Annotated in this window: 49 protein-coding genes and 1 pseudogene (1 of these 50 only partly in view); 27 read left to right on the top strand and 23 right to left on the bottom strand. The window is 70.0% G+C overall.

The window, feature by feature from the left end; all coding sequences use genetic code 11:
* Positions 1-776 carry the 5' portion of an ABC transporter substrate-binding protein gene (locus AC1RU4_RS22025; protein WP_492893292.1) on the bottom strand. It extends 259 nt beyond the left edge of the window, so only the first 776 of its 1,035 coding nucleotides appear in the window; the start codon lies at positions 774-776; the stop codon falls past the left edge of the window.
* Positions 777-898: 122 nt separating this feature from the next.
* On the opposite strand from AC1RU4_RS22025, the gene AC1RU4_RS22020 reads away from it, so the two are divergent.
* The 3 genes from AC1RU4_RS22020 to AC1RU4_RS22010 are packed head-to-tail and all read left to right on the top strand — an operon-like array spanning position 899 to position 3,192.
* Positions 899-1,288, top strand: coding sequence for a RidA family protein (locus AC1RU4_RS22020; RefSeq protein WP_492893291.1), 390 nt, complete (start codon positions 899-901; stop codon positions 1,286-1,288).
* 57 nt (positions 1,289-1,345) lie between these two features.
* Positions 1,346-2,164: a creatininase family protein gene (locus tag AC1RU4_RS22015; RefSeq protein ID WP_492893290.1), complete on the top strand. Its 819-nt coding sequence runs from the start codon at positions 1,346-1,348 to the stop codon at positions 2,162-2,164.
* A gap of 2 nt (positions 2,165-2,166) precedes the next feature.
* On the top strand, positions 2,167-3,192 hold the full coding sequence (locus tag AC1RU4_RS22010) for an Ldh family oxidoreductase (protein ID WP_492893289.1): 1,026 nt from the start codon (positions 2,167-2,169) through the stop codon (positions 3,190-3,192).
* Between the two features lie 7 nt (positions 3,193-3,199).
* Here AC1RU4_RS22010 and AC1RU4_RS22005 read toward each other — a convergent pair whose 3' ends face one another.
* Both AC1RU4_RS22005 and ppa read right to left on the bottom strand, forming a co-directional pair.
* A complete protein-coding gene (locus AC1RU4_RS22005) occupies positions 3,200-3,919 on the bottom strand; it encodes a phosphoribosyltransferase (RefSeq protein ID WP_492893288.1) in 720 nt (239 codons plus the stop codon).
* Between the two features lie 178 nt (positions 3,920-4,097).
* Positions 4,098-4,625 carry an inorganic diphosphatase gene (gene ppa / locus AC1RU4_RS22000; protein WP_492893287.1) on the bottom strand — a complete coding sequence of 176 codons (528 nt, stop codon included), beginning with the start codon at positions 4,623-4,625 and terminating at the stop codon, positions 4,098-4,100.
* 214 nt (positions 4,626-4,839) lie between these two features.
* Between ppa and AC1RU4_RS21995 the strand changes: the two genes are divergently transcribed.
* From AC1RU4_RS21995 to AC1RU4_RS21965, 7 genes are all read left to right on the top strand, one after another.
* On the top strand, positions 4,840-5,043 hold the full coding sequence (locus AC1RU4_RS21995) for a hypothetical protein (protein ID WP_492893286.1): 204 nt from the start codon (positions 4,840-4,842) through the stop codon (positions 5,041-5,043).
* Positions 5,043-5,807 carry a zinc ABC transporter ATP-binding protein AztA gene (gene aztA / locus AC1RU4_RS21990; RefSeq protein WP_492893285.1) on the top strand — a complete coding sequence of 255 codons (765 nt, stop codon included), beginning with the start codon at positions 5,043-5,045 and terminating at the stop codon, positions 5,805-5,807. Before AC1RU4_RS21995 ends, aztA begins: the two co-directional genes overlap by 1 nt.
* Positions 5,804-6,676, top strand: coding sequence for a metal ABC transporter permease (locus tag AC1RU4_RS21985; protein WP_492893284.1), 873 nt, complete (start codon positions 5,804-5,806; stop codon positions 6,674-6,676). The genes aztA and AC1RU4_RS21985 overlap by 4 nt, the downstream gene beginning before the upstream one ends.
* A gap of 12 nt (positions 6,677-6,688) precedes the next feature.
* Positions 6,689-7,627 (top strand): metal ABC transporter substrate-binding protein, encoded by a 939-nt coding sequence (locus AC1RU4_RS21980; protein ID WP_492893283.1) that lies wholly within the window; start codon positions 6,689-6,691, stop codon positions 7,625-7,627.
* A gap of 142 nt (positions 7,628-7,769) precedes the next feature.
* Positions 7,770-8,744, top strand: coding sequence for a CobW family GTP-binding protein (locus AC1RU4_RS21975; protein WP_492893282.1), 975 nt, complete (start codon positions 7,770-7,772; stop codon positions 8,742-8,744).
* 82 nt (positions 8,745-8,826) lie between these two features.
* On the top strand, positions 8,827-9,819 hold the full coding sequence (locus tag AC1RU4_RS21970; protein WP_492893281.1) for a WD40 repeat domain-containing protein: 993 nt from the start codon (positions 8,827-8,829) through the stop codon (positions 9,817-9,819).
* 98 nt (positions 9,820-9,917) lie between these two features.
* A complete protein-coding gene (locus AC1RU4_RS21965; RefSeq protein WP_492893280.1) occupies positions 9,918-10,658 on the top strand; it encodes an acetoacetate decarboxylase in 741 nt (246 codons plus the stop codon).
* A gap of 181 nt (positions 10,659-10,839) precedes the next feature.
* On the opposite strand, the gene AC1RU4_RS21960 is transcribed toward AC1RU4_RS21965, so the two are convergent.
* The 6 genes from AC1RU4_RS21960 to AC1RU4_RS21935 form a co-directional block, all read right to left on the bottom strand.
* On the bottom strand, positions 10,840-11,817 hold the full coding sequence (locus AC1RU4_RS21960) for a nickel/cobalt transporter (protein ID WP_492893279.1): 978 nt from the start codon (positions 11,815-11,817) through the stop codon (positions 10,840-10,842).
* The gene (locus AC1RU4_RS21955) at positions 11,814-12,461 is read right to left on the bottom strand and encodes a DUF1007 family protein (RefSeq protein ID WP_492893278.1); all 648 of its coding nucleotides are present in this window, start codon (positions 12,459-12,461) and stop codon (positions 11,814-11,816) included. The genes AC1RU4_RS21960 and AC1RU4_RS21955 overlap by 4 nt, the downstream gene beginning before the upstream one ends.
* Before the next feature lie 228 nt (positions 12,462-12,689).
* Positions 12,690-13,727, bottom strand: coding sequence for an aspartate-semialdehyde dehydrogenase (locus AC1RU4_RS21950; RefSeq protein ID WP_492893277.1), 1,038 nt, complete (start codon positions 13,725-13,727; stop codon positions 12,690-12,692).
* Between the two features lie 181 nt (positions 13,728-13,908).
* A complete protein-coding gene (locus AC1RU4_RS21945; RefSeq protein WP_492893276.1) occupies positions 13,909-14,199 on the bottom strand; it encodes a GIY-YIG nuclease family protein in 291 nt (96 codons plus the stop codon).
* A gap of 281 nt (positions 14,200-14,480) precedes the next feature.
* Positions 14,481-15,818: a flavodoxin-dependent (E)-4-hydroxy-3-methylbut-2-enyl-diphosphate synthase gene (gene ispG, locus AC1RU4_RS21940; RefSeq protein ID WP_492893275.1), complete on the bottom strand. Its 1,338-nt coding sequence runs from the start codon at positions 15,816-15,818 to the stop codon at positions 14,481-14,483.
* A gap of 72 nt (positions 15,819-15,890) precedes the next feature.
* The gene (locus AC1RU4_RS21935; protein WP_492893274.1) at positions 15,891-16,409 is read right to left on the bottom strand and encodes a Fur family transcriptional regulator; all 519 of its coding nucleotides are present in this window, start codon (positions 16,407-16,409) and stop codon (positions 15,891-15,893) included.
* 202 nt (positions 16,410-16,611) lie between these two features.
* Here AC1RU4_RS21935 and AC1RU4_RS21930 point away from each other — a divergent pair, with 202 nt between their 5' ends.
* The 3 genes from AC1RU4_RS21930 (at position 16,612) to AC1RU4_RS21920 (ending at position 19,925) form a co-directional block, all read left to right on the top strand.
* A complete protein-coding gene (locus AC1RU4_RS21930; protein WP_492893273.1) occupies positions 16,612-17,394 on the top strand; it encodes a 3-hydroxybutyrate dehydrogenase in 783 nt (260 codons plus the stop codon).
* 253 nt (positions 17,395-17,647) lie between these two features.
* The gene (locus AC1RU4_RS21925; protein WP_492893272.1) at positions 17,648-19,042 is read left to right on the top strand and encodes a patatin-like phospholipase family protein; all 1,395 of its coding nucleotides are present in this window, start codon (positions 17,648-17,650) and stop codon (positions 19,040-19,042) included.
* Positions 19,043-19,139: 97 nt separating this feature from the next.
* Entirely contained in the window at positions 19,140-19,925 is a 786-nt protein-coding gene (locus tag AC1RU4_RS21920) for an RluA family pseudouridine synthase (RefSeq protein ID WP_492893346.1), read from the top strand.
* Here the strand turns inward: AC1RU4_RS21920 and AC1RU4_RS21915 are convergent.
* Positions 19,922-20,875 (bottom strand): glucokinase, encoded by a 954-nt coding sequence (locus AC1RU4_RS21915; RefSeq protein WP_492893271.1) that lies wholly within the window; start codon positions 20,873-20,875, stop codon positions 19,922-19,924. The two genes, AC1RU4_RS21920 and AC1RU4_RS21915, sit on opposite strands and share 4 nt — an antisense overlap.
* A 182-nt stretch (positions 20,876-21,057) precedes the next feature.
* Here AC1RU4_RS21915 and rsmB point away from each other — a divergent pair, with 182 nt between their 5' ends.
* From rsmB to purH, 3 genes are all read left to right on the top strand, one after another.
* Entirely contained in the window at positions 21,058-22,425 is a 1,368-nt protein-coding gene (gene rsmB, locus AC1RU4_RS21910) for a 16S rRNA (cytosine(967)-C(5))-methyltransferase RsmB (RefSeq protein WP_492893270.1), read from the top strand.
* Between the two features lie 113 nt (positions 22,426-22,538).
* Positions 22,539-24,260, top strand: coding sequence for a heparinase II/III family protein (locus AC1RU4_RS21905; RefSeq protein ID WP_492893269.1), 1,722 nt, complete (start codon positions 22,539-22,541; stop codon positions 24,258-24,260).
* Positions 24,261-24,378: 118 nt separating this feature from the next.
* Entirely contained in the window at positions 24,379-25,968 is a 1,590-nt protein-coding gene (purH, locus tag AC1RU4_RS21900) for a bifunctional phosphoribosylaminoimidazolecarboxamide formyltransferase/IMP cyclohydrolase (protein WP_492893268.1), read from the top strand.
* A gap of 135 nt (positions 25,969-26,103) precedes the next feature.
* On the opposite strand, the gene AC1RU4_RS21895 is transcribed toward purH, so the two are convergent.
* Positions 26,104-26,784, bottom strand: a complete 681-nt coding sequence (locus tag AC1RU4_RS21895) for an OmpW/AlkL family protein (RefSeq protein WP_492893267.1) — start codon at positions 26,782-26,784, stop codon at positions 26,104-26,106.
* A 232-nt stretch (positions 26,785-27,016) separates the two neighbouring features.
* Between AC1RU4_RS21895 and AC1RU4_RS21890 the strand changes: the two genes are divergently transcribed.
* Positions 27,017-31,879, top strand: coding sequence for an NAD-glutamate dehydrogenase (locus tag AC1RU4_RS21890; RefSeq protein WP_492893266.1), 4,863 nt, complete (start codon positions 27,017-27,019; stop codon positions 31,877-31,879).
* Between the two features lie 284 nt (positions 31,880-32,163).
* Here the strand turns inward: AC1RU4_RS21890 and acs are convergent, their stop codons facing one another.
* The 5 genes from acs to tsaD form a co-directional block, all read right to left on the bottom strand.
* Positions 32,164-34,113 (bottom strand): acetate--CoA ligase, encoded by a 1,950-nt coding sequence (acs, locus tag AC1RU4_RS21885; protein ID WP_492893265.1) that lies wholly within the window; start codon positions 34,111-34,113, stop codon positions 32,164-32,166.
* A gap of 125 nt (positions 34,114-34,238) precedes the next feature.
* Positions 34,239-34,949 (bottom strand): class I SAM-dependent methyltransferase, encoded by a 711-nt coding sequence (locus tag AC1RU4_RS21880; RefSeq protein ID WP_492893264.1) that lies wholly within the window; start codon positions 34,947-34,949, stop codon positions 34,239-34,241.
* Entirely contained in the window at positions 34,913-35,329 is a 417-nt protein-coding gene (locus tag AC1RU4_RS21875; protein WP_492893263.1) for an EVE domain-containing protein, read from the bottom strand. The genes AC1RU4_RS21880 and AC1RU4_RS21875 overlap by 37 nt, the downstream gene beginning before the upstream one ends.
* 19 nt (positions 35,330-35,348) lie before the next feature.
* Entirely contained in the window at positions 35,349-36,338 is a 990-nt protein-coding gene (locus tag AC1RU4_RS21870) for an NAD(P)H-dependent glycerol-3-phosphate dehydrogenase (protein ID WP_492893262.1), read from the bottom strand.
* Positions 36,335-37,417, bottom strand: a complete 1,083-nt coding sequence (gene tsaD, locus AC1RU4_RS21865; RefSeq protein WP_492893261.1) for a tRNA (adenosine(37)-N6)-threonylcarbamoyltransferase complex transferase subunit TsaD — start codon at positions 37,415-37,417, stop codon at positions 36,335-36,337. Before tsaD ends, AC1RU4_RS21870 begins: the two co-directional genes overlap by 4 nt.
* Positions 37,418-37,494: 77 nt before the next feature.
* On the opposite strand from tsaD, the gene hemC reads away from it, so the two are divergent.
* From hemC to AC1RU4_RS21845, 4 genes are all read left to right on the top strand, one after another.
* Positions 37,495-38,454: a hydroxymethylbilane synthase gene (gene hemC, locus AC1RU4_RS21860; RefSeq protein WP_492893260.1), complete on the top strand. Its 960-nt coding sequence runs from the start codon at positions 37,495-37,497 to the stop codon at positions 38,452-38,454.
* A gap of 14 nt (positions 38,455-38,468) precedes the next feature.
* The gene (locus tag AC1RU4_RS21855; RefSeq protein ID WP_492893259.1) at positions 38,469-39,167 is read left to right on the top strand and encodes a uroporphyrinogen-III synthase; all 699 of its coding nucleotides are present in this window, start codon (positions 38,469-38,471) and stop codon (positions 39,165-39,167) included.
* A 95-nt stretch (positions 39,168-39,262) separates the two neighbouring features.
* A complete protein-coding gene (locus AC1RU4_RS21850; RefSeq protein ID WP_492893258.1) occupies positions 39,263-40,513 on the top strand; it encodes a COG4223 family protein in 1,251 nt (416 codons plus the stop codon).
* Complete coding sequence (locus tag AC1RU4_RS21845) at positions 40,510-42,126, top strand: heme biosynthesis protein HemY (protein WP_492893257.1); 1,617 nt, start codon at positions 40,510-40,512, stop codon at positions 42,124-42,126. Before AC1RU4_RS21850 ends, AC1RU4_RS21845 begins: the two co-directional genes overlap by 4 nt.
* A gap of 823 nt (positions 42,127-42,949) precedes the next feature.
* Here AC1RU4_RS21845 and AC1RU4_RS21840 read toward each other — a convergent pair.
* The 4 genes from AC1RU4_RS21840 to AC1RU4_RS21825 all read right to left on the bottom strand — a co-directional run bounded on the left by AC1RU4_RS21840 (position 42,950) and on the right by AC1RU4_RS21825 (position 48,348).
* The gene (locus AC1RU4_RS21840) at positions 42,950-44,206 is read right to left on the bottom strand and encodes a polysaccharide pyruvyl transferase family protein (protein ID WP_492893256.1); all 1,257 of its coding nucleotides are present in this window, start codon (positions 44,204-44,206) and stop codon (positions 42,950-42,952) included.
* Positions 44,207-44,497: 291 nt separating this feature from the next.
* Positions 44,498-46,480: a cobaltochelatase subunit CobT gene (gene cobT / locus AC1RU4_RS21835; protein WP_492893255.1), complete on the bottom strand. Its 1,983-nt coding sequence runs from the start codon at positions 46,478-46,480 to the stop codon at positions 44,498-44,500.
* A gap of 206 nt (positions 46,481-46,686) precedes the next feature.
* On the bottom strand, positions 46,687-47,673 hold the full coding sequence (cobS, locus tag AC1RU4_RS21830) for a cobaltochelatase subunit CobS (protein WP_492893254.1): 987 nt from the start codon (positions 47,671-47,673) through the stop codon (positions 46,687-46,689).
* 54 nt (positions 47,674-47,727) lie between these two features.
* Positions 47,728-48,348 (bottom strand): J domain-containing protein, encoded by a 621-nt coding sequence (locus AC1RU4_RS21825; protein WP_492893253.1) that lies wholly within the window; start codon positions 48,346-48,348, stop codon positions 47,728-47,730.
* Between the two features lie 111 nt (positions 48,349-48,459).
* On the opposite strand from AC1RU4_RS21825, the gene AC1RU4_RS21820 reads away from it, so the two are divergent.
* Positions 48,460-48,774, top strand: a complete 315-nt coding sequence (locus AC1RU4_RS21820) for a BolA family protein (protein ID WP_492893252.1) — start codon at positions 48,460-48,462, stop codon at positions 48,772-48,774.
* A 79-nt stretch (positions 48,775-48,853) separates the two neighbouring features.
* Here the strand turns inward: AC1RU4_RS21820 and AC1RU4_RS21815 are convergent, their stop codons facing one another.
* The 3 genes from AC1RU4_RS21815 to AC1RU4_RS21805 are packed head-to-tail and all read right to left on the bottom strand — an operon-like array spanning position 48,854 to position 52,017.
* The gene (locus AC1RU4_RS21815; RefSeq protein ID WP_492893251.1) at positions 48,854-50,188 is read right to left on the bottom strand and encodes an HlyC/CorC family transporter; all 1,335 of its coding nucleotides are present in this window, start codon (positions 50,186-50,188) and stop codon (positions 48,854-48,856) included.
* A 9-nt stretch (positions 50,189-50,197) separates the two neighbouring features.
* The gene (gene aroB / locus AC1RU4_RS21810) at positions 50,198-51,337 is read right to left on the bottom strand and encodes a 3-dehydroquinate synthase (protein ID WP_492893250.1); all 1,140 of its coding nucleotides are present in this window, start codon (positions 51,335-51,337) and stop codon (positions 50,198-50,200) included.
* Complete coding sequence (locus AC1RU4_RS21805) at positions 51,334-52,017, bottom strand: shikimate kinase (protein ID WP_492893249.1); 684 nt, start codon at positions 52,015-52,017, stop codon at positions 51,334-51,336. Before AC1RU4_RS21805 ends, aroB begins: the two co-directional genes overlap by 4 nt.
* 174 nt (positions 52,018-52,191) lie before the next feature.
* On the opposite strand from AC1RU4_RS21805, the gene AC1RU4_RS21800 reads away from it, so the two are divergent.
* The 5 genes and pseudogenes from AC1RU4_RS21800 to AC1RU4_RS21780 form a co-directional block, all read left to right on the top strand.
* Positions 52,192-52,335, top strand: a complete 144-nt coding sequence (locus AC1RU4_RS21800; RefSeq protein WP_492893248.1) for a hypothetical protein — start codon at positions 52,192-52,194, stop codon at positions 52,333-52,335.
* A 48-nt stretch (positions 52,336-52,383) separates the two neighbouring features.
* Complete coding sequence (locus tag AC1RU4_RS21795) at positions 52,384-53,370, top strand: tyrosine recombinase (RefSeq protein WP_492893247.1); 987 nt, start codon at positions 52,384-52,386, stop codon at positions 53,368-53,370.
* Between the two features lie 227 nt (positions 53,371-53,597).
* A complete protein-coding gene (locus AC1RU4_RS21790) occupies positions 53,598-54,551 on the top strand; it encodes an acetyl-CoA carboxylase carboxyltransferase subunit alpha (protein ID WP_492893246.1) in 954 nt (317 codons plus the stop codon).
* Positions 54,552-54,707: 156 nt separating this feature from the next.
* A complete protein-coding gene (locus AC1RU4_RS21785; RefSeq protein WP_492893245.1) occupies positions 54,708-55,607 on the top strand; it encodes a L,D-transpeptidase family protein in 900 nt (299 codons plus the stop codon).
* Positions 55,502-56,154 (top strand): annotated as a pseudogene (locus tag AC1RU4_RS21780) (L,D-transpeptidase family protein); the annotation flags it as partial. The gene AC1RU4_RS21785 and the pseudogene AC1RU4_RS21780, both read left to right, overlap by 106 nt.

Raw genomic sequence — 56,154 nt, 5'->3', positions numbered from 1 at the left:
TTGGCCTTGGCGTTGTCGCCATAGAGGTAATTGTACCAGCCGATGATCGAGGCATCGACGAAGCGCTGCACCAGGTCGGGGTTGGACTTGACCAGCTCGCTGCGGGTTTCGATGGTCGTCGAATAGGTGTCGAAGCCCTGGTCGGCGAGCAGGAACAGCTTCGGCTTGAAGCCGCCCTGCTGCTCCACCGCATAGGGCTCGGAGGTGATGTAGCCCTGCATGGCGCTGTTCTTGTCGGCGAGGAACGGCGCGGCGTTGAAGGTGTAGGGCTTCACCTGGCTTTCGCTGAAGCCGTAATCCGCCACCAGCCACTGGTAGTAGCTGGCGAGGCCCTCCTTGGAGATGAACAGGGTCTTCTTCTTCAGATCCTCGAAGGTCGCGACGTCGGGGTGCGCGATCAGCACCTGCGGGTCCTTCTGGAACATGGCGGCGACGATCACCGTCGGGATGCCCTCCACCACCGAGGAGAAGGCCTGCAGCATGTTGGCGCCCATGTAGAAGTCGATCTTGCCGACCGGGAGCAGCAGGCGGTTATTGGCCTGCGGCCCGCCGGGCAGGATGGTGACGTCGAGCCCGTATTTGGCATAGGTGCCGTCGACCACTGCCTGGTAGAAGCCGCCATGCTCGGCCTGCGCCACCCAGTTCGTGCCGAAGGTGACCTTGTCGGCCGCCGAGGCCGCGCGCGGCGCGGCGGCGAGGACAGCCGCGGCCGCGAGGACGGCGAGCGAACGCAGGACAAGAGAGCGCAGGGCAATATTGCGCAGAATCTGGCGCATCAACGGGTCTCCCAACAGGCCGTGCCGGAGGCAATGCCGCCATACTAGGCGAGCTTAAAGCCGATGCACATATCTGCGATGCCCGCTTGCCGGTGGATTTTTGCGCGCCTAGGCTCGCGGCCATGCTGCGCCATCTGGTCCCCGCGGCGGTCCGCCGCCCCTTCGCCCGCTACAGCCATGCCGTCGAGGTGCCGGCCGGGGCGCGGCTGCTGCTGGTCTCCGGCCAGCTCGGCCTTTCCACAGACGACGTCATCCCCGAAAGCGCGGAGGAGCAGGCGGATCTGTGTTTCCGCGCCATCGCCGCCTGCCTCGCCGAGGCCGGCATGGGTCCGGCCGATATCGTGCGGCTGAACGCCTATGTCACCGACCGGGCGCATATGGCGGGCTACATGGCGGCGCGCGACCGGTTCATCGCCGATCCGCCGCCGGCCTCGACGCTGATGATCGTCTCCGGCTTCACCCGGCCGGAGTTCAAGGTGGAGGTCGAGGCGCTGGCGGCGCGCGCCGATTGAGCCTAGAACCCGCCCGTCAGCCAACCCGCCCGTCAGCTACCTGCCCGGACCTGCACCATGCCGCCCAAACGCTTCTGGACCGAAATGACCTGGCCCGATTTCGCTCAAGGCGATGTCGGCAACTGGATCGCCGTGCTGCCGGTGGCGGCGGTGGAGCAGCACGGGCCGCATCTGCCGGTCGGCGTCGACGCGATGATCGGGCAGGGCTATCTCGACGAGGTGATGGGGCTCCTCCCCGACGACCTGCCGGCGGTGTTCCTGCCGCTGCAGGCGATCGGCAAATCCAACGAGCACATCTTCTTTCCCGGCACGCTGACGCTGTCGGCCGAGACGGTGAGCCGCGCCTGGATCGAGATCGGCGAGAGCGTTTTCCGCGCCGGGGTGCGCAAGATCGTGCTGGTCAACTCGCATGGCGGCAATGTCTCCACGCTCGACATCGTGGCGCGCGAGCTGCGCGCCCGGCTCGGCATGCTGGCGGTGACGGTGTCCTGGCATCGCTTCGGCTATCCCGAGGGCCTGTTCTCGCCGACCGAGCGCCAGCACGGCATCCATGCCGGCGGCGTCGAGACGGCGCTGATGATGGAGTTCCGCCCCGACATGGTGCGCACCGGGGAAATCCGCGACTTCCCGCCGGCGACGCTGGCGATGGAGCAGGAATTCGCCTTCCTGCGCGCCGGCACGCCGGCCGGCTTCGGCTGGATGGCGCAGGACATCAACCCGATGGGCGCCATGGGCGATGCCACCGAGGCCGACCCGGAGAAGGGCCGCGCCTGCGCGCTCTACGGCGCGCGGGCCCTGGTGTCGCTGCTCGCCGACGTGCATCGGTTCGACCTGTCGCGCCTGCCGGCCGGGCCGCTCGGAGGGGCCGCGCTTTGAACATGATCGAGAAGACGCCGCCGACGATGCGCCTCACCGTCGAGGAGGCGCGCGGCTATGCCGCCCGCGTGCTGGAGACCTTCGGCGCCAGCGCGGGGAATGCCGCGATCACCGCCCGCGCCCTCGTCGGCGCCGAAGCGGACGGGCTCGGCAGCCACGGGCTCGCGCGGCTGCCGAGCTACTCGGCGATGGTGGCGGCCGGCAAGATCGACGGCCATGCGGTGCCGACGAGCCGGCGCGCGGCGCCGAGCGTGCTGGTCGTCGATGCCGGCAACGGCTTCGCCTACCCGGCTATCGACCATGCGCTGCCCGAGGCCGAGGCGATCGCCCGCGAGACCGGCATCGCGCTGGTCTCGATCCGGCGCTCCAGCCATTTCGGCGTCGCCGGCCAGCCGGTCGAAGCGCTGGCGACGCGCGGGCTGGTGGCGCTGGCCTTCTCCAATGCGTCGGCCTCCATCGCGCCCTGGGGCGGCAGGAAGGCGGTGTTCGGCACCAATCCGCTGGCCTTCGCCACGCCGCTGCGCGACCGGCCGCCGGCGGTGGTCGATCTGTCCGTCGCCAAGGTCGCGCGCGGCAACGTGCTCGCGGCCGCCCAGCGGGGCGAGCCGATTCCCGAGGGCTGGGCGCTCGATCCGGAAGGACGTCCGACCACCGATTCCAAGGCCGGGCTCGCCGGCACCATGGTGCCGATGGGCGAGGCCAAGGGCACGGCGCTGGCCTTCATCATCGAGGTGATGGCGGCGGGGCTCACCGCCTCGACCTTCGCCTTCGACGCGCCGAGCTTCTTCGACGGCGAGGGCCCGCCGGCGGCGGTGGGCCATGTGATCCTCGCCATAGATCCGGGCAGGACCGCGGGCGCGGCCTATCTCGACCATCTGGAGCGCCTGGCGAGCACCATCGAGGACGAGCCCGGCGCGCGGCTTCCCGGCCAGCGGCGGCTCGCCAACCGCGCCCGCGCCGCGCAGGAGGGCGTGACGGTGCCGCCGGCGCTGCGGGCGGCACTGGCGGCGATGGGGTTCCGCGACTGAGGGCGTCTCAGGCCGGCAGGGTCGACCAGTCCGGGATCCAGCCGCCTTCGCCCCTGCGGAACAGCGGGCAGGCGATGGGCGCCCGCACCAGGCCCGGCCATGCCGGGTCGATGGCGCCCAGCGTCTTCTGCCAGACATTGGTCTCCTTGATGGCGGTGGCGACGCCGACGACATCGGCGCCGATGCGCTTCATTAGCTCCAGCTCGGCCGAGACGGTGCCGCCGGTCGAGATGACGTCCTCCACCAGCAGCACCCGCTTGTCCTCCAGCCGCTCCAGCAGGCGCGGGTCGATGAACACCGTCTTCGGCTTCAGCGGGCTGGTGATGGAGATGACCGGGATGGACAATTCGTCTTCGAACCAGAATTTGCGCGAGTAGCTGAGCGGCACGTAATGCGGATGGCCGAGCTTCTTCGCCACCGAGGCGGCCAGCACCATGCCCAGCGTCGGCATGCCGACGACCACGTCCGGCCGGAGGTCGCGCACTTCCTCGACGATGGCCGAGGAGAGCCGGTCTTCCAGCTCGAACGAGTTCTCGGTGATGCAGAGATAGGCAATCGCCGTCTCGAAATCCGGCGGCAGGGCGAGGAAGGGCAGGTCCGCCCAGTCGCCGTCCGGCAGCTTCACCGGGAAGCTGTCCCTGTAGGGCGGCGGGCCGAGCTGCGGCAGCTCGGCGGCCGGGACGATGCGGTCGCGATAGTTCCCGCGGTTGTGAAAATTGAGGGGCATCGTCACTCCGGTAGAACGCCCGCGGGCTCACTGGCCGCGGAAGCAGGTATCGCGGAAGACGGAGCAATCGAAATGCCAAGGGCCGCCCGCAGGAGGCGGACGGCCCTTTAACTTTCGTCGGGTCACCAGCTTTCGTCGGATCCACCTGCGCCGCCGATGCCGCGGCGGCATCCGGTGCTCACTTCTTGGCGGCTTCGATCGCCTTGACGATCAGCTCGCGGGCGCGCTCGGGGCCCTGCCAGTCGGCGACGGTGACCTTCTTGCCCTTCTCCAGGTCCTTGTAGTGGGTGAAGAAATGGGTGACCTGATCGACGATGAGCGGCGGCAGGTCCTTATAGGTCTTTATCGTCGAGTGATACGGGTAGACGCTGTCGACCGGCACGGCGAGGACCTTCTCGTCGCCGCCCTTCTCGTCGGTCATCATCAGCACGCCGACCGGGCGGCAGGTGATGACGCAGCCGGCCATCAGCGCCACCGGGGAGAGCACGATCACGTCGAGCGGGTCGCCATCGTCGCCGAGCGACTGCGGGATGAAGCCGTAATTGCCGGGATAGAACATCGGCGTGTGCAGGAAGCGGTCGACGAAGATCGCGCCGGATTCCTTGTCGAGTTCGTACTTCACCGGCGCGCCGCCGGCCGGGATCTCGATGAAGGCGTGGATTTCCTCCGGCGGATTCGGTCCGGCCGAAATGCGTGAAATATCCATGAACGGGCTCCCGATCGAATATGCCGGACATTCCGGCCGACAAAGCGCTTCCTAATAGGTCGTGGAAGCGGCGCCGTCGAGACGCTCCGCACGGGCATTTCGGCGCATATGCCGCGCTGCACCAAAAATCGACATGGCTCTGCTACATTGTATCAAGGCGCTGGACGCGGCCGAATGATATGTTGTATCGATAGTGACCTTGTCGAGGTCTCGCATGTCCGTGTCGCATCACCACCATCACGCTCCTTCCGAGCCGCATCCCCACCCGCATTCCCACGCCCGGCCGGCGGGTCGCCGGCCGGTGGCGGCCGCGCCCTCGCTGCTGCGCCTTTCCGCGCCGGCCCGGCTGGCGCTGGTGCTGCCGGTGGCGGTGCTGCTGTGGGCGGCGGCGCTCGCCGTGCTGTGGGGAGGCGCGTGATGAGCGAAAAACGTGCGGGCGCCGAGGTGCTGGCCTTTCGCGACGTGACGCTCGGCTATGACCGGCATCCGGCGGTGCATCACCTGAGCGGATCTGTGGCGGAGGGCGATCTCGTCGCCGTCTGCGGTCCGAACGGGGCAGGCAAGTCGACGCTGCTCAAGGGGATAACCGGGCTCATCTCGCCGCTGTCGGGCAGCATCGCCCGGCCGGACGGCGACCGCCGGCGCCTCGCCTACCTGCCGCAGGCGGCCGAGCTCGACCGCTCGTTCCCGATCCATGTCTACGACCTGGTCGCGCTCGGCCTGTGGCGGCGCACCGGGCTGTTCGGCGGCGTCGGCCGTGCCGACCGCGAACGCATCGGCGAGGCGATCGCCGCCGTCGGGCTCGAGGGTTTCGAGCGGCGAGCCATCGGCACGCTGTCCGGCGGGCAGATGCAGCGGGCGCTGTTCGCCCGGCTGCTGCTGCAGGATGCCGAGATCATCCTGCTCGACGAACCGTTCACCGCGCTCGACGCCGCCACCGTGCGCGACCTCGTCGCGCTGGTGGAACGCTGGCACGGCGAGGGGCGCACCGTGCTGGCGGTGCTGCACGACCTCGAACTGGTGCGCGAGCATTTCCCGCGCACGCTGCTGCTCGCCCGCTCGATGGTCGAGTGGGGGGATACCCGGGCGGTGCTGACCCCTTCCAACCTCCTCAAGGCGCGCCGCATGTGCGAGGCCTGGGACGAGGGCGCCAGCGCCTGCCTGCCGGAGCGCGCGGCATGAACCCCTATGATCTCCTCATCGCGCCGTTCGCGGAATTCGACTTCATGCGCCGGGCGCTGGTCGGCGTCATCGCGCTCGGCCTCGGCGCCGGGCCGGTTGGCGTGCTGATGATGCTGCGGCGGATGAGCCTCGCCGGCGACGCCATGGCCCACGCCATCCTGCCCGGCGCCGCGGTCGGCTTCCTCGCCGCCGGGCTGAACCTGTTCGCGATGACGCTGGGCGGGCTGGTCGCCGGCTTCGTGGTGGCGATCGGCGCCGGCGCGGTGGCGCGGGCGACGCAGATGAAGGAGGACGCGGCGCTCGCCGCCTTCTACCTGATCTCGCTGGCGCTCGGCGTGATGCTGGTGTCGCTGCGCGGCTCCAATGTCGACCTGCTGCATGTGCTGTTCGGCACCGTGCTGGCGCTCGACGACCCGACCCTGCTGCTGATCGTCGGCGTGTCGACCGTCTCGATGCTGGCGCTGGCCGCCTTGTGGCGGCCGCTGGTGGTGGAATGCGTCGATCCCGGCTTCCTGCGCTCGGTGAGCCGGGCCGGCACGCCGACGCATCTGGTGTTCCTCGGCCTCGTGGTGTTCAACCTCGTCGGCGGCTTCCATGCGCTCGGCACGCTGCTGGCGGTGGGCCTGATGATGCTGCCGGCCGCCACCGCCCGTTTCTGGGCGCGCGACCTCTCGACCATGGTCGGGGCCGCCATCCTGGTCGCCTGCGGCTCGGGCATCGTCGGGCTGCTGGTCTCCTACCATCTCGGCGTGCCCTCGGGCCCCGCCATCATCCTCGTCGCCGGCGGCGCCTATGCCGTCTCGGTCCTGCTGGGCCCGATCGGCGGCATCGTTCCGCGACTGCTGCCCCGCAGACATCTCGAAGCCTGAAGGAGTTCTGCCATGAAGCTCTCTCGCCTGGCCGCCGCGGCCTCACTGCTGCTGGCGCTCGTCGCCCCGGCGGCGGCGCAGTCGGACGCCAAGATGCCGGTCGTCGCGTCGTTTTCCATCCTCGGCGACCTCGTGAAGAATGTCGGCGGCGACCGGATCGCCGTCTCGACGCTGGTCGGCGCGGATGGCGACGCCCATGTCTTCCAGCCGGCGCCGGCCGACGCCAGGAAGGTGGCGGCCGCCAAGGTGGTGTTCGTCAACGGCCTCGGCTTCGAGGGCTGGATGGACCGCCTCGTCAAGGCCTCCGGCACCAAGGCGGAGGTCGTCGTCGCCTCCAGGGGCGTGCAGGCGCGCGAAATGGAGGAAGAGGAGGGCGACGCCCATGCCCATGGCGCGCAGCCGGAGACCGGCCACGCGCATGAGATCGCCGATCCGCACGCCTGGCAGTCGGTGGCCAATGCCGAGCTCTATGTCGCCAATATCCGCGACGGCCTGATCGCCGCCGATCCGGCCGGCAAGGCGGCGTATGAGGCCAACGCCACCAGCTACCTCGCCAGGCTCGCGGCCCTCGACGCGCAGGTGAAGGCGGCGATGGCGGCCATTCCCGCCGACAAGCGCCGCATCATCACCTCGCACGACGCCTTCGGCTATTTCGGCGCCGCCTACGGCATGGAGTTCATCGCGCCGCAGGGCGTCTCCACCGAGGCCGAGGCCTCGGCCAAGGACGTCGCCAAGATCATCCGCCAGATCAAGGCCGAGAAGATCCCGGCGGTATTCATGGAGAACATCTCCGACCCGCGCCTCATCAAGCGCATCGCCAAGGAGACCGATGCCAAGATCGGCGGCACGGTATTTTCCGACGCGCTGTCCGATGACAAGGGTCCGGCCAGCACCTATATCGACATGATACAGAATAACATCCGCGAGTTCTCGGCGGCGCTGTCGAGCTGAGGGGAACTCCCTCTCCCCAATGGGGAAGATGGGTGGGTGAGGGTTATTCCGGCTTTCCGGTCGCGTAGCCCCTCACCGACCCGCTTCGCGGGCCACCTCTCCCCAACGGGGAGAGGAAAAGTAAAGACTGGAGCGAACTTCCATGCCCGAAACTCAGGCGAACAAGATTCCCGTCACCGTGCTCACCGGCTATCTCGGCGCCGGCAAGACCACGCTGCTCAACCGCATCCTCTCCGAGCCGCACGGCAAGAAATTCGCCGTCGTCGTCAACGAGTTCGGCGAGATCGGCATCGACAACGACCTCGTGGTGGGCGCCGACGAGGAAGTGTTCGAGATGAACAATGGCTGCATCTGCTGCACCGTGCGCGGCGACCTCATCCGCATCATCGACGGGCTGCTGAAGCGCAAGGACGGCTTCGACGGCATCATCGTCGAGACCACCGGCCTCGCCGACCCGGCCCCGGTGGCCCAGACCTTCTTCGTCGACGAGACCGTGGGCGGCAAGACCACGCTCGACGCCGTGGTCACCGTCGCCGATGCCAAATGGCTGAAGGACCGGCTGAAGGACGCCCCCGAGGCCAAGAACCAGATCGCCTTCGCCGACGTCATCCTGCTCAACAAGACCGACCTCGTCTCCGAGGAGGAGCTGAAGGACGTCGAGATGCGGATCCGGGCGATCAACCCGTTTGCCCGCGTTCACCGCACGCAGCGTTCGGAGATCGCCATCGACAAGGTGCTGGGGCAGGGGGCGTTCGACCTCGACCGCATCCAGGCCATCGACCCCGACTTCCTCGAGGGCGGCCACAAGCACTATCACGACGAGGACATGCGCTCGGTGTCCTTCACCAGCGACCTGCCGCTCGACCCGGACAAGTTCTTCCCGTGGATCCAGGAACTGACCCAGCGCGAGGGGCCGAACATCCTGCGTTCCAAGGGCATCCTCGCCTTCAAGAACGACCCGGACCGCTTCGTCTTCCAGGGCGTGCACATGATCCTCGACGGTGATCACCAGCGGCCGTGGAAGGATGGCGAGCCGAAGCTGAGCCGCATCGTGTTCATCGGCCGCAAGCTCGACGTCCCGGCGCTGGAGAAGGGGTTCCGTTCCTGCGTGGCATGATTTGCGTGGCGTGATCGGGTGGCGTGACGCCGGGCACGATATGCGCTAGTCCGGCGTCAGCCTCCTCTTGCCGAAATCCCCCATGACCGCTTCCAGCACTCCCTCGTCCCTGACATCGAAACTGCGCGTGCACCCCCTCGGGGGCGCCGCGGTCGGCGCGCGCTATCTCGGCGCGACGCCGGTCTTCGCGCTCGGCGAGGGCGTGCTCGCCTTCGCTGGCGACGAGCCGGCGCGGGTCGAGGCGCATAAGGGCGCGCTGCTCGCCTTTGCCGGCGACGCGCGCGGCATCCTCACCGGCGGCGACGACGGGCGGGTGGTGCGCACGCGGGGCGACGGCTCGATGGAGGTGCTGTTCGAGCAGCGCGGCCGCTGGATCGACCAGGTGGCCACGGGTGCCGATGGGGCGGTCGCCTTCTCGGTCGGCAAGACCGCGCATTTCCGCCCCGCCAAGGGCGAGCCGAAGACGCTGGACGCGGTCTCCACCGTCGGCGGCCTCGCCTTCGCGCCCAAGGGCACGCGCCTTGCCGTCGCCCATTATGGCGGCGTGTCGCTGTGGTTTCCCAATGCGCAGGCCAAGCCCGAGATGCTGGAATGGAAGGGCTCGCATCGTGGCGTCGCCTGGAGCCCCGACATGCGCTTCGTGGTGACGACGATGCAGGAGCCGGCCCTGCATGGCTGGCGGCTCGCCGATGGCGGCCACATGCGCATGAGCGGCTACCCGGCGCGGGTGAAGTCGATGGAATTCGCCGCCGGCGGCAAGTTCCTCGCCACGTCCGGCTCCAACGAGGTGATCCTGTGGCCCTTCGCCAGCAAGGACGGGCCGATGGGCAAGCAGCCGACCATGCTGGCCATGCGCGACGTGCGGGTCTCCTGTGTCGCCGCCCATCCCAAGGACGAGGTGATCGCCTGCGGTTTCGAGGACGGGATGGTGATGCTGGTGCGCATTTCCGACGGCGCGGAAATCCTGGCGCGCGGGCCGGACGGCGGCGCGGTGACCGCCATGGCCTGGCGGGCCGATGGCGGGGCGCTGTGCATGGGCACCGAAGCCGGCATGGCCGGCGTGCTGGTGCTGTAGGTGACCGCAACGTGTCGGCTCGGTGACGCGGTTCGCCCTGTTGCACCGCATCGATCTCCTCTAGGCTGAGCCGAGTTCGCCAGCGGAAGGGTCGCTACATGAAGATCGAAGACGTTCGCAAAACCGCCTATTCCATGCCGCTGACCAGCCCTTCCTATCCGAAGGGGCCGTATCGCTTCTTCAACCGCGAATATTTCATCATCACCTACCGCACCGACCCCGCCGCGCTGGAAAAGGTCGTGCCCGAGCCGCTGAAGGTGATCGACCCCATCGTCAAATACGAGTTCATCCGCATGCCGGATTCGACCGGCTTCGGCGACTACACCGAGACCGGGCAGGTGATCCCGGTAGAGTTCGAGGGCCGCAAGGGCGGCTTCGTCCACTCCATGTATCTCGACGACGAAGCGCCGATCGCCGGCGGCCGCGAGATCTGGGGCTTCCCGAAGAAGCTGGCCAAGCCGACCTTCGCGGTGGAAAGCGACACGCTGGTCGCCAAGCTGAACTATGGCAGCGTGCTCTGCGCCTGCGGCACCATGGGCTACAAGTATCAGGCGCTCGACCACGACGCCGTGCTCGCCTCGCTGAAGAGCCCGAACTGGATGATCAAGATCATCCCGCATGTCGACAACAGCCCGCGCGTATGCGAGCTGGTCGAATATTACCTTGAGGACATCGAGCTCAAGGAGGCCTGGACCGGCCCTGCGGCGCTCGGCCTGTTCCCGCATGCCATCTGCGACGTCGCCAAGCTGCCGGTTCTGGAGGTCATCTCCGCCGTCCACCTCAAGGCCAACCTGACGCTCGGCCTCGGCAAGGTGGCCTACGACTATCTGAAGGACTGATTGCGGTTCGCCTCGAGGCCGGGCGGGCGAAGGTGCGGGCCTGCGTGCTTCGAGGCTCGCTCCGCTCGCACCTCAGCATGACGAATGTTGCTGCTGCAAAGCGATGCCGTCATCCTGAGGCGTCCGGCGCAGCCGGGCCTCGAAGGACGCAGGAGGTTCATGCGGCAGCAGGCTTCGGCGCTCACGCCAGTCCCAGCCGCTCGCTCGCCATGAAGCCGAACAGCAGCGCGAGGCCGAAGGCGACGAGGGCGAGGGCGGCGGAGAGTTCCACCGCCCGCAATGCCACGGTGACGCCCGAGCCCTGCCGCTTCGCCGCCAGCCGCACCGCCAGATGCTTGGCGAACACCGCGATGGCGGCGATGGCGCTCACCGTGATGGCGGTGCCGACCCCCATCAGCGCGGTGGAGGCGGCGCCGACCCAGAAGATGCCCTGGGTCAGCGAGAACACCAGCACCAGGATGGCGCCGCTGCACGGCCGCAGCCCTACCGACAACACTGCCGTCCACCATTCTCGGACACCGCCACGCGGCAGCGCCTCCGGGCCGGGCAGATGCGCATGGCCGTCCTCGCAGGCCTCGCCGGCGGCATGGACGTGATCGGGCTCGCCCCGCAAGGCCCGCAGCAGCGCGCGTGCCTTCACATAGGCGAGGCGCGCGCCCAGCAGCACGATCAGCGCATAGGCGGCGACCTCGATGAGGAACACCGCCCGCGCCATGGTGGCGGCGGTGGCGCCGAGCACCACCGCGAACAGGCCGGCCACCAGAATGGCGGTGAGCGACTGCGCGAGCGCGCTGGCGAAGGCGAGGCCGATGCCGCGCTTGAGGCTCGCCTCGTTGGCGAGCAGGTAGGAGGAGATCACCGCCTTGCCGTGGCCGGGGCCGGCGGCGTGGAAGATGCCATAGGCGAAGGAGATGCCGCCGAGCAGGGTGAGCGCCGAGCCATCCTGCTTCGAGGCGCGCACGGCGCTGGTGAGCAGCCGGTAGAATTCCGCCTGCTTGGCGAGGATGAAGCCGGCAATGCCGTCCGGCTGCGGTGGCGGCGCGGCGACGCCGAAGGGCGACTGCGCCAGCGCCGGGAGGGCGACGATGAGGCTGGTGACGATGAGGCTGGCGACGAGAAGGCCGAGGCCGGCCGGAAGCAGGAGGCCGGCGCGCTTCACGGGCAGCTCACCGTGGCGCGGTTGGCGAATTGCGAGCCGAAATTGCTCGATGTGGTGAGGGCGTTGAAGAAGCCTTCCGACAGGGTGGTGGAGCCGGCCGCCGGATCCGGCCGATGCAGGTCGACCTTGCAGCCGGCCGGGCTGCCGGCGAGCTTGACCGGATCGTTGTCGGCGAGCTGGAAGGCGACGAAATAGGTCGGGTCGTAGACGTCGATCGCCACCGTGCCCCTGGCCGGCAGCGGCTTCTCCAGCGGCAGGGTGAAATGCAGCGTCAGCGCCGTGCCGTCATAGGTGAGGCTGTAGTCGCGCGGCTCGCCGAAGGGGAACTGTTCCTTGCCGCGCTTGGCATAGGTGAAATAGGCGGATTCCTTGAGGGAATCGACATTCACCTGCGCCAGTTCCTTCAGCGTCGCCTCGGTCGGCTTGCCGTCCGGCGTGGTGGCGAGTCCCTGCAGCGCGAAGCTGGAGAAGCCCTCGTCGAAGGTCCAGTCGTGGCGCACGCCGGCGAGGGTGCCGTCCGGCCCGTAGAGCAGCTGGGAGTTCACCACCACCCATACATGCGGGTGGGCCGCCGCCGGCGACGACAGGGCCAGCAGCGCCGGGACGATGAGCGCCAGAGTGAGGGCGACGGCGCGGGCGAGCATGTCGCCTCCCATGATACGTGACGAGTCGGGCCTAGTCTTCCTGCGGGAGTTCGACGGAAAGGTGACGGCCGGGGCATGAAATGACAACGGCCGCCCGAAGGCGGCCGCTGAATGTTCTCCGTGGAGGGGCTTCCGCCGCTCCAGGGTCGCGGAAGCCGGCTCACGCCGCCTGTCAAGGCTCGTGCAGAGCCGGCTCACGCCGCCTGTGAAGGCTCTGCAGAAGCCGGCTCACGCCGCCTTCTGGGACTTCGGCATCAGCAGCTTGCGGTTGACCAGGCTCTCGGCGATCTGCACCGCATTGAGCGCCGCACCCTTGCGCAGGTTGTCCGACACGCACCAGAAGGCGAGGCCGTTCTCCACCGTCGCATCCTCGCGGATGCGGGAGATGTAGGTGGCATCTTCGCCCGCCGCCTCGTAGGGGGTGATGTAGCCGCCGGGCTCATGCTTGTCGACGACGAGCACGCCCGGGGCGTTGCGCAGCGCCACGGTGGCTTCCTCGACGGTGATCGGGCGCTCGAACTCGACGTTGACCGATTCCGAATGCGCGACGAAGACCGGCACGCGCACGCAGGTGGCGACCAGCTTGATCTTCGGATCGAGGATCTTCTTGGTCTCCGCCATCATCTTCCACTCTTCCTTGGTAAAGCCGTCTTCCATGAAGACGTCGATCTGCGGGATGACGTTGAAGGCGATGCGCTTGGGGAACTTCTTCGCTTCGATCGGGTCGGAGACGAACACCGCGCGGGTCTGCGCGAACAGCTCGTCCATCGCGTCCTTGCCGGCGCCGGACACCGACTGGTAGGTCGACACCACGACACGCTTGATGCCGGCCAGTTCGTGCAGCGGCTTCAGGGCCACGACGAGCTGGATGGTCGAGCAGTTCGGGTTGGCGATGATGTTCTTCCTGGTGAAGCCCTTCACCGCATCGGCGTTCACTTCCGGCACCACCAGCGGCACGTCGGAATCGTAGCGCCAGGCGGAGGAATTATCGATCACCACGCAGCCCTGGGCGCCGATCTTCGGCGACCACTGCTTGGACACGTCGCCGCCGGCCGACATCAGGCAGATGTCGGTGTCGGAGAAGTCGTAATTCTCCAGGGCTTTGACTTTAATGGTCTTGTCGCCGAACGAGACTTCCTGGCCGACCGAACGGCGGGAAGCGAGCGCGATCACCTCGTCCGCGGGAAAGCCGCGTTCCGAGAGGATGTCGAGCATTTCACGGCCCACGTTACCCGTGGCGCCTGCGACGGCGACCTTGTAGCCCATCTCAATTTCTCCTGAAGGCCCTGCCATTCACAGGCTCGGGCGAGCGCGGGCTTTTACGCCGAAAGGTGAAGGGAGGCAATGGGAGGTAGATATCGCCTGGATAACCTTGTTCCTCGTCATCCCGGCCGCAGGCGCAGCCGGAGAGCCGGGATCGTCCGCGACCGGGCTCGGCATCTTCGTGTCAGAACGAGACCTCATCGAAGCGGTCGCGCCACTCTGGATTTTCCCGTTCGATCAGCGCGATCTTCCACTCGCGCCGCCAGCGCTTGACGCGCTTCTCACGCAGGATGGCGCTTTCGGCATCGTCATGCGCCTCGAACCAGACAAGTCGGTCGATATTGTAGCGGGCGGTGAAGCCCGGCACGGCATGCGTTCGATGCTCGAAGACGCGCTTCGGCAGGTCGCTGGTGACGCCGACGTAGAGAGGGCCATCAATCCGGGTCGCGAGCATGTAGACGAAGAAGCGCTTCATACGGCCGCTTCCGGCATTGGAAGACTTTCACACGATCCCGGCTCTCCGGCTGCGCCTGCGGCCGGGATGACAGAATGGCGACATGATCTCCTACCAGGCACGCCAAAGGATCAAGGCTAGCAAGGTTAAATTGCCGAGCGATGCGAGAACAAGAAAGCTCGCGATGAGACCAATCTGACTACCAAGGTCACGAATTTCTTTTTGCACATTCCATATGGCCAATATCGGGTTATCCGATGCGGGATTGTGTTGACGCATAATGATATTCCTGTTGGCCAACGTCACTCCGCCGCGTCCACCCCGGCACCCGCGCGCTGGACCGAGAACCGCCGGGCCACATAGTCCTCGACGATCTTCTTGAAATCGTCGCGCAGCGAGGGCCCACGCAGGGTCATCGCCTTCTTGCCGTCGATATAGACCGGGGCGGTGGGGAATTCGCCGGTGCCGGGCAGCGAGATGCCGATATCGGCGTGCTTGGACTCGCCCGGCCCGTTGACGATGCAGCCCATCACCGCGACGTTCAGCGTCTCGACGCCGGGATAGTGCTTCTTCCATTCCGGCATCGAGGTGCGGATGAAGTCCTGCACCTCGAAGGCGAGCTCCTGGAAGGTGGTCGAGGTGGTGCGCCCGCAGCCGGGGCAGGCGGCGACCAGCGGCACGAAGGTGCGCAGGCCCATGGTCTGCAGCATTTCCTGCGCCACCGTCACCTCGCGGGTGCGGTCGCCGCCGGGCTCGGGGGTGAGCGAGACGCGGATGGTGTCGCCGATGCCCTGCTGCAGCAGCACGCCCATGGCGGCGGTGGAGGCGACGATGCCCTTGGAGCCCATGCCGGCCTCGGTCAACCCGAGATGCAGCGCGTAATCGGCGCGGCGGGCGAGCTCGGCATAGACGGTGATCAGGTCCTGCACCGCCGACACCTTGGCGGAGAGGATGATCTTGTCGCGGGGCAGGCCGATCTCCTCGGCCAGTGCGGCGGAGAGCAGCGCCGAGCGCACCAGCGCCTCGCGGGTGACGGCGCGGGCTTCCGCCGGGCGCGGCAGGCGGGCGTTCTCGTCCATCAGCCGCGTCAGCAGGTCGTCGTCGAGCGAACCCCAATTGGCGCCGATGCGCACCGGCTTGCCGTGCCTGATGGCGATCTCGACGATGGTGGCGAAGTGGCGGTCGCGCTTGTCGCCGAAGCCGACATTGCCGGGATTGATGCGGTATTTCGCCAGCGCCTGCGCACAGTCCGGGTGGTTCGCCAGCAGCAGGTGGCCATTATAGTGGAAGTCACCGACCAGCGGGGTGTCGAGCCCCATGCGGGCGAGACGCTCGCGGATTTCCGGCACGGCGCGGGCGGATTCCTCGCGGTCGACGGTGATGCGCACCAGCTCCGAGCCGGCGCGGGCCAGCGCCGCCACCTGGCGGGCGGTGCCCTCGGCGTCGGCGGTATCGGTGTTGGTCATCGACTGCACGACCACCGGCGCCCCTCCGCCGACCGTGACATTGCCGACCCGTACCGGCACGGTGAGGCGCCGTTCGCGCGGGCCGGCGGCCTCCAGCTCGGGCGCGACGATAGGGGCGGGCTGGGCCGGGGCAGGCTGAATCTGGGCTGGGTGGGCGGCGGGCTCGGGGAGCATGGCAAAGGTTTCCGGCGGCGCGGCGGCTGGACTGGACGTAAGGCCGGCGCCGGCCGCCGTCAACCGCCGCCGTCAACCGTTGGCGGGCGCGGCTGCCTCCGGCACGCTTGCCTCGGCGCGGCAGCGCGCGCAGGTGCCGGCGATCTCCAGCACCGGGGTGCGCGGCGTGAATCCGGCCGCGCGGGCCGCCCAGGCGATGTCGCGGCCGATCGCATGCGAGGCGACCTCGTCGGTAAGGCCGCAGCGCTCGCAGATCAGGAACACGATAACGTCATCGGCCTCGTGGGCGCGGCCGCAGGCGAGGAAGGCGTTGCGGCTCTCGATGCGGTGGGCGAGCCCCTCGGCGACCAGAAAGTCCAGTGCGCGATAGACCGACATCGGCGGCGGGCGCTCGCCGGCGGTGCCGAGCTTTTCCACCAGATCATAGGCGCCGAGCGGTATGTGGCTCTGCGCCAGCGTTTCCAGCACGCGCCGGCGCAGCGGGGTGAGGCGGCCGCCGCTCGCATCGCAGCAGGATTGCGCGCGCGCCAGCACTTCCGCCACGCAGGCGGTGTGGTCGTGATCGTGGTGGGCGGCGGTCGAGGCGGTCATGAAAGGATCGTAGCTGACGGATAGGAAACGGGAAACCGTATTCGCAGCCATGGTTTGCCGGCAGCGCGACGGGGCTGGCAACGGCATCAGGCCATGCTAGCGTGTTTCATATGGGAACGGCCGGGCGCGAGCGCGAGCCGGCACCGCCCGTGTGCGGTGCCGCATGTGGCCGGCACCGCAGGTCAGGTCAGGAGAACTATCGATGCTCAAGGGTAAGAACGCCGTCGTCACCGGCTCGACCAGCGGGATCGGCCTCGCCATCGCCCGTGGGCTGGCAGCGGAGGGCGTGAACGTCACGCTGAACGGCTTCGGCGACGCGGCGGCGATCGAGAAGGAGCGCTCCGGCATCGAGAGCGAGTTCGGGGTGAAGGCGATCTATTCCGCCGCCGACCTGACCAAGGGCTCGGAATGCGCCGCCCTCGTAAAATTCGCCGAGGAGAATCTCGGCTCGGTCGACATTCTCGTGAACAATGCCGGCGTCCAGCATGTCGACCCGATCGAGGACTTCCCGGACGACAAGTGGGACCTCATCATCTCGCTGAACCTGTCGGCCGCGTTCCACGCCATCAAGGCCGCCGTGCCGGGCATGAAGGCGCGCAAATGGGGTCGCATCGTCAACACCGCCTCGGCACACGCGCTGGTTGCTTCGCCCTTCAAGTCGGCCTATGTCTCGGCCAAGCACGGCATTGCCGGCCTGACCAAGACGGTGGCGCTGGAGACCGCGACCTTCGGCATCACCTGCAACGCCATCTGCCCCGGCTATGTGTGGACGCCGCTGGTGGAGAAGCAGATTCCCGACACCGCCAAGGCCCGCGGCATGACCGAGGAGCAGGTGAAGCACGACGTGCTGCTCGCCGCGCAGCCGACCAAGGAATTCGTCACGGTGGAGGAAGTGGCCGCGCTGGCGGTGTTCCTGTGCGGTGAGAGCGCCAAGTCGATCACCGGCTCGCTGCAGCAGATCGACGGCGGCTGGGTCGCCGAATAATCCGGGAGATAAGATTTTGGCCGACAATTCAAAGCCTCGGCGTCCTGCCGCCACCAAGACCGGTGGCAGGAAGCCCGTTGTCACCGGCGGTTCCGCCGGTGAGGCGCCGTCGGCCGTCACCCTGCCGGAATCCGAGAAGCCGGTCGTCAAGAAGGCGGCGCCTCCCAGGGCGTCCGCTGCCAAGGCACCTCCTAAAGCGCCTCCTGCCAAGGCGCCCGCTGCCAAGGCAGTGACCGAGGAGTCCGCGCCCGAGATGCCCGCGCCCAAGGCGGCGGCAGTAAGCCAGCCGGCGCCAAAGGAGGCGGCATCCAAGCCGCCGATCGCCAATCCGCCTGCTGCCAAGCCGCCGACCGCCAAGACCCCCGTGGCTAAAACCCCCGCGGCCAAGGCGCCGGCGCCCAAGGCGGCACCTCCAAAGGCGACACCTCCGAAGGCGTCGTCTCCAAAGGAGGCGGCATCCAAGCCGCCGGCGGCTCCCGCGGCCGCTTCGGGCAGCGAGACGGTGAAGACCGCGACCGTCGCCACGGCGATGTCGGTGCAGGGGCCGGTCGGCGAGGCGGCGGTGCGCCGCGACACCAATTCCACCGCTTCGGCCAAGGCCGAGGCGGCCAAGCCGAGCCTCAAGCCGATCAACCTCGCCTTGCAGGGCGGCGGCGCGCATGGCGCCTTCACCTGGGGGGTGCTCGACCGCCTGCTGGAGGACGGGCGCATCGTCGTCGAAGGTATTTCCGGCACCAGCGCCGGCGCGATGAATGCCGCGGTGCTGGCCTCCGGCCTAGCGAGCGGCGGCAATGAGGGCGGGCGCGAGGCGCTGGCGAAATATTGGCGCGCGGTCTCGAAGGACGGGCGCACCAGTCCGCTCCAGCGCACCCTGCTCGACCGGATGATGGGCAACTGGTCGCTCAACATGAACCCGGCCTATATCGCCATGGACGTGATGAGCCGGTTCTTCTCGCCCTACGACCTCAATCCGCTGAACATCAATCCGCTGATGGACCTGATCGAGGAGCACGTCGATTTCGACGCGGTGCAGGCCTGCAACCATGTGCATGTCTTCGTCAGCGCCACCAACGTGCACACCGGCAAGGTGAAGATCTTCGCCAAGCACGAGCTGACGCCGGCCTCGATCATGGCGTCGGCCTGCCTGCCTTTCATGTTCCAGGCGGTGGAGATCGACGGCGTGCCCTATTGGGACGGCGGCTACATGGGCAACCCGGCGATGTTCCCGTTCTACGACGCGGTGAAGACCGACGACATCGTGCTGGTCCAGATCAACCCGATCATCCGCCGCGAGACGCCGAAGACCGCCCGCGACATCCAGAACCGGATGAACGAGATCACCTTCAACGCCTCGCTGCTGGCACAGCTGCGCGCCGCCGAATTCGTCACCCGCCTGCTGGGCCAGGGCAAGCTCAACCACAAGGGCGACGGAAATGACGGCTACCGCAATCTGCGCATGCATCGCATCGACGGCGCGGAGAAGCTGGTCGCGCTCGACGCGTCCACCAAGATGAACTCCGAATGGGAGTTCCTGCTGTTCCTGCGCGATATCGGGCGCGAGGCGGCCGATAGCTTCATCGAGCATCATTTCGACGATATCGGTGTGCGCTCGACCCTCGACGTGCACCAGGAACTGAAGAAGAGCTGACGCGCGATCGCGCCGACAGCCTCGACGGCGGGGCGGGCTTGTGCTCAGAGAGGGCATGAGCCCAGACATGCCCCGCCCAGAAATGCTCCGCCCAGAAATGCCCGGCCCCGCCGCTCCCGGCCCTGCTGCCGATCCGTCCATTCCCGACATCGCGGCGCGGGTGCTTCACCGCGACGCGATGATGCTGATCATCGACAAGCCCGCCGGCCTGCCGGTGCACAAGGGACCCAAGGGCGGCGAGACGCTCGCCGACCATCTCGGCGCGCTGCGCTTCGGCCTGCCGAACCCGCCGGAGCTGGCGCACCGGCTCGACAAGGACACGTCCGGCTGCCTGGTGCTCGGCCGCCACCGCAAGGCGCTGGCCGATCTCGGCCGGGCCTTCGCCGTGGGTACGGTGGGCAAGACCTATATCGCGGTGGCCAGGGGCGTGCCGGCCGAGCGGCGCGGGCGCATCGAGCTGAAGCTCGCCAAGCGCTCGCCGCATCGGGGCTGGTGGATGGCGGTCGACCCTTCCGGGCAGGAGGCGATCTCCGAATGGGAGCTGATCGGCACGGGCGAGGGGCTGTCGGTGCTGGCGCTCTCCCCGCTGACCGGGCGTACCCATCAATTGCGGGTGCATCTCGACGCCATCGGCCATCCGATCCTCGGCGACAGCATCTATGGCGGCGCCTCGCGCCTGCCGGGCGGGCCGATCCTGCACCTGCATTCCCGCCGGGTGGTGGTGCCGCAGCCGAAGGGGCGCCCGGCGGTGGATGCCCGCGCGCCGCTGCCCGTCCATATCGCCGCGACGCTCGCCGGCATGGGCCTCGACCCCGCGGCGGTCGCCGATGCCGCCGACGCGGTCGCGTTCTCCAAGCTGCCGCCGCGCCCGGCTGTCCGCTAGCCCACCAGCTCGCGCGCAAGACGGCCGCCGAGCTGGCCGCAGCCGAGCAGGCCCGGCGTCGGGTGGGTGACGACATGCACCGGCGTCGCGATCAGCCGCGGGTCGAGCGGAGGATGCTCCTCGAAGGCGGCGCGGAACGGCGAACCCTCATAGAAGGGCAGCAGGCCGGCCGAGACGCCGCCGGCAAGATAGACGCCGCCGCGGGCGTCGAAGGTCAGCGCGAAATCGCCGGCGATACGGCCGAACAGCCGCAGGAAGGTGTTGCAGGTCTCGCGCGCGTCGACGTCGCCCTGGATGGCGGCGGTGATCACCTGCTCCGGCGCCAGCCGCTCGCCGGTGAGCACGCGGTGAATGCGGGCGAGGCCGGAGCCGGAGAGCGCATGCTCCACCACCACCGGGCCGAGCTCGCGCACCATATGGGCGATGAGCCGGGCCTCCTCGGTATTGGTGGCGCCGAGACGGGCATGGCCGCCCTCGCCGGTGACGGCGCGGAAATCGTCGCCCGTCTTCAGCAGGCCGGCGACGCCGAAGCCGGTGCCCGGCCCGCAGACCAGCATCGGCGCGCCCTCGGCGGCAATCCCGCCGCCCACCGCAACGAGGTCGTCCGGCCCGAGCGCGGGCACGCCATAGGCCAGCGCCTCGAAATCATTGACGCCGAGCAGCTTCTGCCAGCCGAAGCGGCGGCGCAGCTCCTCCTTGGCGAAGGACCAGTCGCGGTTGGTCAGCCGCACATGCTCGCCATCCGCCGGGCCGGCAATGGCCAGCACCGCGCCGCCGACATCGTCCGCCGCCGCGTCGCGGGTTGCGAGATCGGCCTCGATCAACGCCTCGAAGCCGGAAAAGGCATCGTTGCGGTGGATGCGCACATCCTCGGGGCGGCCGTCGGGACCCACCAGGGCGAGGCGGGAGGAGGTTCCGCCGATATCGGCGATCAGGATGAGATGGGGCATCAGATGATATCGTGCCTGCGGGCTTCGGGTCACGGGAGCGGACGGGGCGGTGCGCCCCGCGCGGGGATGGGTTCACGGGTGGCGCATAGGAGCCAATCTCGCGCGCTTCGACAAGCCCCGTATGCCGACAAGCCGGCGGCGGGCGGTTGCGTTCCGCGCCGGTCCGGCCTAGTCGGACAAAGATGAGCGAATCGCCCCGCCGTCCGCGCCGCCCTCCATCCGCCCCGACCCTGCCGGGCCTCGCCGCCCGGCGCGCCGCGGCCGACGCCCTCGACGCCGTGCTGGTCAATGGCCGGCCGCTGGAAGAGGCGATGGAGCGGCTCGCCCGCGACCTCGACGACCGCGACCGCGGGCTCTCCCGCATGATCGCGGCGACGACGCTGCGCCGTCTCGGCTCGCTGCGCGCGCTCATCGCCGGCCTGATGGAAAAGCCGCTGCCGGAAAAGGCGCGCCGCATCGAGACGCTGCTGCTGATCGGCGCGGCGCAGATCCTGTTCATGGATGTGCCGGACCACGCAGCGGTGGCGACCAGCGTCGAGCTCGCCGGCGAAGCGGCGTCGACCGCCGGCTTCAAGGGCCTCATCAACGCCGTGCTGCGCCGCATCGCCCGCGAGGGAAGCGAACGGCTCGCCGCCCGCACCGTGCAGGACATGCCGGAATGGCTGGTCCGCGGCTGGGCCGCCGCCTATGGCATCGAGACCGCCGAGGCGATCGCCCGCGCCATGGGCAGCGAGGCGCCGCTCGACATCACGGTGAAGGCCGATCCCGCCCTGTGGGCCGAACGGCTCGGAGGCGAGCTGCTGCCGACCGGCACGGTGCGGCTGATCGAGGCCGGCAACATCACCGCGCTGCCGGGCTTCTCCGAGGGCGCCTGGTGGGTGCAGGACGCGGCGGCGGCGATTCCCGCCCGGCTGATCGATGCCGGTCCCGGCATGCGGGTCGCCGATCTCTGCGCGGCGCCCGGCGGCAAGACCGCCCAGCTCGCCGCCACCGGCGCCCGCGTGACCGCGCTCGACCGTTCCGGCGCCCGCCTGAAGCGGCTCGGCCAGAACCTCGCCCGCCTCGGCCTTTCCGCCGAGGTGGTGGAGGCGGACGCGGCGAGCTGGCAAGTCGGCACGGAGAATGGAGGGCCGTTCGACGCGGTGCTGATCGACGCGCCCTGCTCGGCGACCGGCACCATCCGCCGCCATCCCGACGTCGCCTGGTCCAAGGCGCCGGCCGACATTGCCAGCCTGTGCGCGCTGCAGTCCCGCATCCTGCGCCATGCGGCCGACCTCGTCCGTCCCGGCGGCGTGCTGGTCTATTCCACCTGCTCGCTGGAGCCGGAGGAGGGCGAACGCCAGGTCGAGGCGCTGCTGGCCGCGCGCGGGGATTTCGAACGCCTGCCGGTGGCGCCGGGCGAGAACGGCATCGCCGCCGAATGGCTGAACGCCGCCGGCGAGGTGCGCACATTGCCGTTCCATCTGCCGCATGACGACCCGCGCCGCGCCGGGCTCGACGGCTTCTACGCCGCCCGCCTGCGGCGCCGCGATGCGTCGGACGCCCCGTGAAGGAGCGGACGACGGTGGACGCGGGTCAGGGCTCAAGTAATCTGGCGGCGAACAATCTGGCGGAACCTGGGAGGGTGCCGGTTGCCCGAACGATTCCAGAGGATGCGGCGTCGATGAGCCGCGACGGATTGGCCGATCGTGCCCGGCGGGCGATGCGCGTGGCCGAACTCGGCTGGCGGACGCTGGCGGTCCGCGCGCTGGCGCATCCGCTCTTCGGCTGGTGGACGGCCTCGCTGCCGGTGTCCGGGCGGCTGATGTTCGCGCCGCAGGACCTGCGCGCCGGCGATGCCAGCCGTGCCGCCGAGATCTATGCCGGGCGATTCGCCTTCGCCGGCAAGGCGGTGGAAACCGGCGGCGCCTCGCCCTTCGAGGTCGAGCCGCCCTCGCGCGAATGGGCGCAGGCATTGATGTCGTTCGGCTGGCTGCGCCATTTGCAGGCCTCCGACACCGCCATCGCCCGCGCCAATGCGCGCGCGCTGGTCGGCGACTGGATCAACCTGCGCGGCCCGCGCCTGCCGGCGGCCTCCGAGCCGGAGGTGGCGGCGCGGCGGATGATCAACTGGCTGTCGCAGGCGCCGCTGATCCTCAAGGACGCCGATGCCAGCTTCCATCGCCGGTTCCTGCGCTGCCTCTCGCAGCAGGCGCGCTACCTGAAGAGCGTCGGGCGTTATGCGCGCGACGGACGGGCGCGGCTCGGCTGCGCGGTGGCGCTGAGCTTCGCTGGCCTGTGCATGGCCGACCAGCCGCGGCTGCTGCGCTCGGCCCAGCGCCGGCTGACCGAGGAGCTGGAGCGGCAGGTGCTCGCCGATGGCGGGCCGGCCAGCCGCAATCCCGGCATGCTGATCGAGCTGCTGCTGGACCTGCTGCCGCTGCGGCAGTGCTTCGAGGCGCGGCAGGTGGCGCCGCCGCCGGTGCTGGTCAATGCCATCGACCGCATGATGCCGATGCTGCGCTTCTTCCGTCATGTCGACGGCGCGTTCGCGCATTTCAACGGCATGGGCCCGACGCCGGCCGACGGGCTGGCCGTGGTGCTGGCCTATGACGACGCGCGCGGCCGGCCGGTCTCCAACGCGCCCTATTCCGGCTATCAGCGGCTGGAGGCCGGCGGCACGGTGCTGATCGCCGATACCGGCTGCCCGCCGCCGCTGCTGCTCAGCCACGAGGCGCATGCCGGCTGCCTGTCCTTCGAGATGTCCTCCGGGCGCAACCGGGTGGTGGTGAATTGCGGAGCCCCGACGCCGGCGCATGAGAGCTGGCGCGCGCTGGCCCGGCAGACGGCGGCCCATTCCACCGCCACGCTGGCCGAGAGCTCGTCCTGCCGCTTCGTGACCGGCGGATTCGCCATGAAGCTGTGCGGCACGCCGGTGGTGGACGGGCCGACCGACATCCATGTCGACCGCTCCGAGCGCGGCGGCGCCGACGTGCTGCGCGCCAGCCATGACGGCTATGCCCGTCGGCTCGGCATCGTGCACCAGCGCTCGTGGCGGCTGTCGGCGGACGGCACCTGCCTCGACGGCGAGGACCTGTTTCGCGCCGCGCAGGGCGAGGAACTCCCAGGCGACCGGCGCGACCTCTATGCCATCCGCTTCCATCTGCACCCCGCCGTGAAGGCGGCGCGGGCGGCGGACGGGCAGACGGTCTATCTCACGCTGCCGGACGGCGACGACTGGGTGTTCGAGGCGCCCGAGTGCCCGGTGAGCATCGAGGAGAGCGTCTATCTCGCCGCCCATGGCGGGCCGCGCCGGGCCGAGCAGATCGTGGTGACGGGGCAGGCCCGCCAGCGCCCGCGCGTCGCCTGGACCTTCGTGCGGGTGCAGGAGGCCAGCCGCGGCTGAGCCTGTTCCGCCAGCCTCGCCCTGCTCTTGCGTGCCAGCCCTGCGCCGGCCGAAGGTTCACGCGGCCGGCGATACGTGATACGGCCCAGCCGATCCGCAACAAGCTCTGGCCGCCATCATGTCGCTCGACATTCGCCCCATCACCCGCGCGCTGCTCTCGGTCTCCGACAAGACGGGCCTCGTCGACTTCGCCCGCAAGCTCGCCGCGCATGGCGTCGAGCTGGTCTCGACCGGCGGCACCAGCCGCGCGCTCAAGGAGGCGGGGCTGAAGGTGCTCGACGTCTCCGAGCTCACCGGCTTTCCCGAAATGATGGACGGGCGGGTGAAGACGCTGCATCCGAAGGTGCATGGCGGCATCCTCGCCGTGCGCGCCGACGCCGCGCACAAGGCGGCGATGGACGAGCACGGCATCGGCCCGATCGACCTCGTGGTGGTCAATCTCTACCCGTTCGAGGCGACGGTGGCGCGCGGCGCCGGCTTCGACGACTGCGTCGAGAATATCGATGTCGGCGGGCCGGCGATGATCCGCGCTGCCGCCAAGAATCACGGCGACGTCGCCGTGGTGGTGGACCCCGCCGCCTATGAGACCGTGATCGCCGAGATCGCCACCGAGGGCGGCACCACCGGCGCCACCCGCCGGCATCTCGCCCGCGCCGCCTTCGCCCGCACCGCCGCCTATGACGCGGCGATCGCCGAATGGTTCACCTCGGTGGAGGCGGATCAGGCGCCGGAATCGCGGATCTTCGCCGGCACGCTGGCCGAAGAGCTGCGCTATGGCGAGAACCCGCACCAGGAAGCCGCCTTCTATCTGAGCGGCGGCACGCGGACGGGCGTCGCCACGGCGCGGCAGCTTCAGGGCAAGTCGCTCTCCTACAACAATCTCAACGACACCGATGCCGCCTTCGAGGCGGTGGCGGAGTTCGATCCCGCCCGTGCCGCGGCGGTGGTCATCGTCAAGCACGCCAATCCCTGCGGCGTCGCCGAGGGCGAGACGCTGGAAGCGGCCTATCGCAAGGCGCTGGCCTGCGACCCGACCTCCGCCTTCGGCGGCATCGTCGCGCTCAATCGCACGCTCGACGCCGAGGCGGCGCGGGCCATCGTCGAGATCTTCACCGAGGTGATCGTCGCCCCCGACGCCACCGATGAGGCGGTCGCCATCCTCGCCGCCAAGAAGAACCTGCGCCTGCTCGTCACCGGCGGCCTGCCGGACCCGCGCGCCAAGGGCACGGCGGTGAAATCGCTGGCCGGCGGGCTGCTGGTGCAGTCGCGCGACAATGCGGTGGTGGACGATATGGAGCTCAAGGTTGTGACCCGGCGGGAGCCGAGCCATGCCGAGCTCGCCGACCTCGCCTTCGCCTTCCGCGTCGCCAAGCATGTGAAGTCCAACGCCATCGTCTATGCGAAGGACCTCGCCACGGTCGGCATCGGCGCGGGCCAGATGAGCCGGGTCGATTCGGCCCGCATCGCGGCGTCGAAGGCCCGCGACGCGGCGCAGGCGCTGGGGCTCGCCGAGCCGCTGACCCGCGGCAGCGTGGTGGCCTCCGATGCGTTCTTCCCGTTCGCCGACGGCTTGCTGACCGCCATCGAGGCGGGCGCGACGGCGGTGATCCAGCCGGGCGGCTCGATTCGCGACGCCGACGTCATCGCCGCGGCGGACGAGGCCAATGTCGCCATGGTGTTCACCGGCGTCAGGCACTTCCGCCACTGAGAAGGCGGGAGCCGCCTGCGTGCTTCGAGACGGCCGCTGCGCGGCCTCCTCAGCATGACGAGGTTATTTTCCGAATCCGCGTCATGCTGAGGTGCGAGCCGTAGGCGAGCCTCGAAGCACGCAGGCGCAAGCCGCTCAGAACCGGTAGGTAACGCCGACGCCGACGATCCACGGGTTGAGATCAGCGGTGCCGGTGAGGGCGGTGCCAGCCACGGTGACGTCGAAATCGGGCTGCAGGAACAGCTTCTTCACGTCGACGTTGAAGCCCCAATGGTCGTCGATCATGTAGTCGAAGCCGGCCTGCAGCGCCCAGCCCCAGGTGTCGTGCACGTCGAGCTGGTCGGCGGCGTCGGCCTCCTGGTTGAAGAAGAACGTGTAGTTCACGCCGGCGCCGACATAGGGCTTGAAGGCGCCGAAATCGGTGAAGTGGTATTGCAGGGTGAGCGTCGGCGGCAGCAGCCAGGCCTCGCCGATCTTGCCCAGCCCAGCCAGCGAGCCGGCGCCGTCGATGTCGTGCGGGGTGACGCCGAGGATCAGTTCCGCCGCCCAGTTATCGGTGAAATAGTAGGTGATATCGAGTTCCGGCACCACCGAATCGGAATAGTCGAGGTCCGAACCCGGCACGCCGTTCACCTTGCCGCCGTCCTCCGGGAACACGCCGAGCAGGCGCAGGCGGATCTGCCAGGGGCTCTTCTCCACCACCGGCGCCGGCGCCTTGTAGACCGGAGTGGCGATGTCGGCCGCGAAGGCCGGTGCCGCGAGGGCCATGAGGCCGGCCGCCGAGGCGAGCGTGATGGCCTGAAGAGCCTTGGACATGTGATTTCCCCTGTGCCTGCTGATCCCATGGTTCGCCGTCGAACCGTCTGGATGCTTTGTGAAGCGGCGGGGCGCGGTAAAATTTGATACATCTCAACCGGACGACGCTGCGTCGCCTCGTGTGACGATCCGGCAACAGGGCTACGGTCGTCATCCGGCCGTCAGAAGCCGGGCGGAACGATGTGCCGGGCCGCCGCCATTGCCGGTGGACCCGCAAAGGCAGGAGACGGACATGGGTGTCGAAGGCTTTCTCGCCAGCGAGGACGAGCGCGCGGCGCGCCAGCTGGTGGAACAGGCGGACCTGATCACGCAGGCGACCGACGGGGACATGCCGCCGCGCTTCGCCAGCCGTCTGTTCGGGCGGGCGGTGGCGGAAGATGTGCGGCTCTATACCGCACAGGAACTGGCCGCGCTGGCGCGGCGGGCCTTCGAGCATCTTGCCCGGCGCACGCCCGGAAGCGCGGATGTGCGCGTGGAGCTGCCGGAGCCGGTGGCCGGCGGCGATCGGCTCGGCGAGGCGACGGTCATCGAGATCGTCAATGACGACATGCCGTTCCTGCTCGATTCGGTGATGTCGGCGCTGCATGAGCACAATCTTACCGCCTCGCTGGTGGTGCATCCGATCCTGCGCGTCGAGCGCGACCGGCAGGGCGCGCTGATGGGCATCGCCGCCACCGGGGCGCCGAAGGACCCGCGCCAGAAGCGCGAGAGCCTCATCCATATCCATGTCCCGCGTCTTTCCGATGCCGCGCAGCGCGAGGCGCTCGCCGTCGAGCTGGCCTCCGTGCTCGGCCAGGTGCGTGCCGCCGTCGCCGACTGGCGGCCGATGCTGGCGCAGGTGGAGGCGGCGGTCGCCGAATTGCGCGCCGCGCCGGCCGGCGTGCCGCAGGACGAGGTGGCCGAGGCCATCGCCTTCCTCGAATGGCTGCTCGACGACAATTTCACCTTTCTCGGCACCCGCCATTACGACCTCGGCGATCCGTCCGGCGGCCCGTTCGTCCGCCGCATGGAGGACGCGCTCGGCCTCCTCGCCGACGAGGACATGCGGCTGTTCCGCCGGCAGCTCGACGCCAAGGCGGTCAGCACCGACCTGTCGCGGGTGCTGGCGGAGACCAGCCCGCTGGTGGTCACCCGCTCGCGCACCATTGCCCAGGTGCATCGCCGGACCTGGATGGATGTGATCGTCGTCAAACGCTACGACGCGCAGGGTCGGGTGACGGGCGGCCTCGCCATTGCCGGCCTGTTCACCTCCACCGCCTATACGAGCTCGCTGTCGGTGATTCCGCTGCTGCGCGAGAAGACGCAGAAAACCATTGAGCGCGCTGGTTTCGATCCCTCCAGCCATTCCGGCAAGGCGCTCGCCGGCGTGCTGGAGAATTTCCCGCGCGACGAGCTGTTCCAGATCGACGACGACACGCTGTTCCATTTCGCGCTGGCCATTCTCCAGCTCGACGAACATCCGCGCGTGCGGGTGCTGGCGTGGCGCGAGCGCTTCGACCGCTTCGTGTCGGTGCTGGTCTTCGTGCCGCGCGACCGCTACGGCTCGGAGGTGCGCCAGCGCATCGGCGAGCTTCTGGCGGCGAGCTTCGGCGGCAAGGTGGTCGCCTTCAAGCCGCTGTTCCTCGACGGGCCGCTGACCCGCGTGCATTTCACCATCGAGCGGGACGAGGAGATCGGGGGCGATCCCGGCCGCGCCGACCTGGAAGCCCGCGTCGCCGAGATCATCCGCACCTGGGAGGACGTGTTCGCCGGCGCCATCGGCCTCGTCTATCCGCCGGAGACGGCGGCAAAGCTGCGCGGACGCTATGGCCGCGCCTTTCCGCCCGGCTATCAGGACACCAACGCGCCGCAGTCCGCCCTTGCCGACCTGCGGCTGATGGAGCGGCTCGGCGAGGCGGCGCCGGTCGCCATCGACTTCCATCGACCGGACGCCTCCGCGGGGCGGGAGCGGATCGGGCTGAAGGTGCTGAGCTACAAGATGCCGCGGCTGCTCTCCGAGCGGGTGCCACTGCTGGAGGCCATGGGCTTCCTCGTCGTCGACGAGCGCACCTTCACCGTCGCTCCCGAGGGGCTGGCGCCGGTCTATGTGCACGACATGGTGCTGGCCCGGCGCGGCGGCGGCGAGATCGAGCTCGACGTGCTGGAGCAGCGGCTGCATGCCTGCCTGATGGCGGTGCTGCACGGGGCGGCGGAAAGCGACGGCTTCAACGCGCTGGTGCTGAACGCCCGGCTCGACTGGCGCGACATCGCGCTGCTGCGCACGCTCGCCCGCTATCTGCGCCAGATCGGCTCGCCCTATAGCCAGGACTATCTCTGGACGGCGCTGAACGCCCATCCCGCCATCGTCGACCGGCTGGCGGCGCTGTTCCATACCCGCTTCAGCCCGTCGGCGAGCGAGGGGCGGACGGGCGAGGGGCGGGCGTCGCGCGAGGCGGCGATCCGCGAGGAGATCGAGACGGCGCTCGCCGAGGTCTCGAGCCTCGACGACGACCGCATCCTGCGCAGCTTCGCCAACCTGATCGAGGCGGCGGTGCGTACCAACTTCTTCCAGAGCACGGCGAGCGGCGAGCCGATGCCGACCATCGCGGTGAAGTTCCTCAGCCACAAGGTCGAGGGCCTGCCGCTGCCGCGGCCGCTGTTCGAGATCTTCGTGCATTCCCCGCGGGTCGAGGGCATCCACCTGCGCTTCGGCCGGGTGGCGCGCGGCGGCCTGCGCTGGTCCGACCGGCCGCAGGATTTCCGCACCGAGGTGCTGGGCCTCGTGAAGGCGCAGCAGGTGAAGAACGCGGTGATCGTGCCGGTGGGCGCCAAGGGCGGCTTCGTGCCGAAGCACCTGCCCTCCGGCCCGCGCGAGGCGGTGCAGGCGGAGGGCACGGAGGCCTACAAGCTGTTCGTCTCCTCGCTGCTCGACCTCACCGACAATATCGACGGCGCCGATATCGACCATCCGCCGCGGGTGACGCGGCATGACGAGGACGACCCCTATCTGGTCGTCGCCGCCGACAAGGGCACCGCGACCTTCTCCGACACCGCCAACGCGCTGTCGCAGGCGCGCGGCTTCTGGCTCGGCGACGCCTTCGCCTCCGGCGGCTCGGTCGGCTACGACCACAAGAAGATGGGCATCACCGCCCGCGGCGCCTGGGAGGCGGTGCGCCGGCATTTCCGCGAGATGGACACCGACATCCGGGTCGCCCCCTTCACCGTGGCGGGCGTCGGCGACATGTCGGGCGACGTGTTCGGCAACGGCATGCTGCTGGAGAACACCATCAGGCTGGTCGCCGCCTTCGACCATCGCGACATCTTCCTCGATCCGACGCCGAACCCGGTCGCCTCGCTCGCCGAGCGCCAGCGGCTGTTCGATCTGCCGCGCTCCAGCTGGCAGGACTACGACAAGTCGCTGATCTCGCCCGGCGGCGGCATCTATTCCCGCGCGGCCAAGAGCATCCCGCTGTCGCCGGCGATCCGCGAGGCGCTGGGCTTCGACCGCTCCTCCGCCTCGCCGGCCGAGGTCATCAGCGCCATCCTGAAGGCGCCGGTCGACCTGTTGTGGTTCGGCGGCATCGGCACCTATATCCGCGCCTCCACCGAGACCGACGCTCAGGCCGGCGACCGCGCCAATGACGCGGTGCGCATCGCCGGCTCCGACGTGCGGGCCAAGGTGATCGGCGAGGGCGCCAATCTCGGCGTCACCCAGCGCGCGCGCATCGAGGCGGCAAGACGCGGGGTGCGGCTCAACACCGACGCCATCGACAATTCCGCCGGCGTGAACACCTCCGACGTCGAGGTGAACATCAAGATCGCCCTCGGTCCGTCGAGCCGCGACGGACGGCTCGACGCCGACGCCCGCGCCGCGCTGCTGGCCAGCATGACCGACGAGGTGGGAAGCCTCGTGCTGCGCAACAACTACCTGCAGACGCTGGCGCTTTCGCTCGCGGAGCGGCGGGCGCATGCCGAGCTCACCTTCCACCAGCGGCTGATGCAGCGGCTGGAGGAGCGCGGGCTGCTCGACCGGGCGGTCGAGTTCCTGCCCGGCGACGCCGAGCTCAACGAGCGGCGCGGCCGCGGCGAGGGGCTGACCCGGCCGGAGCTGGCAGTGCTGCTGGCCTATGCCAAGCTCACCGCCCATTCCGACCTGCTCGACACCGATGTGCCGGACGATCCCTATCTCGCCCGCGAGCTCACCGCCTATTTCCCGCCGGAGCTGAATGCGCGCTTCCCGGACGGCATCGAGCAGCACCGGCTGCGGCGCGACATCATCGCCACCCAGCTGTCCAACGCCATGATCAACCAGGGCGGGCCGGCCTTCCTCGCCCGGCTGATCGACGCGACGGGCGCCGATATCGGCAGCATCGCCAAGGCGTTCGCGGCGGTGCGCGACGGTTTCGAGGTGGATGCGCTCAACCACGCCATCGACGCGCTCGACGGGCGCACGCGCGGCGCGGTGCAGCTCGATCTCTATGCCGTGGTGCAGGAACTGCTGCTGGACCGCACCGTCTGGTTCTTGCGCAATGTCGATCTGCGCAGCAGCCTCGACGAGCTGGTGGCGCATTATGCCGCGGGCGTGCCGCCGGTGGTGGAGGCGCTGACCGGCGCGGTGCGCGAGCTCATCCCCGAGGAGACGCGCGCGCTGCACGACGCGCGCATCGCCAACTGGACGCAGGCCGGCGTGCCGGAGCCGCTGGCGCGCCGTATCGCCCGGCTGCCGGCGGTGGAGAACGCCACCGATATCGTGCTGATCGCCGACCGTACCAAGGCGCCGCTCGCCGAGGTGGCGACGACCTATTTCGCGGTCGGGCTGCATTTCCGGCTCGACCGCATCCTGTCGGCGGCGCGGGGCATGTCGGTGAGCGATTATTACGACCGGCTGGCCTTCGACCGGGCGCTCGCCGCCTTCGAGATCGCGGTGCGGCGGCTCACCGCCGAGGTCATCGAGGGCTTCGGTGCCGGTGCCGGCGGGGTCGCCGCCTGGGCGAACGCGCGCGGGGCGGAGGTGGAGCGCACGCGCGGCGCCATGCATGACATCGCCGGCTCGGGGCTCAGCGTCTCCAAGCTGTCGGTGGCGGCCAGCCTGCTGGGCGATCTGGTGCGGAGCTGATGCAGAAAGGGAGGGCCGATGGCCCGCCCTTTTTCAGAGACGACCGAATGCCCGAGGGCCCGGCACTTTCAAGCCTCTCCCCATTGGGGAGAGGTGGCCCGTCCACGGGTCTCGCCTTTGGCGAGCCCGAGGACACGCTCCGGGGTCGGTGAGGCGGAGCTCGCTTGCCAGCGCTGAAAATCCCGTCGCCCCAACCCTCTCCCCGACGGGGGGAGGGAGCTTCGTTGCTCCCGGTTCATCGCCATGCCGCGATCGAGATCGGGAGGTGCTGCGGTCTGGATTCCTCAGGCGGCGTGCTTCTTGTTCTGGCGCTGGGAGATGAGGTCGTCGACCACCGCCGGGTCGGCCAGCGTCGAGGTGTCGCCGAGATTGCCGAACTCGTCCTCGGCGATCTTGCGCAGGATGCGGCGCATGATCTTGCCGGAGCGGGTCTTCGGCAGGCCGGGGGCGAACTGGATGAGGTCCGGCGAGGCGATGGGGCCGATCTCCCGGCGCACCCAGGTGATCAGCTCCTTGCGCAGTTCCTCGGTCGGCTGCTCGCCGGCCATCAGCGTCACATAGGCGTAGATGCCCTGGCCCTTGATGTCGTGGGGATAGCCGACCACGGCGGCTTCCGACACCTTGGGATGGGCGACGAGGGCGCTTTCCACCTCCGCCGTGCCCATGCGGTGGCCGGAGACGTTGATGACGTCGTCGACGCGGCCGGTGATCCAGTAGTAGCCGTCGGCGTCGCGCCGGCAGCCGTCGCCGGTGAAGTACTTGTTCGGATAGGTGGAAAAATACGTCTGCATGAAGCGCTCGTGGTCGCCATAGACCGTGCGCATCTGGCCGGGCCAGCTGTCGGCAATCACGAGATTGCCCTCGCTGGCGCCCTCGAGCACCCTGCCTTCCGCATCCACCACCTGCGGCACCACGCCGAAGAACGGCCGCGTCGCCGAGCCGGGCTTCAGGCGGGTGGCGCCGGGCAGCGGGGTGATGAGGATGCCGCCGGTCTCGGTCTGCCACCAGGTGTCGACGATCGGGCAGCGGTCGCCGCCGACGACCCGGTGATACCATTCCCAGGCTTCCGGGTTGATCGGCTCGCCGACCGAGCCGAGCAGGCGCAGCGAGGCGCGGCTGGTCCTGGCCACCGGCGCGTCGCCCGCCTGCATCAGCGCGCGGATGGCGGTGGGGGCGGTGTAGAAGATGTTCACCTGGTGCTTGTCGATCACTTCCCAGAAGCGGGAATTGCTCGGGTAGTTGGGCACGCCCTCGAACATCAGCGTGGTCGCGCCGTTCGCCAGCGGGCCATAGACGATGTAGCTGTGGCCGGTCACCCAGCCGACATCGGCGGTGCACCAATAGATGTCGCCCTCGTGATAGTCGAAGACGTATTGATGCGTCATCGCGGCGTAGACGAGATAGCCGCCGGTCGTGTGCAGCACGCCCTTGGGGCTGCCGGTCGAGCCGGAGGTGTAGAGGATGAACAGCGGGTCCTCGGCGTTCATGCGCGCCGCCGGGCATTCGGTGGTCACCAGGTCGGCGGCCTCGTGGTACCAGACGTCGCGGCCGGGCTTCATGTCGACCTTGCCGCCGCTGCGCTTGACCACGATGACGTGATCCACCTCGCCGGCCTTGGCGATGGCGGCGTCGACATTGGCTTTCAGCGGCACCGTGCGGCCGCCGCGCAGCCCTTCGTCGGCAGTGATCACCACCTTGGAATCGCAGTCGCGGATGCGACTCGCCAGGCTGTCCGGGGAGAAGCCGGCGAAGACGATGGAATGCACCGCGCCGAGCCGCGCGCAGGCCAGCATGGCGAAGGCGGCCTCCGGGATCATCGGCAGGTAGATGGTGACCCGGTCGCCCTTCTCGACATTGCGGTTGCGCAGCACGTTGGCGAAGCGGCAGACCTCGTCATGCAGCTCGCGATAGGTGATCTTGCGCGAGAGCGCCGGATCGTCGCCCTCCCAGATGATGGCGACCTGGTCGCCGCGCGTGTCCAGATGGCGGTCGATGCAGTTCCAGGCGACGTTGGTGACGCCGTCCTCGAACCATTTGATCGACACCGCGCCGGGCGCGAAGGAGGTGTTCTTCACCACGCTGTAGGGGGTGAACCAGTCGATGCGCTTGCCTTCCTCGCCCCAGAAGGCTTCCGGGTCGTGGACCGAGGCCTCGTACTTGGCCTTGTAGCCGTGCTCGTCGAGATAGGCCCGCTGCGCCCAGGCGGCCGTGACGTCGTAAACCTTTTCGGACATTGGCATTTTCCTCCACCCCAGCGCTGGCGCGCCTTATCTTGCTTCTAAGGAATTATGGGCGGGGCGCCCGCTCGCGACAAGCACGCGGGCGCGCAACTTTGGTCGGTATGTAGTTGACCGGAGCCTCAGGCTGCCGGGAGCGGCCGCCAGACGGCGGTGCGCTTGATCTCGCTGTCCTCCAGCTCGCGCGATACCGGCACGCCATATTCGGCGATCTTCTGCAGCTTTTCGTGCGGCAGGTAGCTGCGGCCGGGATCGCCGATCCACACCGCCGCGCCGCGGGCGGCGAGGGCGCCGAGCCAGGCGAAGACCTCGGCGGCGAGGTCGCGCTCATAGGCGATGTCGCCGGCGAGTACCACGTCCCATCCGGCGTCGGTGCCGAGAACGTTCTGTTCGCAGGCACTTACGCCGTCGGTCTCGTTGAGGGCCGCGTTGAGGACGATGGCGGCGCGGGCGAAGGGGTCGATGTCGGCGGCGTCCACCGCGCTCGCCCCCGCCAGTCGCGCGGCGATGCCGACGAGGCCGGAGCCGGAGGCGAAGTCGAGCACCCGCTTGCCACGAACGATCTCGGGATGATCGAGCACATGGCGGGCGAGCGCCTGCCCGCCGGCCCAGGCGAAGGCCCAGAAGGGCGGCGGCAGGCCGAGTTCGCCGAGCTCCTCCTCGGTGCGCTGCCAGATCGGCACCGCCTCGTCGGCCATGTAGAGGCGGATCTCGGCGACCAGCGGCACCGGGCGCGGGCGCGTCTCGGCGCGGATAAAGGCTTGGGGATCCTCGATCTTTCCGATCTTCTCGTCCGTCACCTGGCCCCGGCCATGGACAGCACGATGTCCCATTCCTCGTCGGTGACCGGCTGCACGGACAGGCGGGAGAAGCGCATCAGCGCCATTTCCGACAGGCGCGGCTCGGCCTTGATGGCGGCCAGCGTCACCGGCTTCGGCAGCGCTTCCACCGCCTTGATGTCGACCATGACGAATTTGCCCGATGAATCGGAGGGATCGGGGTACGCCTCCTTGATCACCTCGACGATGCCGACGATCTCCTTGCCCTCGTTGGAGTGGTAGAAGAAGCCGCGGTCGCCGCGCTTCATCGCCAGAAGCTGCTGCTTCGCCAGATGGTTACGCACCCCGTCCCAATGCGTGCCCTTGTCGCCGGCGGCGAGCTGGCTGTCCCAGGACCACTTGAACGGTTCGGATTTGTAGAGCCAATGCGCCATTCTCACGCTTCCGCTTTAGTCATGTTTCGGCTTTCTGGGGCCGCGCCAGCAGCGAGCCTATCGCCTGTTCGACATCGCTGCGCCCGGACAATACCGCCTCGACCGCGCAGGCGATCGGCATGTCGATACCGCGGTGCTCGGCCATCGCCACCAGCACCGAGGCGGTGAGCGCGCCTTCGGCGAGCTTGCCGTCTGGCTGGAATTCCCTGTTTTTTCCAAGAGTTAGCCCTAGCGCATAGTTGCGGGACTGCGCCGTGGAGCAGGTGAGGATGAGGTCGCCGAGGCCCGACAGGCCGGTCAGCGTCTCCGGCCGGGCGCCATAGGCGCGGCCGAAACGCGACAGTTCCGCGAAGCCGCGGGCGATCAGGGCCGCCGCCGCGCTGGCGCCGAGCGCGCGCCCGCCGACGATGCCGGCGGCGATGGCGAGCACGTTCTTGGCGGCGCCGCCGATCTCCACCCCGCGCACATCGTCGCTGTGATAGAGCCGGAACGACGGCGAGCCGAGGGCGGCGCTGAGCGCTTCCGCAAGGCTAAGGTCTTGCGCAGCAAGGGTAATCGCCGTCGGCAGGCCGGCGGCGACATCGGTGGCGAAGCTGGGGCCGGAGAGGATGGCAGGCACCGCCCGCGGGCAGGCCTCGCCCAGCACCTGCGTCATGAACAGCGAGGTGCCGCGCTCGATCCCCTTGGCGCAGGTCACCACCGGGATACCGTCCCTGAGGTGGGGGGCGATGGCGGCGGCGACCTCGCGGCTCGCCTGTGCCGGCACCACCAGCAGCACCGCGTCGCAGGCGTGCAGTGAGTGCAGTGAGGTGTACGGTGAGACCGATGCGGCCAGTTCGACGCCGGGCAGGTGCGCCTCGTTGCGCCGGGTGCGGGCCATCGCCTCCATCGCCCCCCGGTCGCGCCCCCACAGCACCACCTCGCGACCGGCGCGGGCGGCGGCATTGGCGAGCGCGGTGCCCCAGGCGCCGGCGCCCACCACCCCGATGCGGGCGAAGCGCGTGCTCATGAAGCGGGCAGCGGCGGGACGGGGTGATGGGCGGCGCCTTCGACCTCGGCCAGCGGCCAGCGGGGGCGCGGCGCGACATCGAGACCGTCCTCAAGGCCGAGGGCGAGGCGCTCGGCCCCTGCCCAGGCGATCATGGCGCCATTGTCGGTGCACAGCTCCGGCGGCGGCACGGCGAGGCGGGTGCCGCCATCGGCCGCCACCTTGTGCAGGGCGCGGCGCACCGCCTGGTTGGCGCCGACGCCGCCGGCGAGCACCAGCGCGCTCGGCGCATGGCCGCGCTCGCGCATGGCGCGCAGCCCGTAGCGCACCCGGTCCGTCACCACGTCGACGATGGCGGCCTGGAACGAGGCGCAGAGGTCGGCGACGTCCTGGTCCGACAGCGGGGCGATGCGCATGGCTTCCAGCCGCACCGCGGTCTTGAGGCCGGAGAGCGAGAAATCCGGTTCCGGCCGGCCGAGCAGCGGGCGCGGCAGGGCAAAGCGCACGGGATCGCCCTGCAGCGCGGCGCGTTCCACCGCCGGCCCGCCGGGATAGGGCAGGCCGAGCATCTTGGCGGTCTTGTCGAAGGCCTCGCCGATGGCGTCGTCCATGGTGCCGCCGAGCTTCTCGTAGCGGCCGATGCCGCTGACGCAGACCAGCTGGGTGTGGCCGCCGGAGACCAGCAGCAGCAGATAGGGGAACGGCACCGAATCGGTCAGCCGCGCGGTCAGCGCGTGGGCTTCGAGATGATTGACCGCCACCAGCGGCTTGTCGGCGGCGAGCGCCAGCGCCTTGGCGGTGGTCAGCCCGACGATGACGCCGCCGATCAGGCCCGGCCCGGCGGCGGCGGCGATGCCGTCGAGGTCGGACAGCTTGGTCCCGGCGGCGCGCAGCGCGCGGGCCACCACGTCGTCCAGCACCTCGACATGGGCGCGGGCGGCGATTTCCGGCACCACGCCGCCATAGGCCGCATGTTCGTCGAATTGCGACAGCACGATGTTCGACAGGATGGTGCCGCTGCCGTCCTCGCGCCGGCGCACCACGGCCGCCGCCGTCTCGTCGCAGGTCGTTTCGATGCCGAGCAGCAGAAGATCGCTCATTGACTTTGCACGTGTTGACTTTGCAGTTGGGGACGGTGTTCAGAACCCGTGACGAACCGCTAGCATCGCAGGACCTCATGACGCAATCGCTTCGACATGAAGGAGCACGGCTCCGGCTCGGCACCCGCGGAAGCCCGCTGGCATTGTGGCAGGCGCATGCGGTGCGCGACGCGCTGGTCAAGGCGCATGGCTGGACTGCCGACATGGTGAGCGTGGAGGTGATCCGCACCACCGGCGACGCCATCACCGACCGGGCGCTGGCGCAGGCCGGCGGCAAGGGGCTGTTCACCAAGGAGTTGGAAGAGGCGCTGTTCGACGCCCGCATCGACCTCGCGGTGCATTCGGCCAAGGACATGGCGACCCGGCTGCCGGAGGGGCTGGCGCTCGCCGGCTACCTGCCGCGCGCGGATGTGCGCGACGCGCTGATCCTGCCGGCCGGGCAGGCGCTGCGCGAGGGGCATCCGCTCGCCAACCTGAAGCGCGGGGCGAGGGTCGGTAGCGCCTCGCTGCGGCGCGAGGCGCAGCTGCGCCGGCTGCGGCCGGACCTCGAGGTGTCGCTGATACGCGGCAACGTGCAGACCCGTCTCGACAAGGTCGACGGCGGCGCGTTCGACGCCACGCTGCTGGCGCTGGCCGGGCTGACGCGGCTGGGGCTGGCGGCGCGGGCCAGCGTGATTCTCGGCACCGGCGATTTCCTGCCGGCCGTCGGGCAGGGGGCGGTCGCCATCGAGACGCGGGCCGGCGACGACGATACCGCGGCGCTGCTGGCGCCGGTCCTGTGCGGGCGCACCGGGCTCGCGGTCTCGGTGGAGCGGGCCTATCTCGCCGAGCTGGACGGCTCCTGCCGCACCCCCATTGCCGGCCTCGCCGAGGTGGAGGGCGAGGAGATCCATTTCCGCGGCACGGTGCTGAGCCCGGACGGCACCGCCTATTACGAGATCGCCCGCCACGGCCCGGTGGGCAACGCCGACGAGCTCGGCCGCGACTGGGGCCGCGAGATGCGGCGCATGGTGCCGCCGGCGCTGATCGGCGGCTGAGGATGCGCGTCCTCGTGACCCGCCCGCAGCCGGATGCCGGTGCCACCGCGGCGCGGCTGGCGGCGGCCGGCCATGCGGCGCTCGTCGACCCGATGCTGATCGTCGAGCCGATCGAGGCGGCGACACTGCCGGAGGGACGCTTCGACGCGCTGGCGCTGACCAGCGTGAATGGCGCGCGGGCATTGGGCGCGCGGCCGGAATGGCCGGGGCTGGCGCATCTGCCGCTCTACACCGTCGGCCGGCGCACCGCGCAGGCGGCGCCTCGGGATACGGCCCCGCAGGGCGCGGCGCCGCGCGTGGCCGGTGGCGACGGCGCGGCGCTGGCGCAATTGCTGCGGGCCGAGCTGCCGGGCGGGGCGCGGCTGCTGCATGTGTGCGGCGAGGACCGGGCGGTCGATCTCGGCGCCGCGCTGGCGGAACACGGCATCGCGGTCGACTTGTTCGTCCTCTATCGCGCGGTGGCGGCATCCGAGCTGTCCGCCGAGGTGGTCGAGGCGGCGCGGGCGGGGCGGATCGACGCGGCCTTCCACTTCTCCCCGCGCACCGCTTCGACGCTGGTGGCGCGGGCGGCGGAGGCGGGGATTGCCGGCGATTTCGCCCGCGTCTCGCATCTGTGCTTCTCGCGCGGGGTGGCCGCGCCGCTGGAGGCCGCCGGCTGGCCGACGCGGATTGCCGCAGCACCAAACGAAAACGCGTTATTCGCGTTATTGTGAGCGTAAACCATCTGCGGCGCAGCGAGGTTGCGGCGGCCGGGCCGGCGGTTTATCCCGGACGGACCGGCGCGTGAACGATCGAAGAGGGACGCAAGGTGGCCAAGCAAACCTCCGCAAAGCAGAACCCGGCAAAGCAGGGTCCGCTGACCCCGCCGAGCGCGGAGCCGGCCGATTCGCCGTCCTCGACCGCCGGCGCGCCCGTTGCGACCCCGCCGGTCGCAGAGGCGGTCGCCGGCGCCGATGAGGCGGGTCCGGTCGCCAGCCGCCGCCGCCCGCTCACGCTCGACCTGCCGGCCAAGGACCTGACCCCGCCGCCGCCGAGGCCGGCAGCCGCTTCCGCCGCCGCCGCGCCGCCGCCGGCGGCCGAGGGCAAGCCGCGCCGGACGCTCGGCCTCGTCGGGGTCTCGCTGCTGGCGCTGGTGTCCGGCGTGCTGGGTGCCGCCTTCGCGGTCGGCATCGTCTCGACCTTCTACAGCGCCGAGCAGAACATCGATTCCATCACCGACCTGGAGGCGCGGGCGCTCGACCTGCGCCAGCGGGTGGAGACGCTGGAGGCGCAGGCCGACAGGCCGGTGCCCCCCGTGACCGCCGGGCTGCCGGCCGATCTTGCGGCCCGGCTCGACGCGCTGGAGAGCGGACTGACCACGGCGGACGGCAAGCTCGCCGCGCTCGCCAATGCGCCGGCACCCGCCACGCCGCCGCCGGCCGCCTCGCCGGAGGCGCTGCAGCAGGCGGAAGCCCGTATCGCGGCGCTGGAAGGCAAGGTTTCCGAGGTCGCCGCCGCACGGCAGGCCGGCACCGAGGCGGCCGCCGGGCTGGCGACGCTCGGCGCGCTGCAGGCGGCGATGATCTCCGGCGCGCCCTATGAGGCCGAGCTTGCCGCCAGTCGCGCGCTGCTCGGCGTCCGGGGCGAGGCGCTGGCCCCGCTCGATGCCTTCGCCGCCACCGGCCTGCCCACCGGCCCGGCGCTGGCCGGACGGCTGAAGGCGGCGCTGGCGGGCGAGGAAGCGCCGGTTGCGGCCGGTGCGCCGGCATCCGGGCCCGCGCCGGCCGGGGAGGGCATCGTCGACAGGTTGTGGAGCAGCGCCGCCTCGCTGGTGACGGTGCGCCGCGGCGCCGGTGCGGCCGGGGAGCCCGCCGCCGAGCCGGCGATTGCGGCGGCCGACGCGGCGCTGACGCGCGGCGACGTCGCCGAGGCGCTGACCGTCCTCAACGGCCTGCCCGAGGCCGGGCGGGCGAAGATCGCCGCGGTGATCGGCGCCATCGAGGCGCGCCAGTCGGCGCTCGCCACACTCGCAGGGGTCAACCGGCAGCTGATCGCCGACATTGCCGGGAGAACGCCGTGATCCGCCTCGTCGCCTATCTCCTCGTCCTCGCCTGCATCGCCTTCGGCATCGCCTGGCTGGCCGACCGGCCGGGAGCGGTCGCCGTCGACTGGCAGGGCTGGCATATCGAGACCAGCGTGCTGGTGGCCGCGAGCGGGCTGCTGGTGCTGCTCGCCGCCACCATCCTCATCTGGACGCTGCTGCGGCTGGTCGTCCGCTCGCCGGAGATCGTCGCCTTCTCGCTGCGCAACCGCCGACGCAACCGCGGCTTCGCGGCGGTGACGCGCGGGCTGATCGCGGTCGGCTCCGGCGACGCCACCGGCGCCCGGCGCGCCGCCAACGATGCCGAACGCTTCCTCGGCCGCGAGCCGCTGGCGCAGCTGCTCGCCGCGCAGGCGGCGCAGCTTTCCGGCGATGCGGCGGCGGCGGAGGCGAGCTTCCGCGCCATGACCGAGAGCCCGGCCACCCGGATGCTCGGCCTGCGCGGCCTGCACATGGAGGCGCGCCGGCGCGGCGACACGGCGGCGGCGCTGATGACCGCCGACGAGGCGGCCCGCTACGAGCCCGGCCTCGCCTGGGCGGCGGATGCGGTGATCGAGGCGCGCTGCGTCGCCGGCGACTTCGCCGGGGCGCTCGCCATGCTGGAGCGCGAGGCCGCCCATGGCGGGCTCGACCGCGCCGCGCATCGCCGCCGGCGGGCGGTGCTGCTGGCGGCGCAGGCGCAGGCGCTGGAACTCTCCGATCCCGCCACGGCGCGGGAGAAGGCGGTGGAGGCGACGCGGCTCGCCCCGACGCTGGTGCCGGCCGCCGAGGTGGCCGGCCGGCTGCTCGGCGCCGCCGGCGACACCCGCAAGGCGGCCAAGATCATCGAGACCGCCTATGCGACCACGCCGCATCCGGGCCTCGCCGATGCCTATCTGCACCTGCGGCCGGGCGACGCCTCGCGCGAGCGGCTGAAGCGCATCCGCACGCTGACCTCGCGGCTGCCGGCGCACCCGGAAAGCGCGATGACCATTGCCCGCGCCGCCATCGACGCGCAGGAATTTCCGGTGGCGCGCACCGCGCTCGCCCCGCTGACCGCGGCGCCGACGCAGCGCGTTTGCCTGTTGATGGCGGAGCTGGAAGCCACCGAGACCGGCGATGTCGGCAAGGCGCGCGAATGGACCGCCCGCGCGGTGCGGGCGCAGCGCGACCCGGCCTGGGTGGCGGACGGCGTCGTGCTGGAGGATTGGGCGCCGATCTCGCCGGTGACCGGCAGGCTCGACGCCTTCGCCTGGATGCTGCCGCCGGGCGTGGCCGCCTCGCCGCTGCTGGAGAACGAGGCCGAGCGCGCCAAGGCGGCGATCGCCGCGGCGCTGGAGAGCAAGGCGGCCGGGATGGCTCCGGTGGCGCCTGTCCCGATCGAGGTCGCCGTCGTCGAGCCGGAGCCGAAGGCCGAGATCAAGCCGGAGCCCAAGGTCGAGCCGAAACCCGAGGCGAAACCCGAACCGAAGCTGGAGCCGAAGCCGGTGCCGGCTCGTCCGGCGATGGCGGCATCCAGCATTCTCGCCACGCCGCCGTCGCCGGACGATCCCGGTCCCGAGCCGTTCCCCGAGGACGGGTCGGCGGAAAAGCGTTCCGGCTTCCGGGTGTGAGGTCCGCGCGCGCCCGCGCCTGCTGAGCGCGGCCGCGCGTGGCGCCGACACCTGGTGCAGGAGCAGGCGTGCGGCTGGTCCGAATGGGGGAGAGCGGTTTGCCTCGCGATGGCAAGTGATCGCATCGGGCATCGGGCGACCGGCAGGGCCGGCGCCGACATCGACGCTTTCCTCGTCGCCGCGAGGGCGTCGCTGATGTTCAGGTGTCAGTGATGGAATGAAATCCCCGCCAGACGGCCGACCGCCTGTCATGCGGTCGGCAGGGACAGAAGCCGGCCGGAGTACATCCGTCCTGACCCGCTTCCAACCGGCGAGGCGCTGACAAGGCGCCATCGAACCGGAAGCCCGTTCTGGCTGGGTGAAACCTCTATCGCCCGCCTGCCCGCACGGACGAACCGATGCGGGGCGGCGGGATAGATCGATGTCACGGGGAGATCCCCGCCAGACGGCCGACCGCCTGTCATGCGGTCGGCAGGGACAGAAGCCGGTCGGAGTACATCCGTCCTGACCCGCTTCCAACCGGCGAGGCGCTGACAAGGCGCCATCGAACCGGAAGCCCTGTTCTGGCTGGGTGAAGCCTATATGGGGTTGTGCGAAGGATGTTCAAGAGGCGAGCGGTGCGATAGGCGGCAGCCGGCCCGCGACGTCACGCGCGACGCCGGCGGCGACAGCCGTTCGGGCCGGGTGCTGCCGCCGGCACGCCTTGCCGGATGCGCCCGCCGCTCGACGGCCGCCCCGACAGGCCGCCGCCTCGCCTTGCCGCGGGCCGGCGACCTGCCGGGGGCGGGATCGAGATCCCGCGCGTCGCCGGAGCGCGGGAGCCTCAGCCGTTTTCGAGCAGCGGTTTCAGCATCCAGCCCCAGCCGTCATTATTGATGCAATAGCGGAGATAGCTGCGGATGAAGCGGCCGCGTTCGGTCATCTTCATGGTGGGCTGCAGCACGGATGACGCCACCTTCGCCCAATGGTCGTCGAGCGCGGTGAGAACCGAGGCGGGAATGCGCCGTGCATTGCCGGGCGCGGGGAAGAGCTGCGCGGCGCGGGGGAAGGCCTGGCTCCAGTCCGTCACCAGATCGTCGATGCGGCCGGTCTGGGCCAGGAAGCCCTCGTATTTCGCCTGCGCGGGCTGGCCGACGAGGATGGAGGGCACGTCATAGGCGGCGGCGGTGATGTAGCCGTGGAGGGAGCTGCCCAGATGCAGCTTCGCATAGGCGATGGCGCTCGCGATCTCCCGCAGGCCGAGAGCATCGTCGACGACAAGTGCCGGCCCCTTGATGAAGCGTGCGAGGTCGCGCGCGGTCGCGTCGTCGCCATGGCCGGGGGAGAGGGAGAGCAGGAGCGGCGCGAGGCGGTGGGCGGTCGCGAAGGCCTCGATCTCGGCGGCGAGCTCCGGCAGGCTGGTCTTCACCGACTGGGCGCTGACGGCGACGGTCATCCAGCGCGCATTCTTCGTGCCGCCCTTGCGTTCGAGCAGGGTGGCGAAATCCGCTTTCAGCGAGCGGCGGGACCAGAGCGTGGCAAGGCCGGCGGCGGTGTCCGGGACCACCGTCGCCATCGGGCCGGCGCGTCCCAGGTTCTTCACGCTCGCCTCGTCGCGGACGGTGAAATATTCCGCCGTCTCGGCGAGCTGGTGCATCAGCAGGTTGTTGCGCAGGGCGGCCGCCAGCGGACGCGGCGCGCCGGGGGCGTTCCAGATCACCGGGACGTTATGGATCACGCCGGCGATGGTCGCTCCGAGCCAGAGCGACGGATAGGCCGATGAGGACAGGTCGCCGGTCTTGTGGTCGGCGAGGCGGCTGGCGCGGGTCTGGATGATGTTGCCGCCGCCCACCATGATGCCCTTCAGCGGAAAACCGGGCTGGATGAGGGTCTGGGCGGGCAGCGAGGGCAGGGCATCCGCCCACCCGGTGGCGTTGCCGGAGGGCGAGCAGGCTTTCACGGCGATGCCGAACGGTGCCAGCCTGTGGGCGGCGATCAGGGGGAACAGCAGGTCGCCGTAATTGCGGACATCGAAGGTGCCCGCGATCAGGATCTCCGAAGGTTCCTGCGCAGGAGGAATCGATTTCTTGTCAGAAGACATGCCGTGAAGCCTCGCCAATATCGGTTGCGTCCGACCGGCAGCATCGACCTATCCTGCCAACCTGCCAAGAAGACCATCGCCGTCGGCGCAGGAAATAGTGTGCATTGCGTCCTGGCCGACACGATTCAGCCCCGAAAGCCGAACGATACCGGTGCCGACCGCCCCGGCCGGGCGGCCTGTTCTCCGCGGCGGGGCGGGCGTCGCGCCATGCCCGGCCGCCCGCTCCCGCGGTGCACCCGTTCTCCGGTGCACCCGCTCCCGCGGTGCACCATTCCCGAGTGCACCCGTTCCCTAGTGGACGACCTGGCGGACCGGGCGGGCGCCCTTCGCCGTGCTCTTCGCCATGCCCTTGGCGGCGCCTTTCGCGCTGCCCTTCATGCCGGGCTTCACCCCCGCCTTGGCGGCGGCCTTGCGGGTGGCGCGCTCGTCGAACAGCTCGGCCAGCTTCTCGGTCATCGCGCCGCCGAGCTCCTCGGCATCGACGATGGTGACCGCGCGCTTGTAGTAGCGCGTCACGTCATGGCCGATGCCGATGGCGATCAGCTCCACCGGCGACTTGTCCTCGATCTGCTGGATCACCCAGCGCAGGTGCCGCTCCAGATAATTGCCGGGATTGACCGACAGGGTGGAATCGTCGACCGGCGCGCCGTCGGAGATCATCATCAGGATGCGGCGCGATTCGTTGCGCGCCAGCAGGCGGTTATGCGCCCAGTCCAGCGCCTCGCCGTCGATGTTCTCCTTGAGCAGGCCCTCGCGCATCATCAGGCCGAGATTGCGCCGGGCGCGGCGCCAGGGGGCGTCGGCCGACTTGTAGATGATGTGGCGCAGGTCGTTCAGGCGGCCGGGCGCGGCCGGCTTGCCGGCGGTGAGCCAGTTCTCGCGCGCCTGCCCGCCCTTCCACGCCTTGGTGGTGAAGCCGAGGATCTCCACCTTCACGCCGCAGCGCTCCAGGGTGCGGGCGAGAATATCCGCGCAGGCGGCGGCCACCGTGATCGGACGGCCGCGCATCGAGCCGGAATTGTCCAGCAGCAGCGTCACCACGGTGTCGCGGAAGTCGGTGTCGCGCTCGCGCTTGAAGGAGAGCGGCTGCATCGGGTCGATGATGACGCGCTGCAGGCGCGCCGGATCGAGCATGCCCTCTTCGAGGTCGAACTCCCAGCCGCGATTCTGCTGCGCCATCAGCCGGCGCTGCAGCCGGTTGGCGAGGCGGGCGACCACGCCCTGGAGATGCAGCAGCTGCTTGTCGAGATAGGCGCGCAGGCGGGCGAGTTCCTCGGCGTCGCACAACTCGTCGGCATTCACCGTCTCGTCGAAGCGGGGGGTGAAGGAATGGTATTCCGGCGGCCGCGCCTCGGCCGGGGCGACGTTCTGCGGGCGCCAGGGCTCGGAGGCCTCGTCGGCCTCGCCGAGCTCGGCATCGTCGGACAGCTCGGAATTGGGCTGGTCCTGCTGGTCCTCGCTCTCCTCCGGCGTCTGGTCGGAGGAGAGGTCGGTGTCGACCTCGGTGGTGCCTTCGCTGTTCTCGTCCTGCTCGGCGTCGCTGCCCTTGCCGCTGTCGTCCTCGCGGCTGTCGTCGGCGTCGGTGGAGGGGTCGTTGTTCTCGTCGAACGGGGCGATGTCCTCGCCCATGCCGAGCGAGGACAGGAGGTCGCGCATCGCCTCGGCGAAGCGCTCCTGGTCGCCGGCCGCCTGCGTCATCTCGTCGAGCGCGGTGCCGGCGCGCTCCTCGACGAAGCCGCGCCAGAGGTTCACCAGCTCGCGCGCCGCCGCCGGCGGGGCCATGCCGGTCATGCGCTCGCGCAGCATCAGCGAGATGGCATCCTCCAGCGGCGCGTCGGCGCGGTCGGCGAGCTGGGCGAAATTCGCCTTCTGGTAGCGGTCCTCCAGCATGGCGGAGAGGTTGAGCGCCACCCCGTCCATGCGCTGGGCGCCGAGCGATTCGCAGCGCGCCTGCTCGGCGGCGTCGAAGGCGGCGCGGGCCTGCTGGCCGACCGGGACCAGCTTCTTGTGCACCTTGGGGTCATGGCAGGCGAGGCGCAGCGCCATGGAATCGGCGTGGCCGCGCATGATCGCCGCGTCCTGCCGGGTCAGGCGCCGCGCCGGCTCCTGCAGCCGGGCCCGCCCGTCGGCGAAGCCCGGCTTCTCGGTGCCGAAGGAGACTTCGAGGTCCCGGTCGCCCGCAATGGCGCGCAGACAGCCCGACACCGCCCGCTTGAGCGGCTCGGTCGGGGCTTCCTTGGGCGGGGTGCGGGTCGTGCGGTTCGAGGTGCTCATGGCAGACGCCTTGGATCGAGAGGAAGCCTCGGAGGGCCGAGGTTCTTTCTTCCCTCTCCCCCCTCGGGGAGAGGTGGCCCGCGAAGCGGGTCGGTGAGGGGCTGCGCGGCTGTGGAGCCAGAGAGTTTCCGTGCCCGCCAGAGCCCCTCACCCCGACCCTCTCCCCGACGGGGAGAGGGGGAAGAAGGCGTGTGGGGATGGCGCCCTTACGACATCACCACGTTCACCGCCGATTCCGGCAGTTCCTTGCCGAAGCAGCGCTGGTAGAACTCGGCCACCAGCGCGCGTTCGAGCTCGTCGCACTTGTTGAGGAAGGTCACGCGGAAGGCGAAGCCGAGGTCCTTGAAGATCTCGTAATTCTCCGCCCAGGTGATCACGGTGCGCGGGCTCATCACCGTCGACAGGTCGCCATTGACGAAGGCCTGCCGGGTGAGGTCGGCGAGGCGCACCATGCGGGCGACGGTGTCGCGGCCTTCCGGCGTCTGGAAGTGCTTGGCCTTGGAGGAGACGATGTCGACCTCCTTGTCATGCGCCAGGTAGTTCAGCGTGGTGACGATGGACCAGCGGTCCATCTGCGCCTGGTTGATCTGCTGGGTGCCGTGATAGAGGCCGGTGGTGTCGCCGAGGCCGATGGTGTTGGCGGTGGAGAACAGCCGGAACGCCCCGTGCGGGCGGATGACGCGGTTCTGGTCGAGCAGGGTCAGCCGGCCGGCGGATTCCAGCACGCGCTGGATGACGAACATCACGTCCGGGCGGCCGGCGTCATATTCGTCGAACACCAGCGCGACGTTGTTCTGGTAGGCCCAGGGCAGGATGCCGTCGCGGAACTCGGTGACCTGCAGGCCGTCCTTCACCACGATGGCGTCCTTGCCGATCAGGTCGATGCGGCTGATGTGGCTGTCGAGGTTGACGCGGATGCACGGCCAGTTGAGGCGGGCGGCGACCTGCTCGATATGGCTCGACTTTCCGGTGCCGTGATAGCCGGTGACCATCACGCGGCGGTTATGGGCGAAGCCGGCGAGGATGGCGAGCGTGGTCGGGCGGTCGAACAGATAGTCGGGGTCGATCTCCGGCACGTACTCGTCCGGCTCGGCATAGGCCGGGACGTCGAGGTCGATGTCGAGCCCGAACACCTGACGGACCGAGACCTTCATGTCCGGCAGCGGCGGAGCTTGGATGGGCGAGGCGGTCATTATTCCTCCGTTGCCGCGTTTCGAACCGCGGGCTGGGCTGGCCAAGACCCGGTTCTAGCAGAAGCCGGTACTCTTGAGGTGGTTATAGGCCTGGATGACGTCGCGCAGCCGGTCTTCCGTCGACACGTCGCCACCGTTGGCGTCCGGGTGGTATTTCTTGACGAGCAGCTTGAAGCGCGCCTTGATCTCTTCCGTCGTCGCGCCGAGCTCGAGGCCGAGGCTCTCGAAGGCCCGGCGCTCGGCATTGCGGATCATCCGGCTCTCGCGCGCCGGCTCGGGCTCGGGCCGCTGGGTGCCGCCCATCTCGCCGAACATGCCGAACGGATCGGCGAAGCCTTCCGGCGCATGCTCCTGCGCCGGGCCGCGGCCGCCCTGGCGGGCACCGTTCTGGCCCATCTTCCAGGTCGGGCGGTGGCCGGTGAGCGCGTCCTTCTGATAGGCGACGACGGCATCGTCCGGCATGCCGGCGAAATAATTGTAGGATTGGTTGTAGGCGCGCACATGGTCGAAGCAGAAGCGCCAGAACTGGCCTTCCTGCTGGCGGCCCTTCGGTGCGCGATGCGACGCAGGGTTGCAGCAGTCGGCCCACTCGCAGGTGGGGCCTTCCGCCTTCATGCGGCGATCGCGGTCCGGCTTGACGCGGATGCGGTCGAATATCGGGGAGTCGAGCTTCATGATGGGGGCGATTATGCTGATGCCGGGGCGGGTATACAAGAAACCAAAAGGACGTCATCGCCTCATGTGGCGATATTGACGCGGGACGGCGGGGCGGATAGCGCAAACGTCATGAGCATCGATCCATCTCCCGCCGACCCCCTGCCGGCCGCCGACGCGGTCGCCGCCCGGCTCGCCCGCGTGCGTGCGGCGCTGGCCGAACTCGCCCCGAGCCTCCTCGAACTGGAGGACGAGAGCCATCGCCACGAAGGCCATGGCGGGCATCGGCCGGGCCAGCTCACGCATCTGCGCATCCGCATCACATCCGCCGTCTTCGCCGGACAGGGCCGGCTGGCGCGCCACCGCATGGTCAACGGCCTTCTCGCCGCCGAACTCGCGGGCGGGTTGCATGCGCTGGCGATCGAGGCGAAGGCGCCGGGCGAGTAGGCCGCGGCCCGACCCATATGGGGGCCGGCGGCGGTTTTTCCATGGCCGCCTTTCCGTGGCTGCCCGGATGCCGGCGGCGTCAGCCCGGGACGCGCCTTGGCCGGGTGCCGGGCGCGGCCGGCTCGCGCGGGCTGGCGGGCTGGCGCTGGGCATCGAGCGGCACCACGCGGACCAGCGTGATGCGGTTGCGCTGCTTGCGCATGATCTGGAAGCGGAAGCCGTGGAAGATGAAGGCCTGCCCCGGCTCCGGGATGATGCGGGCCTCGTGGATGACGAGGCCGGCCAGCGTGGTGGCCTCCTCGTCCGGCAGCGACCAGCCCATGGCGCGGTTGAGGTCGCGGATCGGCACGCTGCCCTCGACATTCACCGAGCCGTCGGCATGGCGGCGGGCGCCGGTGAAGGCGACGTCGTGCTCGTCGGCGATGTCGCCGACGATCTCCTCCAGGATGTCCTCCAGCGTGACGAGGCCCATCACCTCGCCATATTCGTCGACGACGAGGGCGAAATGCTGCTTGCGGCGGCGGAAGGCCTTCAGCTGGTCGGCCAGCGTGGTGACGTCGGGCACGAACCAGGCCGGGGCGGCGATCTTCTCGATGGCGAGCTTCGAGACGTCGTTGCCGAGCGACTGCAATTCGCGCAGCAGGTCCTTCACATGCAGCACGCCGACGATGTTGTCCGGCTTCTCCCGCCACAGCGGAATGCGCGTATAGGGCGAGGACAGCACGTCGCGGACCAGCTTTTCCGGCGGCTCGTCGAGATTGAGGCTCATGATCTTGGTCCGGTGGACCATGATGTCGGAGACCTCCAGCTCGCCGAGGTCGAGCAGGCCGCCCAGCATGTCGCGCTCGTCCTTGACCACGCTGCCCTCGCGGTGCAGCAGGTCGACGGCGCCGCGCAGCTCCTCGGCGCCGGAGAGCACCCCCGAGGTGCGGCCGAGCTCGACGCCGACGGCGCGCAGCATCGCCCGCACCAGCGCCTCGATGGCGAGGGTGAGCGGGCCGAACAGGCCGATGATCAGCCGCAGCGGGCGGGCGACCAGCAGCGCCACCCGGTCGGGATGGTTGATGGCGACGGTCTTCGGCAGCACTTCGGAGAAGATCACCACGATCACCGTCATGCCGATGGTCGCATAGGCGATGCCGGCGGTGCCGAACCACGCCAGCAGGATCCCGGTGGCGAGCGACGACGCGGCGATGTTGGCGAGGTTGTTGCCGAGCAGGATGCCGCCGATGAGCCGCTCGCGCATCGCCATCATGCGGTTGACCAGCGCGGCGCGCGCGTCGCCGTTCTTCTCCAGCGCGTGCATGCGCGCCTTGGAGGAGGCGGTGAGCGCCGTTTCGCTGCCCGAGAAGAAGAACGACAGCAGCAGGCAGATGACGACCGCGCCGAGCGCCAGCCAATCGCTTGTTGTCATCGGCCATCCTTAGGGGTTGGAGCGCTCCGCGTCGAGGAAGGCGCGCACGGCAGCGGGGTCGATGTCGCGGGCGATGAAGCTCTGGCCGATGCCGCGGGCGAGGATGAAGGTGAGCGCGCCGCGCGACACCTTCTTGTCCTGCGCGATCAGCGTCATCAGCCCGTCGGTGTCCGGCAGGTCGCCGGGAATGTCGCGGATGCGGGTCGGCAGGCCGACGGTGCGCAGATGCGCCTCGACGCGGGCGGCATCCTGCGGCGCGCACAGGTTCTGGCCGGCCGAGAAGCGGAAGGCCTGCGCCATGCCGACCGCCACCGCCTCGCCGTGTAGCAGGCGCTGGGAGAAGCCGGCCCCGGCCTCCAGCGCATGGCCGAACGTGTGGCCGAGATTGAGCAGGGCGCGGTCGCCGGTCTCGAACTCGTCGCGGGCCACCACGGCGGCCTTGGAGGCGCAGCTGGTGGCGATGGCCTCGGTGCGCACGGCGCCGCCGGCGAACACGTCCTGCCATTTGCGCTCCAGCCAGGCGAAGAAGGGCGCGTTGTCGATGAGGCCGTATTTGGCCACCTCGGCATAGCCGGCGCGGAATTCGCGCAGGGGCAGCGTGTTCAGCACGTCGGTATCGGCCAGCACCAGGATCGGCTGGTGGAAGGCGCCGACGAGATTCTTGCCGTGGCGCGAATTGATGCCGGTCTTGCCGCCGACCGAGGAATCCACCTGGGCCAGCAGGCTGGTCGGCGCCTGCACGAAGTCGACGCCGCGCCGCAGCGCCGCCGCCGCGAAGCCGGCGAGATCGCCGACCACGCCGCCGCCGAGCGCCAGCACGAGGTCGCGCCGCTCGATGCGGGCGGCGATGAGGGCGTCGACCACCGTCTCGAAGGTGGCGAAGTTCTTCGAGCCCTCGCCCGGCGCCACCAGGACGGTGGAGGGGACGAGGCCGGCTTCCCTGAGGCTCGCCTCGACGCCGGGCAGATGCCGCTCGGCGACGTTGCTGTCGGTGACGATGCCGACCCGCGCGCCGGGGCGCAGGGCGGCGATGCGCGGGCCGATCTCGGCCAGCAGGCCGGCGCCGATGACGATGTCATAGGTGCGCGCGCCGAGGCCGACGCTGAGCCGCGTCACATCGGGGCGGGCGAGGGTTCCGGCGGCGGTCACGTCTCTTCTCCGGTCTGGCAGGGCGTGCCGGCATCCGGCACGTCGGCGGGGGATATTTCGGCGGCAGGCAATTCGGCGGCAGGCAATTCGGCGGTCGGCCAACCCGTATCGGGAATGCCGAGATGCCGCATCAGCGCGTCGATCACCGCCTCGACCATGACATCCTGCGGGACATCGTGCGAGGTCACGGTGACATGGGCGCCGGCATAGACCGGGTAGCGCTGCTCGATCAGCGCCGCCAGCGTCGCCTCGGGATCGGCGGTCTTGAGCAGCGGCCGGTCGTCGCGGCGGCGCACGCGGCGCATCAGCACGTCGAGCTCGGCCTTCAGCCAGACCGCGAGGCCGTGGCGCGCCACCGTCTCGCGGGTCTCGGCATTCATCCAGGCGCCGCCGCCGGTGGCGAGCACCATCGGCCCGGATTCCAGCAGCCGGGCGATGACGCGCTTCTCGCCGTCGCGGAAGGCCGGCTCGCCGTGATGGGCGAAGATCTCGGGGACGGTCATGCCGGCCGCCTGCTCGATCTCGGTATCGGCATCGGCGAAGGGCAAGGCGAGGCGCTTGGCGAGGCGCTTGCCGACCGAGGACTTGCCGGCGCCCATCATGCCGACGAGCACGATGGAACGCGTGCCGAGATGCACGCGCAGCGCGTCCGCCTTGGTGTCGCCGGGCGTCGTCGTCATGGAAGTCCCCTCGGCTCGCGACCTAGCACCCGCGACAGGGCGATGCAATCGCGCCGCGGTGGGACGGGCGGATGGCAAAACGCGGCCGTCCTTTCGTCCGGCCCCGGAAAGGCACTAGCATGGCGGCGGGTCCGCCCTTCCGATTCGCCCGCCGAACCCCAGACGCGAGAGACTATGCCGAGCCTGATCCGTCTTCTCGCCATCCTCGCCGTGATCGGCGGGATCGCGTATGGGGCCATGTGGTCGCTCGCCACTTTCGTCGAGCCGCAGAAGCGGGAGATGAGCGTGCCGGTGCCGCAGGATCGCTTCGCGAAATAGACCGCCTCGCCGCACCGGCGGGCGTCTCGCCAGACAGGATTTTCGCCGATGGGACGCCCGGTCGCGCTGTTCCTCGACATGATCGCCGCCGAGCGCGGGGCGAGCGCCAACACGCTCGCCGCCTATCAGCGCGATCTCGACGACTATGCGGAATTCCTCGGCGGGCAGGACAAGGCGGCCGCCTGCGGCACCGCCGAGATCCGCTCCTATCTCGCGTCGCTGTCCAGGCGCGGGCTGAAGGGCGCCACCGTGGCGCGGCGGCTCTCGGCGCTGCGGCAGTTCCATCGCTTCCTCTATGTCGAGAACTATCGCGGCGACGACCCGGCGGCGGTGCTGGAAGGCCCCAAGCGCGGGCGGCCGCTGCCCAAGGTGCTGAGCCTCGCCGAGGTGACGAAGCTGATCGACACCGCGCATGAGCGCGCCGCCGCGCCGGCCTCCTCCCCGGCGGAGGCGGCGCGGCGGGCGCGGGTCGCCTGCTTCGTCGAGCTGCTCTACGCGACGGGGCTGCGCGTTTCCGAGCTGGCGGCGCTGCCGGCCTCGGCGGCGCGGGCCAAGGGCGACGCCATCATCGTGCGCGGCAAGGGCAACAAGGAGCGGCTGGTGCCGCTCGGCGACCCGGCGCGGGCGGCGATGGCGACCTATCGCGCCGCGCTCGCCGCCGCGGGGGCCGGCAAGGAGAGGGAGGCGGGGGAAAAGGCGAGGGGGGAAAAGGCGAGGGTCGGGGCGAAGGACGAGGCGCGCTGGCTGTTCCCCTCCGCCGCCGCGAGCGGCCATGTGACCCGCCAGCAGGTGGCGCTGGACCTGAAGGACCTCGCGCTCGCCGCCGGGCTCGACCCCGCCAAGCTGTCGCCGCATGTGCTGCGCCACGCCTTTGCCAGCCATCTGCTGGCGCATGGGGCGGAGCTGCGCATGGTGCAGACGCTGCTCGGCCATTCCGACATCTCGACCACGCAGATCTATACCCACGTGCTCGACGACCGGCTGAAGAGCCTGGTGCGCGACCTGCATCCGCTCGCCGACGGCGAGGCGGAGTGAGGCTGCATCCGCCCGCCGACGGCGAGGCGGAGTAGGGCCGTATCCGCCCGGAACCGGGCGCCGTGCGGGGCGCGGCGTGCGTGCCGGAGCTGCGGCGGAATGACGTTGTTAGGGCTTTCCGCGGCATTGCCTTGACGCCGCCACCCTCTCGGGGCAGCTTCCGCGCCACTTGCGGGCCGTCCGACCGGGCGGCCTTCCTTCCCGCCAGACGGATTTGCCGACCAGCGATGCGCAGCTACCTCGACTTTGAAAAGCCCGTGGCCGAGCTCGAGGCCAAGCTGGAAGAATTGCGCGCCATGTCCGCGCAGGGCGACGCGGTCGCCATCGGCGACGACATCGCGCGGCTGGAGGCCAAGGCCAACGAGGCGCTGGTCCAGCTCTACGCCAATCTCACGCCCTGGCAGAAGACCGCGGTGGCGCGCCATCCGCTGCGCCCGCATTTCCTCGATTACGCCGCGTATCTGTTCGAGGACTTCACCCCGCTGGCCGGCGACCGCTTCTTCGCCGAGGACGAGGCGATCATCGGCGGGCCGGCGCGCTTCCGCGGCCGGGCGGTGATGCTGATCGGCCATGAGAAGGGCTCCACCACCGAGACCCGCATCCGCCACAATTTCGGCATGGCCCGCCCGGAAGGCTACCGCAAGGCTGTGCGGCTGATGGAGATGGCGGAGCGCTTCGCGCTGCCGATGATCTCGCTGGTCGACACCGCCGGTGCCTTTCCCGGCCTCGACGCCGAGGAGCGCGGCCAGGCCGAGGCGATCGCCCGCTCGACCGATGCCTGCCTCGCGCTCGGCGTTCCCAATGTTGCCGTGATCATCGGCGAGGGTGGCTCGGGTGGCGCCATCGCCATCGCGACCACCAATCGTGTGCTGATGCTCGAACATTCGATCTACAGCGTGATCTCGCCGGAAGGCGCGGCCTCGATCCTGTGGCGGGACACCGCCAAGGCGCAGGAGGCGGCGACCAACATGCGGATCACCGCGCAGGACCTGCAGCGCTTCCATATCGTCGACCACATCATCTCCGAGCCGCCGGGCGGCGCCCACCGCAACCCGGCCACGGCGATGGACATGGCCGGCGACGCCATCGAATCGGCGCTCGGCGATCTCGACGGAATGGAGCCGGCGGCGCTGCGCAAGGCCCGGCGCGAGAAGTTCCTCGCCATCGGGCGGAACCTGTAGAACCAAGGCCCGGCGCGCTCCGGCGCGTCGGTGACGGACGGCCGGGGACATGCGACGCGACGGCTCCTGGGCGGGCCACTTGCGGTAACACCCCGGCAAGGTTAACCCTCTAGACTGTCGCTGTTCGTTGACTTGGATCGGCGGGGGAGTTTCGCGTTGAGCCTTTCGGCTTCTTCAAGGCCCGTGCGCGCATCGGCGGGAGCCCGCCTGCGGGCGCTGCTGCTCGCGGGCGCGGCGGCGCTGGCGTTGGCGGGCTGCACCGGCGACGGCGGCCCCTCGGTCAATGCCAAGGCGATGAAGGCGCTGAGCCCGCAGACGGTCGCGCTCATCCAGGACAAGGGCATGACGAAGGAAAGCCCCATCGTCGTGCGCATCTACAAGGAAGAAGCCGAGCTCGAGGTGTGGAAGGAAAACACCTCGGGCGACTACGCGCTTCTGAAGTCCTACCCGATCTGCCGCTGGTCCGGCGAGCTCGGCCCCAAGGTGAAGGAAGGCGACCGGCAGGCGCCGGAAGGCTTCTACACCATCACTCCGGGCCAGATGAACCCGAATTCCAGCTATTACCTCTCGTTCAACCTCGGCTTCCCCAATGCCTATGACCGCGCCTGGGGGCGTACCGGCGCGCATCTGATGGTGCATGGCGACTGTTCGTCGGCCGGCTGCTACGCGATGACCGACGAGCAGATCCAGGAGATCTTCGCGCTCGGCCGCGAGAGCTTCCAGGGCGGGCAGCGGGCCTTCCAGGTGCAGGCCTATCCGTTCCGCATGACCGGCGACAACCTCGCCCGCCACCGCAACAATCCGAACCTCGCCTTCTGGCGGATGCTGAAGGAGGGCAGCGACACGTTCGAGCTGACCCGGCAGCAGCCCAAGGTGGATGTCTGCGGCAGGCGCTACGTGTTCAACGCCACGCCGGTGGACCCGAGCGCCCGCCTCGACCCGAGCGCGCCGTGCCCCGAATTCACCCAGCCGGGGGATCTCGGCGCGAGATCCCCGACCGCCGCGCCGCCGACGAGCAGAAGATCGCCGCCGCCTCCGGGCCCGCGGCGCCGGTGAAGACCGGCAAGGACGGCGGCATGAACAAGGTGTTCCTCGCCAAGCTGGCGAACCCGCAGGTCCAGGCGCCGGGCTCGCTGCCGGCGGTGGTGAAGCCGCCGGGCAGCGATTACGGCGTCGCCACCAACGAGCCGGCGCCGGCCGAGAGCATCGCGCTCGCCACCGCCGACACGGTGCCGACCGCCGCCAACGTGCCGCTGCCGGAGCCGCGCCCGACCGATGCGCCGGGCGCCGTCAGCCCGCAGCTCGCTGCCGCTTCCGGCCCGGAGCTGGCGCTGTTCGCCCGTCCGGCCCCGGCCCCCGTCACGGCGCCGACCGCGCAGGTGGCCTCGATCGAGGAGGGCGGCTCCTCGCTGCTCGCCAGCGTCGGCCGGCTGCTCGGCCGCAGCGATGCCCCGGCCGAGCCGGCCGCCGCCGCCGCGGCCCCGGCTTCCACGTCCGGCTCCTCCAGCCTGTCGGCGATCGGCAACTGGCTGACCGGCCGCAGCGTCGAGCCGGCGCCCGCCGCCAGCGCCGCCCTGCCGGCGGCCGACGTGCCGGTGCCGCC

It is taken from the genome of Ancylobacter sp. GW821-FHT10E12 (assembly GCF_058809335.1).
Note: the sequence above shows the minus strand (reverse complement) of the source record. Positions and strands in the feature narration are given on the sequence as shown.

Excerpts from the sequence above, each read along its gene's own strand:
- AC1RU4_RS22020 (WP_492893291.1), top strand. The coding sequence starts at position 899 with ATGCTGCGCCATCTGGTCCCCGCGGCGGTCCGCCGCCCCTTCGCCCGC.
- AC1RU4_RS22015 (WP_492893290.1), top strand. The coding sequence starts at position 1,346 with ATGCCGCCCAAACGCTTCTGGACCGAAATGACCTGGCCCGATTTCGCT.
- AC1RU4_RS22010 (WP_492893289.1), top strand. The coding sequence starts at position 2,167 with ATGATCGAGAAGACGCCGCCGACGATGCGCCTCACCGTCGAGGAGGCG.
- AC1RU4_RS22005 (WP_492893288.1), bottom strand. The coding sequence starts at position 3,919 with ATGCCCCTCAATTTTCACAACCGCGGGAACTATCGCGACCGCATCGTC.
- ppa (WP_492893287.1), bottom strand. The coding sequence starts at position 4,625 with ATGGATATTTCACGCATTTCGGCCGGACCGAATCCGCCGGAGGAAATC.
- AC1RU4_RS21995 (WP_492893286.1), top strand. The coding sequence starts at position 4,840 with ATGTCCGTGTCGCATCACCACCATCACGCTCCTTCCGAGCCGCATCCC.
- aztA (WP_492893285.1), top strand. The coding sequence starts at position 5,043 with ATGAGCGAAAAACGTGCGGGCGCCGAGGTGCTGGCCTTTCGCGACGTG.
- AC1RU4_RS21985 (WP_492893284.1), top strand. The coding sequence starts at position 5,804 with ATGAACCCCTATGATCTCCTCATCGCGCCGTTCGCGGAATTCGACTTC.
- AC1RU4_RS21980 (WP_492893283.1), top strand. The coding sequence starts at position 6,689 with ATGAAGCTCTCTCGCCTGGCCGCCGCGGCCTCACTGCTGCTGGCGCTC.
- AC1RU4_RS21975 (WP_492893282.1), top strand. The coding sequence starts at position 7,770 with ATGCCCGAAACTCAGGCGAACAAGATTCCCGTCACCGTGCTCACCGGC.
- AC1RU4_RS21970 (WP_492893281.1), top strand. The coding sequence starts at position 8,827 with ATGACCGCTTCCAGCACTCCCTCGTCCCTGACATCGAAACTGCGCGTG.
- AC1RU4_RS21965 (WP_492893280.1), top strand. The coding sequence starts at position 9,918 with ATGAAGATCGAAGACGTTCGCAAAACCGCCTATTCCATGCCGCTGACC.
- AC1RU4_RS21955 (WP_492893278.1), bottom strand. The coding sequence starts at position 12,461 with ATGCTCGCCCGCGCCGTCGCCCTCACTCTGGCGCTCATCGTCCCGGCG.
- AC1RU4_RS21950 (WP_492893277.1), bottom strand. The coding sequence starts at position 13,727 with ATGGGCTACAAGGTCGCCGTCGCAGGCGCCACGGGTAACGTGGGCCGT.
- AC1RU4_RS21945 (WP_492893276.1), bottom strand. The coding sequence starts at position 14,199 with ATGAAGCGCTTCTTCGTCTACATGCTCGCGACCCGGATTGATGGCCCT.
- ispG (WP_492893275.1), bottom strand. The coding sequence starts at position 15,818 with ATGCTCCCCGAGCCCGCCGCCCACCCAGCCCAGATTCAGCCTGCCCCG.
- AC1RU4_RS21935 (WP_492893274.1), bottom strand. The coding sequence starts at position 16,409 with ATGACCGCCTCGACCGCCGCCCACCACGATCACGACCACACCGCCTGC.
- AC1RU4_RS21930 (WP_492893273.1), top strand. The coding sequence starts at position 16,612 with ATGCTCAAGGGTAAGAACGCCGTCGTCACCGGCTCGACCAGCGGGATC.
- AC1RU4_RS21925 (WP_492893272.1), top strand. The coding sequence starts at position 17,648 with ATGCCCGCGCCCAAGGCGGCGGCAGTAAGCCAGCCGGCGCCAAAGGAG.
- AC1RU4_RS21920 (WP_492893346.1), top strand. The coding sequence starts at position 19,140 with ATGCCCGGCCCCGCCGCTCCCGGCCCTGCTGCCGATCCGTCCATTCCC.
- AC1RU4_RS21915 (WP_492893271.1), bottom strand. The coding sequence starts at position 20,875 with ATGCCCCATCTCATCCTGATCGCCGATATCGGCGGAACCTCCTCCCGC.
- rsmB (WP_492893270.1), top strand. The coding sequence starts at position 21,058 with ATGAGCGAATCGCCCCGCCGTCCGCGCCGCCCTCCATCCGCCCCGACC.
- AC1RU4_RS21905 (WP_492893269.1), top strand. The coding sequence starts at position 22,539 with ATGAGCCGCGACGGATTGGCCGATCGTGCCCGGCGGGCGATGCGCGTG.
- purH (WP_492893268.1), top strand. The coding sequence starts at position 24,379 with ATGTCGCTCGACATTCGCCCCATCACCCGCGCGCTGCTCTCGGTCTCC.
- AC1RU4_RS21895 (WP_492893267.1), bottom strand. The coding sequence starts at position 26,784 with ATGTCCAAGGCTCTTCAGGCCATCACGCTCGCCTCGGCGGCCGGCCTC.
- AC1RU4_RS21890 (WP_492893266.1), top strand. The coding sequence starts at position 27,017 with ATGGGTGTCGAAGGCTTTCTCGCCAGCGAGGACGAGCGCGCGGCGCGC.
- acs (WP_492893265.1), bottom strand. The coding sequence starts at position 34,113 with ATGTCCGAAAAGGTTTACGACGTCACGGCCGCCTGGGCGCAGCGGGCC.
- AC1RU4_RS21880 (WP_492893264.1), bottom strand. The coding sequence starts at position 34,949 with ATGGGACATCGTGCTGTCCATGGCCGGGGCCAGGTGACGGACGAGAAG.
- AC1RU4_RS21875 (WP_492893263.1), bottom strand. The coding sequence starts at position 35,329 with ATGGCGCATTGGCTCTACAAATCCGAACCGTTCAAGTGGTCCTGGGAC.
- AC1RU4_RS21870 (WP_492893262.1), bottom strand. The coding sequence starts at position 36,338 with ATGAGCACGCGCTTCGCCCGCATCGGGGTGGTGGGCGCCGGCGCCTGG.
- tsaD (WP_492893261.1), bottom strand. The coding sequence starts at position 37,417 with ATGAGCGATCTTCTGCTGCTCGGCATCGAAACGACCTGCGACGAGACG.
- hemC (WP_492893260.1), top strand. The coding sequence starts at position 37,495 with ATGACGCAATCGCTTCGACATGAAGGAGCACGGCTCCGGCTCGGCACC.
- AC1RU4_RS21840 (WP_492893256.1), bottom strand. The coding sequence starts at position 44,206 with ATGTCTTCTGACAAGAAATCGATTCCTCCTGCGCAGGAACCTTCGGAG.
- cobT (WP_492893255.1), bottom strand. The coding sequence starts at position 46,480 with ATGAGCACCTCGAACCGCACGACCCGCACCCCGCCCAAGGAAGCCCCG.
- cobS (WP_492893254.1), bottom strand. The coding sequence starts at position 47,673 with ATGACCGCCTCGCCCATCCAAGCTCCGCCGCTGCCGGACATGAAGGTC.
- AC1RU4_RS21825 (WP_492893253.1), bottom strand. The coding sequence starts at position 48,348 with ATGAAGCTCGACTCCCCGATATTCGACCGCATCCGCGTCAAGCCGGAC.
- AC1RU4_RS21820 (WP_492893252.1), top strand. The coding sequence starts at position 48,460 with ATGAGCATCGATCCATCTCCCGCCGACCCCCTGCCGGCCGCCGACGCG.
- AC1RU4_RS21815 (WP_492893251.1), bottom strand. The coding sequence starts at position 50,188 with ATGACAACAAGCGATTGGCTGGCGCTCGGCGCGGTCGTCATCTGCCTG.
- AC1RU4_RS21805 (WP_492893249.1), bottom strand. The coding sequence starts at position 52,017 with ATGACGACGACGCCCGGCGACACCAAGGCGGACGCGCTGCGCGTGCAT.
- AC1RU4_RS21800 (WP_492893248.1), top strand. The coding sequence starts at position 52,192 with ATGCCGAGCCTGATCCGTCTTCTCGCCATCCTCGCCGTGATCGGCGGG.
- AC1RU4_RS21795 (WP_492893247.1), top strand. The coding sequence starts at position 52,384 with ATGGGACGCCCGGTCGCGCTGTTCCTCGACATGATCGCCGCCGAGCGC.
- AC1RU4_RS21790 (WP_492893246.1), top strand. The coding sequence starts at position 53,598 with ATGCGCAGCTACCTCGACTTTGAAAAGCCCGTGGCCGAGCTCGAGGCC.